The sequence below is a fragment of the Bradyrhizobium altum genome (assembly GCF_020889705.1).
Lineage (GTDB): Bacteria > Pseudomonadota > Alphaproteobacteria > Rhizobiales > Xanthobacteraceae > Bradyrhizobium > Bradyrhizobium altum.
Genome location: NZ_JACMYP010000013.1, coordinates 1 through 56,444, shown reverse-complemented (window position 1 = coordinate 56,444; position 56,444 = coordinate 1). Strand labels below are relative to the sequence as shown.

The following is a 56,444-nucleotide window of genomic DNA, read 5'->3' as shown; positions in this document are numbered from 1 at the left end:
CCCGCCACAGGTGATGTCGCGCCGTGCCCAAGTCTGTCACGCCGTTGGATCTGCTCCTGAAATGGCCTCGATGACGTTTGACGAATGCGTCACAAAGCCAAAACATTTCTTGACGTTGAACAGGGTTGCTTCAACGCAGTAGCCCGGCGAGGTCGTTGCGCAGCAGTCCTCGACCAGGAGGCAACCGTAGCCCAGGAAATTCGCGTCGGTGAGCGAATGCAGCACGCATTGATCGGTGTTGACGCCGGCGAACAGGATCGTCTTGGTTCCGAGATTGCGCAGGATGCTGTCCAGCGGCGTGTCCCAGAAGCCGCTGATCCGGTATTTGTCGACGTGAATGTCCTCGGGCTCCTGCTGCAATTCATCGACGACGGCCGCGGCCCAGCTGTCCTTCTGCAGCACGCGCGCGCCGCTGCCCGGCAACGCCTCGCCAAGACCGATACCGACACCCTTCGGCTTGTACAGATGGAGCTGGTTGGGCGCCATGTTCTTGAGATCGGGCCGATTGCCCCAATTCAGCCAGATGACGTGCACGCCGGCGCTCCGCAACACCGGGAGAAGCTTCTGCAGCGGCTCGATCGGTGCCCGATCCGGCGTGTGATCGAGGCCGAGATGGTCGACCCATCCGCCCTTCGCGCAGAAGTCGTTCTGCATGTCGACGACGATGAGAACGGTGCGGTGCAGATCGACCGTCACGGTTTGGGGCTGCGCGTCGATCGTGACCGCCCTGGGCGGCGGCAGCGCCATCGCCATGTTGACGTTGTTGTCGTCGACCAGCCATTTGTAGCCGGGAGCAGACCCAAGGGGATTGGCGGTGCCGGGCGCGGCGGATTCCGCGGCCTTTGCTAAATTGGAACTCGTCATCGGATTGTCCTCCCTTGCCTATGTTTTCTTGAAGTCTGTTGCGGATCAGCCGCCGCGTTCGAACGGAATGGTCAGGGCCGAGGGCTGTCTGCTCTTTCCGACGAAGCCCGCGATGGCGACCAGCGCCAGCAGATATGGCAGCAGCAACAGCAGCGCGACCGGCACATCGAGCTGCAACGCCGGCACCAGGAATTGCAGCGCGGTCGCGAAGCCGAACAGCAGGCACGCCGCCAGCGTGTACCAGGGATTCCAGCCGCCGAAGATCACGGCCGTGATCGCAAGATAGCCCGCGCCCTTGGTCATGTTCTCGGTGAACGTATTGCTGTCCGCGACCGACATGAAGGCACCGCCGAGCCCGGCCAGAATGCCCGCGTAGAGCACGCCGAGATAGCGCGTCCTGGCGACGCTGATGCCGGCCTTGTCCGCGGCGCGGGGATCCTCGCCGACCGCCCGCACCGCCAGCCCGAACGACGTATATTTCAGGATCAGCCAGGTCACGACGACCATCAGGATGCTGACATAGGCAAGGCCGGTCTGGTTCGCCAACGCCGACCCGATCACCGGGATATGCGCGAGCCACGGCAGATTGAGCTGCGCGAATCCGGGGATCGGATCGCGCGACAGCGGCCCGAAGATCTCACGGTAGAGAAACGTTGTTGATCCCAGCGCCAGGATGTTGAACCCGATCCCCACCACCAGTTGATTGGCGCGCAATGTCACGCTCAACACGGCCTGCGCCCCAGCAACCGCCGTCGCGACCAATACGCCGGCCGCGACGCCAATGAGCGGCGAGCCGGTCGCCCACGATGCCAGCGCCGCCGTGAAAGCCGACATCAGCATCATGCCGTCGAGGCTGAGGTTGAGCACGCCGGCGCGCTCGCTCAGCATCTCGCCCGTTGCGGCGAAAATGATCGGAACCGCAAGCCGGAGTCCGGAACCGATGAACACAGCCATTTGTTCGTCAATCATCGGGTCACCTTTCGGTTGGTGAGGATCGCGGAGCCGGCAATGACGATGACGATCAGGCCCTGGCAGATCAGGACGACGGCGGACGGGACATGCGCCGAGATTTCCATGTTGATGGACCCCGATCGCAGGAAGCCGAACAGCAACGCACCGATCACGACGCCAACGGCCGAGCCGCGCGACAGCAGGCCGACTACCAGGCCGTCAAATCCGTAGCCGGACGAGAAATCGCTCGTCAGATAGAACTGCTGACCGAGGATCATGATCGCGCCGCCGAGACCGCCCAGGCCGCCGGAGACCGTCATGGCCAGGATCACGTAGAAGCTCGTCCGCATGCCGGCACGGCGGGAGGCCGTCGTATTCAAGCCGACGGCGCGCAGCCGCAGGCCCAGCGTGCTGTGCTTGAGCACCAGCCACACCACGACAACGGCGATCGCCGCAATCAGCAGACCGATATGGAGCGGTGATCCATTGTCCGGGAACAGCAGCGGCAGCTTGGTTGTGTCAGGAATCTCCGCCGATTCCGGCAACGACGACACGTCGCTGATCGGCTTGCGCAGCAGGTGAAAGGATTCGACCGACCAGTACACGAGCGGAAGCGCAATGAAGCTCAACAGTAGTGTGCTGATGACCTCGTTGGTACCGCGCGCCGCCTTGAGGAAGCCGGCCAAGCCGCCCCAAACGGCGCCGGCGACGGTCCCCACGGCAAGCGGCACGATGAACGCCAGTCCCAACGGCAGGCCGCCGGCGCCATGCAGGGCCGCGGCCGTCGCGAACATCCCGCCCATCGCGATCTGCCCCTCGCCGCCCACATTGGTCAGGTTGGCACGGCTGGCAAAGATGAAGCCGAGACCGACCAGCGCGAGGCTGATGGCGCGATTGATCGAGGCACCGATGTTGAAATCGCTCCCCGCCATGCCGTCCCAGAAAGCTTCGATCGCCTCAAGGACGGACGCACCGGTGGCGGCGATGATGAGCAGGCCGATCCCGAGCGCGATCAGGGTCGCTACCACCGGAACCAGAACCTGCAACGGCACGAACTCGAGCCGCGCGCCCTGCGCGACCCGCGCCAGCTTCGGATTTTTCATGACCATGGCCAACCTAGACATGCGCGTGCCCCGACATCATCGCTCCGATCGCCTCGCGGCTGAACGACCCGGCCGCGAGCTCGCCAACCAGCTTGCCGCGGTAGATCACCGCGATCCGATCCGACACCGCCATCAGCTCCTCGAGCTCGCTGGAGATCAAAAGCACCCCGAGGCCGTCGTCACGCGCGGCGCGGATGCGATTGTAGACGGCCTCGATCGCACCGACGTCGAGGCCGCGCGTCGGCTGCGCGGCGAGAAGGAACACCAGCGGATCGAGCGACAGCTCACGCGCGAGCACCGCCTTCTGCTGATTACCGCCGGAGAGGCTCGCCATCGAGACGTCCGGGCTGCTCGCCCGCACGTCGAAGTCGCGCATCATCGCCTCCGCCGCCTTGCGCCGCGCCGACTTGTCGAGCAGGCCGAAGCGGCTGAATTTTCCGATGGCGCCGAGAAACAGGTTCTCGGCAACCGACAATTCCCTGATGCAGGCCACCGCATGGCGATCCTCGGGAACGATGCCGACACCCGCATCCGTGATCTCCTGCGGCGTGCAACCGGCCACCGGCGTGCCGCCGACCACGATCGCGCCGGCGCTTGGCGAGGCGAGCCCGGCCAGGATCAATCCAAGCTCGGTCTGGCCGTTGCCCTCGACGCCCGCGATCCCGACGATCTCGCCGGTGCCGACCGTGAGGCTCAGGCCATCGAGCCGCGGCACCCCATGCGGGTCGCGATACACGAGGTCCGAGATCTGCAGCACCGCCTCACCCGGCGACACCGGACCAGCCGCGTCCGAGGGTTTCGCCGGCGTCTTGCCTTCGACGTCGACCGCCGCGGCGAGCACCGAACCGGCCGACTGGACGTCGCGGCCAACCATCGAGCGCACCAGCGACCGGATGTCGGCACCGTCCATCGCGACGGTCTCGATGATCCGGCCCTGCCGCAGCACCGTCGTGCGATCGGCCACACGGCTGATTTCGCCGAGCTTGTGCGTCACCAGGATCACGGACTTGCCGCGCAGCGCCACCTGGCGGCAGATCGCCAGCAGCGCATCGATCTCATCCGGCTGCAGCACGGCAGTCGGTTCGTCGAGCACGAGCAGTTGCGGATCGCCGAGCAGGCATTTGATGATCTCGACCCGCTGCCGCTCGCCGACCGAAAGTTCATCGATCCGCGCCTCGGGGTCGATTTCGAGGCCGTATTCCGCTGCGAGCTGCTCCATCCGCACCATGATGTCCTGCGGCTTCAGCACCGCGCTGGCGCGGCCGAGCATCAGGTTCTCGGCCACGCTCATGGTGGGCACCAGGCTGAAATGCTGATGCACCATCACGACGCCGCGCTGCAGCGCCTCCGCCGGGCCGCGCGGATCGAACGGCTCCCCGCCCAACGTCATCGTGCCGCCATCCGGCCGGTGCACCCCGAACACCAGGTTGCACAATGTCGATTTGCCGGCGCCGTTCTCGCCAAGCAGGCAGTGCACCTCGCCGCGCTCGATCAGCAGCGATATGTCGTCGAGCGCGATGAAAGCCCCGAAGCGCTTGGTCAAGCCAGACAGTTCGAGAAGAGCCACGGTCAACCCACCTTGACTTTGATCTTGTTCGACAGCAGGTCGTCCTTGAGCTCCTTGATCTTGGCCTGGATCTCAGGCGTTGCCCCGGCGCAGATCTCGATGTCGGCCGAACGTGGCCCCATCGCGAGGCCGAACTGCTTGTACTCCGGGTGCCACGTTCCGGCGACGGCCTGGTCGATGGCATATTCGACCATGAACCCGATGCCGCTGACCGTGTAGGCGATGTAGAGCGGATTGTTGTCGGAGCAGTAATTGGTATAGCTCCCGATCATCCTGGTGCCCTTCTCGCGCGCCGCCTGCTCCATTCCGCGCACGCCGAGATTAAGGATGTTGTAGTGGACGTCAGCCCCCTGCGCGATCGCGGCAAGGGTCGCTTCCTTCGCCTTGGCGACGTCGTCGAAGTCGCCGGTGTAGGTCACGAAGCATTTGGTGTCCGGCTTGACGTGCTTGGCGCCGTTCGCGAATTCCGTTCCGGTGTTGACGATGGCCGGGATTTCAAGCCCGCCGACGTAACTCACCGCACCGTTCTTTGACATCATCGCGGCGACCGCGCCGGCAATGAAGCCGATCTGGGCCTGCAGCACGTCGTATTGCGCGACGTTTTCGGTCGATTGTCCGGTCGGGCCGACGATGGAGAACTTCACCTTCGGGAACCGCTTGGCGACCTTGAGCACCGATGCCTGGGTCTGCCCCGCGGCGCCGATCACCATGTCGTTCTTGCTCGCGAGCGTGACGAGCGCCTGCTCCATGTCGGCGAACTTGACGTTCTCGATCGACGTGATCACGACCTTGTTGCCGTGGCGTTGCTCGGCCGCCTTCATGCCGTTGTAGGCCGACTCCATCCAGCCATGGTCGGCCCGCGACCCCGGAATGAGAATGCCGATGCGCAGCGGCTTCGCAGCATCGTCGGCGAAGGCGAGCCGGCCTGATGAACCGATCCAGGCTGCCGAGAGCAGGCCTGTTTGCAGAAATGCACGACGGGTACCGTTCATCTGTTTCCTCCTGTTCGTTCCGGGTGTTGCCGCAATCTTTGTTGCGGCATTTTTTCAATCGGCAGCGCGACGGCGCCGCCGTTCTCAGACTCGAATCAACGTCATCTCGCGGCCACCGTCGCTAGCGCGCCGACGGCGTCGACGAAGCACTTCATCGGCGCCTGCACGACGCCGGCGCCGATGATCCCCATGCCCGGCTCCTTGTGCGCGGTTGCGGTGTTGATGACCGGCCGCATGCTTTCGTCCACGACCTTGCGGATGTCGATGCCGACCGGAGCTCCGATGAAGTCGAGCATCGGCAGAGTGAAGCCGGGATTACGGCCGATCGTGACGTGCGCCATCTCGCGCGAGTAACGCAGCGCGTCCTGCGGCGTGCCGCCGACGAACTGCACCATCGCCGGAGCCGCCGCCATCGCGAACGCGCCGAGTCCCGCGGTCTCGGTGATCGCGCTGTCGCCGATATCGGGATTGGCATCGGCCTCGCTGAAGCCGGGCAGGAACAGGCCGACAGGGATGTCGGCCGGACCGACAAACCACTGCCCGTTCAGTCCGCTGACCCGGATGCCGACATTCACGCCGTTGCGCGCCATTGCTGTGACGATGCTGCTGAACGGCACGCCGTGCGCGGCATCCATGGTTGCTTTGCATGCCGCCATCGACAGGCTGAGGAAGAACATATCGTCCGCCCCGATCGTCCGCAGCGTCTCGTGAACCAGATCGCGCGAGATCGAGGACTTGAGCAGCGATTCCGTGACGGCGCGATACAGCAGCAGGGTCGCCGCCGTGTTGCGATTGTGGACGTCGTCGCCCATGTGCAGCGACTGCGACATCAGCGGCTTCAACGGCAATCCACCGTCGATGCCAGCGACCGCGGCCTTCAGACATGGCGCCAATACATTCTCGATGAGCTTGAGGCCTTCGATCACCTCGGGCGCGAAGGCGCCGAAACGCAGCGTCTTGGCGCCGCCGGATTCCATCATCGGCGCATAGGCGCGATTGCCCGTGGTCTGGTTCAGCACCACGAACAGCGGCATTGAGGGTGAGATGATCCCGGTCATCGGCCCGACCGCGCCGAATTCATGGCACGGCGCGAAGCGGATGCCGCCTGCCGCGACGAGTTGCTCGGCCTCTTGCTGGGTCGTCGCCCATTTCTCGTAGAGAATTGCGCCGACGACCGCCCCCTTCATTGGACCGCACATATCGCTCCAGGCGATCGGCGGACCGGCATGGAGCAGCGTCCGGCCCATGTCCGGCCAGACTTCGGACGCGTGCGCCGCGACGTCGACCCATACCGGCTGCGCGGTCAGGATGCGCTCAAGCACTTCCGCATTGGCGCGATCAATCCGCGATCCGAGGCAGTCGGCATCGCCGGCATCGCCGACCAGTTGCGCGAGGCTCCAGGCGACCTCGGAACTTCCGTCGCCGACCGGCTGCCACTGCAGACGCACCAGCGGAGCCCCGCTGCTCTCGACACCGCGGTCGAGGCCGGAGGCGCCAAGGCTGATCACCGATGTCTTGTTCTGGAGCGCGGAAGGGGCTGCGTTCATCATCGTTCTCCACCTTGCATCGCACGGCGCCCTGTGGCGTTGTCGTCCACGGCCATGCGGCTCGCGATGGCTTGCGCGGAACGGGCTGCGCCCGTGCTGCTACCGACAATCTCCGCGCCGGCGTCCGCCAACATGGCTTTCTGGGTCTCGTAGGGCTGCGGATCTGAATCCGTGCCGCAGACGAAGCAGACCACGGGAAGCTCCCGCCCCTGCGCTCGCGCTGCGGCCTTCGCCCGCCGGATCGCCGGGGCCAGGATCTCTGCCGGATTGGGGTGGCTGGCGTAACCGAGCACGACGTCCAGGACGATGCAGGCTACGGTCGGATCGTCCGCTTCCTTCAACAGCCGTTCGATCCGCACGCCATAGTCGATCATCGGATGCGGACGCCCCACCGTGAATTCGTCACTGCCCAGATCGATCGCCGTGTGCCCGTGGCTCTGTTCCACGTCGGCCAGACGATCTACGCCGGCAAGCGGCGCGTTCGACCGGGCACGAATGCCCGCCGCCCGCCAGATGGTCTGGGCTTCCGAGCAGAACGTTCCGCCGGAGTAGAGACCGCGCAGGTAGCGCTGCGAGGGTGCCAGCGACGCACAAACCCTTGTTGCCAACTGTTCGATCGTACCTTCGTTACGCTCGGGCTGGCCGGGCGCCGCAAGCGCGAGGGCCTGCCGCGCCGTCTCCTCAAGCGACGATGTGCGGTGAACATTGCCGGCGGATGCTGCCGGCTCGCCGCCGAGGAAGCAGATCACGACCGGCTTTCCGATCGCGCTGGCGCGCTCGATCGCCCGCTTCTGCACGTCGGGCGCGGGAGGCTTGGAGACGATGGCGACAACTTTGGTCTGCGCGTCGGCGGCCAGCAGCTCCAGGCCCTGCAACATGGTGATGCCGCCGACCTCGCTGGAAACGTCGTGGCTGCCGGTGCCGATCGCCTGCGAGATGCCCTGGCCATGACGATGGATCTGGCACATCACCTCCTGCAGACCTGTGCCCGACGCTCCGACGAGCCCGATCGCGCCGCGCCGAACGACGTTGGCAAATCCAAGCGGCACGCCATTGATGATGGCCGTGCCGCAATCCGGTCCCATCACCAGCAGGCCCTTCTGCGCCGCAACGCGCTTGATGGCCTGCTCCTGTTCGATCGGGACGTTGTCGCTGAACAGCAGCACGTTGAGACCCTGGCGCAGGGCCTTCAGGGCTTCCGCGGCGGCATAGGGACCCGGCACCGAGATCAGTGCGAGGTCGGCATGATCGGCCATCGCGACGCCGCCGGAGATCGAGCGCGGCGGTGCTTCCGCCGCCGATTCGGTCGATCCGCCCTTCGGTTCTTCGCCGGCGATCAGGGAGTGAATCTCCCGCTCCGCGGCTGCGAGCTTTTCGGGCGCATCGTCCGCCACAACGATCATGATATCGCCTGGCTTGGCGCTCTCGAGCGCCGGACTCATCAGCCCGGCCTGCTGCAGGAACTCCTTGTTGCTGCGCGTTCCCATCAGCAGCGTGACCCGCTGCACGCCGGTCCGGGCGACCGTGACCTGCGAGATTCGCATCAACGACACGGAATCCTTGTACAGGTTCGCCCTAATGCTGGATTGAATGGCCATTGCCTTGTCGTTCCCTTGAATCCCGCAGGCTGCTTGTTTGTCTTGTATGTGTGAGCTTGAGCCAGCGGCCAGCTCGATCGCCTGATCAGAATGAGGCGCAGATGCGCCCCAACTGCTTCAACTCGGTGAGCGCGGGCCATCTTGCTCGACGCTCGAATGCAGATTGGCGCGGGCGAATGTCCCGCCGATGCGCCAATCCCGGTGGTTACTGAACGACGTGCGTCCCGGTCTCGCCCCGCAGCGCCGCCATGGCGCAATCGAGGTGACTGATGATCGCGCGCTTGCCGCCGCCCTCGAGAAACCGGATTGCCGCATCGACCTTGGGTCCCATGCTCCCCGGAGGAAAATGTCCTTCGCGGTGATAGGCCTTGATCTCCTCGAGGCTGACCTGGTCCAGTTCCTTCTTGTTCGGCTTGCCGAAATTCACCGCGACGCGCGGGACCGCGGTCAGGATCAGCAACTCTTCGATACCAAGCACATTGGCGATATGAGCGGATGTCAGATCCTTGTCGATGACCGCCGGCACGCCGGTGCGCACGCCCTTTGCATCACGAACCACGGGAACGCCGCCGCCGCCTCCCGCAATGACGATCGTTCCCCGCTTGACCAATGCATCGACCAGCGAGATGTCGCAAACATGCTTGGGCTTCGGCGACGGCACGACATGACGCCAGCCGCGCCCGGAATCCTCGCGCATCGCCCAACTGAGCTCCGCGCTGATCTTCTTCGCCTCGTCCTCGGAAAAGAACGGTCCGACGAACTTGGTCGGATTCTTGAACGCGGGATCGTCCTTGTCCACCTCGACCTGGGTCAGCAGGCTTGCCACATGTCGCTGGTTGCCTTGCTCGCGCAGGGCATTCTCGATCGCCTGCATCAGGAGATAGCCGATGCCGCCCTGGCTGTGCGCGACGCAGATGTCCATGTCCATCGGCGGGATTCGGCTCATCGTCAGCATCTGGCGCATCATGATCTTGCCGACGACCGGGCCGTTGCCGTGCGTGATGACCAGCTCATTGTCGAGTTGCGCAAGCGGCAGCAGCGCTTCCGCAGTGATCCGCGCGACGGACTTCTGCTCCTGGGAAGTGCCCCTGATATCCTCGGGGTGAACCGCATTGCCACCGATCGCGACCACCAGGCGACGCGGCACGTCATTGAGTGTACGCATTTCCTTACCTCCCGGCATTCTGGACGATGGCAACCGCAAGCTCGCACGCCTGGGCATTCGACGGCGCAACGAGGAGTCCGGCCTGCTCCAGTTTCCTGACCTGCGCGGAGCGCCCTTGCGGATCCTGCTCCGTGCCGACGACGGACGCGATCAACGCCGGCGCATCTTGCCCGCGATCAGCGACGATCTTCGTCAGATGCTCGGCGGGATCGGCATGCGCGCCGTAGCCGAGCACAAGATCGAGCAGGACTACCGAAAGATCGCGGTTCTTGAGCGCAGCACGCAACGCGTCGTCGCGCACTGAGGGGTCGATCATCGGGTGCGGCCGGCCACGGGTATATTCGTCGTCGCCGAGGTCGATCAATCGATCCCGTCCGGCGTTCGGCTCGACGCCGAGCTTGACTACGCCGGGGATGGCGGCGTTCGACGCCACCTTCCGGCCTGCGGCAGCGAGGATCACCTGAGCTTCCGCACACAGCGTCCCGCCGGCGAACAAGCCCTCGATGCCGCCTCGGCCCCTGCGCGGAAGCCGTGATGCAACCGCATTCGCGTCGAAGCCTGCGCCGATCTTCTTGTCTCCCAGTGCCAGTTCCGCGGCGCCCTTCAGCGTCGGCGAGAAGCGGGCGTTCGGCGGCAGCTCGATCTCCGAAGCACCGATGAAGCACACGGTGTACGACTTCCGGCTTCTACCGATCCGCTCAAGGACGGACCTGGCGACATCGGGATGCGGCGGCTTCGAGATCAGCACCACATGATCGGTTTCCGGATCGGACTCGAAGGCATCGATCGCCATCAGCGTGGTGATGCCGCCGATATCCTTCTTCAGATCGCGCCCGCCGACCCCGATGGCGTGGGAGATTCCCGCGCCGGCTTCCGAGATCAGGCACGAGACCTCTTGCGTTCCGGTCCCGGACGCGCCGATGATACCGATCCTGCCGCGCCTGATCTTGTTGGCGAACGCCAGCGGCGCGCCGCCGATCACGGCGGTTCCGCAATCCGGCCCCATCATCAGGAGGCCGGCCGCCCGCGCCTGCTGCTTGAGCGACAATTCGTCCTCGAGCGACACGTTGTCGCTGAACATCAGGACATGCAGGCCGCGATTGAGCGCCTTGCGGGCCTCCCCGGCGGCGAACTCGCCGGGCACGGAAATCAGCGCGAGATTGATCTCCGGCCTGTTCTTCACAGCCGCGGCGATCGAGTGCGGTCGCCAGGCCGACTGTGCCTCGCCCTGGCTCTTCGGCTTGTCGAGCGACTTGGTCGCATTGTCGAGGGCTTCGCGGGCAGCGGTCTCGGACTCGGCCTTGACGGCGATCACGAGGTCATTGCCCTTCACGGCAGTGCCCTCCTCGAGCAGCCCCGCATTGCGCATGATCGCAGCGTTCGACGGAGTACCCATCATCAACGCCGCCTCGATCACGCCGGGCGACCCGGCGACCTCGCGCGACAGCCGCATCAGGGCGACCGAATCGAGATAGAATCCCTTGCGGACCTCATTGAGGACAACGACGCTCATGACACACCCAAATCCTTGGCGATCGCGACGATCGCCTGCTGGAAGCACGCCAACGGCGCCTTGACCACGCCGGCACCGACCTGGCCGATGCCGGGCTCGCGATGCGCGATGCCGGTGTTGATGACGGGCACCACGCCGGAATCGACGACCAGGCGGATATCAATGCCGGTCGGCACGCCCGCGAAGTCCATTGCGGCGATGGTCCATTCCGGATTCTGCGCAACCGTGATCTCGCCCATCGAGCGGGTGAAATTGCCGGCCTCGGACGGCGCGCCGGCCCCCACGAAGCCAGCAACTGCGGGCGCGGCCGCCATCGCAAATCCGCCCAGGCCGATCGTCTCGACGATCGCGGAATCGCCCATGTCCGGATTGGCGTCCTTCTCGGAATAGCCAGCGAAATACAGCCCTTCCGGCATTTCGACCGGTGCAGTGAACCATTGCTCGCCGAGCCCGCTGACGCGGATCCCGAAATCGGTGCCGTTGCGGCACATCGTGGTGACGATGGTCGAACCCCGAATGCCGTTGGCGGGATCAGTGATCGCCTTGCCCATCGCCATCGCGATGTTGAGGAAGAACTGATCGTTCTGCCCGATGAACGCGAGGCATTCGGCGAGAACAGCGTTGTCGGTCGAGGTTCGCGCCATCCAGGGCGCGATCTCACGAAGGAAGACGCTCGAGCAGGCCAGATTGCGCTGATGCAGTTCGTCGCCCATCGACAAGCCCCGCGCGACGATCGATTTCAGGTCGATGCCGCCGGCGGCACGGATCGCCTTGCCGAGCGTCGGCCCGAACACGTCGCGCAGCCAGGCGAGCCGCTTCAGCACGCTCGCATCGTTGCCGCCGAAGCGCATCACCTTGCCGAGCCCCTCGTTGATCGCGCAATAGGCGCGGTTGGCGAAGCGCGCGTTCTCGACCACGAACAGCGGCATCGACATCGTCGTCATGCCGGTCATCGGGCCGACTGCACCGAAGTGGTGGTTCGGGTGAAATTCGATCTCGCCATTGGCGGCGAGCTTGGTCGCGGTCGGCAGATCTTGCGCCCATCCCTCGAACACGATGGCGCCCGCGACCGCGCCGCGCATCGGGCCGCACATCCTGTCCCAGGAGATCGGCGGTCCGGCGTGGAGGATCATCCGTTCGCGCAGGCCCGGGATCAATTCGCGGGCGGGAACGATGTCGATCAGCCGCGGCTCCCCTTCGAGGATCCGGGCGAGCGCCTGCTGGTTTGCGTCTTCGATCAGCTTCATCGGTGCGCGCTCACACACCGAGCTTCGCGAGCAGAGCCGCCATCTGCGGATCTCCGCCCGCCGACGGCTTCCAGTCGACGTGAACGACGTCGATGCCGCAGTCGCTGAGGTCCTTCACGAACCCCTCAAGCCCGACATTCACGACTTCGACCTTGCGCGCCAGCAACTGCTGATACTGCGGCCTATCCTGATCCGTCATCGTCTCCGCCCTAACAAAGTTCATTTTCGTTGTGTCGAGTTAATAAGAAAACACTTACTTCGTCAAGACCGGATTCTCGAAGAATGCGAATTTCCGCACCCGCTCGAACAGCGGACCGGCCGAAGCGCATCCCGCCTTAAAAAAAGAGCTCCGAACTTCGTTCGGAGCAGTCTGGGAGAACTCGAAATTTGATCTGCAACGGCCTCACCGCTCGCGCAGGGCGTGGCGCAGGACGATCAGACTGCCGGCGAATGCATCCAGTCCGGATGAATGCCCGATCGCCGTCAGGGCCGTGAGGGCGCGATGAAATTCGGCGGCCTCGCCGCTCATCGTTGCATGGATGGCAGCGTGCAGCGCCGCCGCGCCGTAACCCAGCGCCGCTGCGCGCAGATGGATTCGGCTGACGTCGTTGGTGCCGTCGAGCAGCGCGCGGCAATGTTCCCACAATGCATCGCGACATTCGATGCGTCCGAGCGCTGCCAGCGCGATCAGCGCACCGCCGATCAGGTCGTCGCCGGACGGCGTAAGCCCCGGCCCGAGACCGATCAGGCTGGCAAGCCCGGACTCGCGATCCGCATGGTCATCCGAGCCTGCGAGGATTAGCTCCAGCGCGGCGAGACCGGGCATGGCAGCCCGAACCAGCGCAGAGCCGTCGCCCGGAGCACGTCCGGACCCGGCCACAGCGAGGCCCTCCGAAGTCAGATCACCGCCCCACACTTCGTCGACAGCATCAAGGCCGCGTCGCAGGCTGGCCGTCGACCAGTGTGGTGCGGCGGGCGGCGCCCAGACCGACCGCGCGGCCAGATTCGCGAGCGGCGTCGCTCCGATCCACAGAATGGAGTCCGCGACCCGCACCGGATCGCCGACCACAAGGCCCGGCCAGCGGAAGTCGCCGACCACGTGCAACGGACCCGATCCGATGCCGATCCGTCCAACGCAGATCCAGATCCCGTCGATCACGGCGTAGAACGAACGTTCGAACACGGCGACGACCTGGCCCGCGGCGCGATCGCGAAGCGCCCTGTCGGCAAGGAGCCCCACTTCCACGTCGGGACAGACCGTCGCTGCGGATTCGGGACGCCGCTCGTCCGGCGCGCCCACGCGACCCGACTGCCTTCCGTCCGTTTCGCGGCCTTCGACCAACATCCGCCCTCGCCTCCCTCAGCGTGCCTGTGCCGCGAGCCGTTGCGGCGCGCCGGCCTGGGCCTCGCCACCCAGATAGGCCGCCTCAAGCAGCGGATCCTCGGCGATGATGTCGGCAGCCCCGCTCTTCAGGATCGCACCGGTCTCCAGCAGATAGGCCCGGTCGGCCAGCGCGAGCGCGTGGCCTGCCATCTGATCGACCACGATGATGGTCATGCCCTCGCTGCGCAGCCGCTCGAAGGACGCGAACAGTTCATCGACCACGAGCGGCGCCAACCCGAGCGACGGCTCATCCAGCATGAAGATCTTCGGCCCGGTCAGAAGTCCGCGCGCCACCGCGAGCATCTGCTGCTCGCCTCCGGACAGCAGGCCGGCGCGCTGGTCGATGCGCTCCTTCAGCCGCGGGAAGCGCACGAACATCGCCTCGATCTCGGCATCGAGGTCGATTCCCTTGCGCGCATAGGCGCCGAGTTGCAGGTTCTGCTTCACCGTCAGCTCCGGAAACACCTGCCGCCCTTCCGGCACCAGCACGACGCCATAGCGGGCACGAACATGTGCGGGCATCCTGTCGATGCGCGTCTCGGCGAGGCGCACTTCACCCGTGGAGCGCGGCGGTTCGAGACCGGCGATCGACCGCATCAGGGTGGTCTTGCCGGCGCCGTTCGCGCCGAGCACGGCGACCGCCTCGCCGGGAGCGACCACCAGATCGATACCATTCAGGGCGCGCGACAGGCCATAGAACGAATCGAGCGTCTTGACCTCGAGCGCGGTGCCCTGCCGCGCTGGCCGCGGCGCGCGGCTCTTCTCGCCGGCCGTCGCATCGCCGAGATAGGCCTTGCGGACCAGCGGATCGTTGCGGATCGCCGCCGCATCGCCAATCGCGATGCGCTTGCCGCCGTCGAGCACGACGATGAGATCGCTCAGCGACATGATCATCGGCATGTCGTGCTCGACGATGATGACGGCGATCCCGAGATCGGCGATCCGGCGCAACAGCGCAGTCAGGCGCTGCTTGTCGCCCTTCGAGAGGCCCGCCGCGGGCTCGTCGAGCAGCAGGATGCGGGGCCGCAACGCGAGCGCGCGCGCGATCTCGACCAGGCGCTTCTCGCCATGGGACAGCGAATCCGCAAGACGATCGACATCGCCGTCGACACCGGCAAAGCGCAGCAGGAACCGGGCGAAACCCTCAGTCTCCGCATTGCGCAGCGCGGAGACAACGCCGCCGAGACGGCCGACCCGCTCGGCCAGCAGGATGTTTTCCAGGATCGTGAGCGAGCCGAACAGCTGCGTGGTCTGGAACGTGCGCGCCACGCCGACCCGCGCCAGCAAATGCGACGTCATGCCCGTGACATCGCGATCGCCGAGCTTCACCGTCCCCGCCTGCGGCCGGTAGAAGCCGCAGAGCAGATTGAGCGCGCTGGTCTTGCCCGCGCCGTTGGGACCGATGATGCTGGTGACGGCACCGGGCGCCGCCTTGAACGATACGCCCTGGACCGCGCGCACGCCGCCGAACGAGATCGAGAGATCCGTCACGTCGAGCCCCGCCGCGTTGTGGGTCTCGAGGATCGCCGCATCGGTTTCCGCCGCAGCGATCGCGGGCTCGGCCACCGGCTTGCGTGCCGGCAGGAATCTTGCCGCGAGTTGCTCCGCGAGGCCGACGATGCCGGAGGGCGCGGCGCGCAGCACGACGAACAGCAGCACGCCGAAGGCCAGCAGGCGATACTCGGCGAGATCCGACAGCGCTTCCGGCAGTAACACCACGAGCGCAGCGCCGATCACCGGGCCGAGCACCGAGCCGGCGCCGCCGACCATCACCGCGAACAACAGCAGCACCGATTGCAGGAACGGGAACGAGCTCGGGCTGATATAGCCCTGCAGCGGCGCGAACAGCGCGCCGGCCAGCGCCATCGCGGCCGCCGAGATCACGAAGGCCACGGCGCGGACCTGCACCAGATCGATGCCGAGCGAGCGCGTCGCGACCTCGGTATCGCGGGCGGCACGCATGGCATAGCCCCAGCCGCTGCGCTTCAGCCGCTCGAACAGGATGAGGCCGGCGAACACCAGCACGACACCAGCGATGGCAAGCGAACGCTCGGACAGCGCATAGCCGAACACGCTCGGCGGCGCACTCAGCATCAGCCCGTTGCCGCCGCCGGTGAGATCGCGCCACTCGATCGTGACATGCTCGACGATGAAGCCAAAGGCAATCGTCACCATCGCGAGATACGGCCCGCGCACGCGCAGCGCCGGCATCGCGAGCAGGCCGCCGACGATGCTGACCAGCACGATGGCCCCCGCCGTCGCGGCGAAGTAGGGCCAGCCAGCCTTCTCCATCAGCAGCACGGTGGTGTACGCACCGATCGCCATGAAGCCGATATGGCCGAGCGAGATCTGGCCCGCGAGGCCAAGCAGGACATTGAGGCCGATGCAGCCGATCGCCGTCAGCGAAATCGTCGCGATCAGGAACACCGAATAGCTGTCCGCGATCGCGGCATAGCCGATGGCAATGGCGAACGCCGCGACCGCGACGAGAAGGGAGGCGCGCGAGGTCATACCTTCTTAACTCCAGCTCGGCCGAGCAGCCCGTGCGGCATGACGACGAGGATGACGATGACGGAAGCGAACGTGATGATCTGGGTGTAGACCGACCCGAGATAGTTGGTCGCGAACACCTCGATCAGGCCAAGACACAATCCGGCCAGCATGACGCCCCAGGCGCTGGCGAGACCGCCGATGATCGCGGCGGCGAACGCCTTGATGCCGAACAGCGTGCCCATCTCGGACGAGACGTTGAACAGCGGCGCGATCAGCAGCGCGGCGACGCCTGCCAGCATGGCCGACACCGCGTAGCTCGCGGCAATGGCGCCGCTGACATTGATGCCCATCAGCCGCGCGGCATTGGGATTCTGCACCACCGCAAGCATCGCGACGCCATGCCGCGTGCGGCGCGTGATCAGATGCAGCGCCAGCGCAAGCAAGAGGCCGACCACCGGAATCAGGAGCTGCAGGGGGTAGACTCCTGCCCCCTCCACGATCTGGATCGGCTTGGCCGCGAGCATCGACGGGAAGCTGCGCGGCTCCTTGCCGAACACGAACAGCATCACATTGTCGACGATGATGCCGACCGCAACGGTCGCCATCAGCCAGTTGTCCGAGCCGCGCAGCACGAACGGACGAACCGCGAAGCGCTCGATCAGAACGCCGTAAACCGCGCAGACCAGCAGCACCGCTGGGATGCCGATCGCGGCCGGCCAGCCCCACACGATGAGGAAGAAGTATCCGGCAACGGCTCCCAGGGTCATCGAGCTGCCCTGCGAGAAGTTGACCGTGCCGGATACGGCGTACGTGACGTGAAAGCCCAGCGCGAGCAGACCGTACATGCTCCCCAGCGCCATTCCGGTTATTATCGCCGAAAGAAACGACATCGATGATCACCCCGATCTGCTTGCTGGACGACCGCTGCCGTCAGTTCTTGAACGGCAGGATGTGGTTGTCCTCGAAATGGGCCCAGATGTAGTCCTGCGCCGTCAGCGCATCGTGCTTGTCCTGGGCGAACGGCCTCTCATAGGTCTTGATCAGGCCTTCCAGCCGGTCGATTCCGTAGAAGCCGTCACGAATGGCGGTCGGATCCGTGCTACCGGCCTTCTGGATCGCACCGGCGATCACCAGGACGCTGTCATAGGCGTTGGCGAAGCCGACCGCGGGCGTCACGTCCGCCGGGCCCTTGATGTCCGGATACTTCGCCTGCAACTCGGCGAGCACGCGCTTGCCGACCGGCGAGAGGTTGCCGAAGAAGCTGTAGGTCTGGACGAACACGACGCTCTCGGCGCTCGGGCCGGCGAGCTCGGTGAAGCGGCCGCCGGCCGGCCCCCAATGCGACACGATCGGCGGCGCCCAACCCATCCGGTCGAGCGATTTCACGACCTGCGAGGATGGACCGACATTGCCGACCAGGAACAGGGAGTCGGCGCCCGCCTGCTTGAGCCGGGACAATTGCGCGACCACGTCGACATCGTTCGCCTCGAACTTCTCGACACCCGCCGGCTCGATCCCGGCCGCCTTCAGCGCCGCGCGCAGGCCGTGCTCATTCGATTCGCCCCAGGGATTGTTGACGAGGATGAGGCCCGGCTTCTTGGCTGCGAAAGTCTTGCCGGCGAACGCAACGATCGCCTTGTCGACCTCGTCGTCCATCGCCGAGACGCGGAACACGTAGTTGGACGCGGCGCCGTTCTGCGTGATGTTGGTTCCGGCGGCCCAGGGCACCACGAACGGCATCTTGACGTTGTTGACGAACGGCACGATCGCGAGCTGGACGGGCGTATCGAGACCGCCGAGCAGCACCGCGACCTTCTCGCGCTGGATCAGTTCGCGCGCGGCGGTCAGCCCCTTCGCAGGATTGCTTTCATCGTCACGGCGCACCAGCTCCAGCGGACGGCCGAGCACGCCCCCTTTCGCGTTGATCTCCTCGATCGCGATCGTGGCGCCGCGGGTCAATGCTTCGCCGGCGCGCGCCGACTGGCCCGACAGCGCCGTGACCAGGCCGATCTTGATCGGCTCGGCGGCCCGCGCCCGCTCCGCAAGTGGCACAGAGCCGACGAGAATGGCGAGCGCGCCCTGCAAGACAACGCGGCGGCACAACCCGGTGATGGGGGTACAAGCGTAGCTCATTTCTGCAATTCCTCCCGCTCGGACGGCTCCCGAGCCGCCTCTGGTCCGCTGCCGCCGTCTCCGCGGCCTTGACGGAAGTAAAAACTTTCTTCACAAATTGACGAATGTCAAGCGGCTGATCGCGCGCCGAATGGAGATTGCAATGCAACGGGAGACTGGAGCGGAACCGGAGCGGGCCACCTCACGTGGCGTTCTCGGCGGTGCAACATCCGCGCAAGCGGCGGATCCAGCGCGGGGTCTCGTCTCTCATGACCGCTATCGCTACAGCGCGATCACGCGCCGCCCCGACTTCGCATGGCCAAACGGAAAGCGGCTCGCGGTTTACATCGCGCTCAACCTCGAGCATTTCGCTTTCGGCGATGGACTTGGCGCCGAACTCTGCCCGGGCGGCCCGCATCCGGACGTCCTCAACTACGCCTGGCGCGATTATGGCAACCGGGTCGGCGTGTGGCGGCTCATCGATCTGTTCGACGAACTGAAACTGCCGGTCTCCGTGCTCGCGAACAGCAGCATCTATCACTACTGCCCGGAAGTCATGGACGCTTTTCGCGCGCGCGGCGACGAGGTCGTCGGCCATGGACGGACCAATTCCGAACGTCAGGGCGTGCTTTCACCTGCCGAGGAGCAGCGACTGATCGAGGAGGCGACGGATGTCATCGCGGGTGCCGAGGGACGACGGCCGCTTGGCTGGCTCGGTCCGTGGATCTCGCAATCCGCGGTGACGCCGGACCTTCTCGCCGAAGCGGGCTACCAATACCTGCTCGACTGGTGCATGGACGATCAGCCGGTGTGGTTCTCGACAAGGGGTGGCGGGCGGATCCTGTCCGTGCCCTATCCACAGGAACTGAACGACATCCCCTCGATTGTCGGGCGCAAGGACAGCGGCGAACAGTTTGCGACCATGATCACGGACACATTCGAGGAGATGCTTACGCAATCCGCCAAGCAGTCGCTGGTGATGGGCATCGCGCTGCATCCATATCTGGTCGGCCAGCCGCACCGGCTGCGGCCGCTGCGACGCGCCCTGCAGGCGATCGTCGCACGGCGCGAGGACATCTGGATCACCACCGCCGGTGAGATCGCGGCATTTTCGCGCGCCCTGCCCGACGGCATCGTCCCGACATAAGAAACTGGAGACCCAAATTGACAGCCATCGACACACTCTTTCAGAACGCGCGGCTGACCGACGGCCAGCTGGTCGAAATCGCCGTCCGCGGCGGCAAGATCGTGGCGATCGCGTCGTCCCCGCAAAGCTACGGCGCAGTCGGCGAAAGGCGCGACCTTGGCCGACGCCTGGTGCTGCCCGGCATGGTCGAAGGTCACATCCACCTCGACAAATGCTTCATCGGCGACGACTGGAAGCCGCACCGGCCCTGCACCGCCGGCTTCAACGTGCGCGAGCGCGTCAAATTCGAGAAGGAAGCACTCGCCGGCGCCAAGCCGATCCCGGTTCGGGCCGCGGCCCTGATCGACCTTTGCGTCTCGCAGGGCACCACTCACATGCGCAGCCACGTGGATGTCGATGCCGAGGTCGGCCTGCGACATTTCGAACCGATCGCCGCCGCGCGGGAGGCGCACCGGGAGAAGCTTTCGATCCAGATCGTCGCGTTTCCCCAGAGCGGCATCCTGACATCGCCCGGAACGGCCAAATTGCTCGAGGAAGCCGTTCGCGCCGGCGCCGATCTGGTCGGCGGACTTGATCCCGCAGGCCATGATGGTGACGTCGCCGGGCATCTCGACGTCGTCTTCGGGATCGCCGAGCGGCATGGCGTCGGCATCGATATTCACCTGCATGATGGCGGTCTGCAGGGTATCTCGGAGATCGAGGAGATCGCGCGACGCACCAAAGCGTCGGGTCTTGGCGGCAAGGTCACGATCAGCCATGCCTACGCGCTCGGCGAAGTGGCTAGCGACGTGGCTCAGCGTACCGCGCAGCAGCTTGCCGAGGCCGGCGTCGCCATTCTCACCAATGCCCCGGGCTCGCGCACATTTCCGCCCGTGTTGCTGCTTCGCGATGCCGGTGTCACTGTGTTCTCCGGCAACGACAACATCCGCGATTCCTGGTGGCCCTACGGCGACGGCGACCTGCTCGAACGCGCAATGATGGTCGGCTATCGCTCCGGCTTCAACACTGACGATCAATTGGCTGCGGCCTTTGACATGGTGACGACCAACGCAGCGCGCGCGCTTGGCCTCAAGGACTACGGCCTCACGGTCGGCGGGACGGCGGATTTCGTCGTGCTGGACGCCCGGCATGTCCAGGAAGCCGTGGTCGCTCGTCCCAAGCCACGCGATGTCTACAAGGCTGGCCGACTCGTCGCGCACAACGGCGTGATGGTGGCAGCCGGCGCCCGGAAGCAGTGAACATGGAGGAATCGCACTTGACGAACAGTCGCAATGCCGATCTCAATCCCAGCTGCTTGCGCCGGGAACCGGTCCGCTGCCCGATGTGGCCTGATGCGGACGTGCCCTGCGTGAATGCCCGAGCCCAGGCAAGGTTGACGCCGTGACAGAGACGACAGCACCGACCAGCCCCACCCGCACCACCACACGCGGAAAGCGGCCTCGCGACTCCGCGCTCACCAAGGAAGCGATCCTGCGCGCCGCGACCTTCGAGTTCTGTCACAATGGCCTCGGCGGCGCACGCGTCGAGGCCATTGCGCAGCGCGCCAAGGCCAATATGCGCCTGCTCTACGCCTATTTCGGCGACAAGAACGGGCTCTACATTGCAGTCCTCGAGGACGTCTACACCGAAATTCGCGCGGCCGAACAGCGGCTGAAACTGGATGATCTCGAGCCGATCGCCGCAATGAGCGGGTTGATCGATTTCACGTTCACGTTCTTCGGGCAGCACCAGAACTATATCGCCCTGATCAACACCGAGAACCTTCAGCGTGGACGCAATATGCGCAAGTCGCGCAAGATTGCCGATCTCACTTTGCCCCTGGTTGCAAGCATCGAAAGCATTCTGCGGCGCGGCGTGGCGGCGGGCCTGTTTCGCGGTGACGTCGATCCCATCCAGCTCTATGTCTCTATCACCGCGATGAGCTATTTCCACGTTTCCAACCGGTACACATTGTCGGCGATGTTCGACAAGGATCTCGGCGCGTCGGACTGGCTAGAGCTGCGCCGCGAGCATGCGCAGGACATGATCCTGACCTGGCTGACGGCCCCTGTCGGGGGACGCAAGGACAAGTCAGCAGGACCGAAGGCGACGGCGCGCCTCGGCAAGCCGTCCCGCTAGCGGGCAAGCCGCACGACGCAATATCGTGCGGATCGAGAGCAGCGAATGCCCCTCAGCGGGTCGCAACGACGCCGTCGCTGCGAGGATCGCTGGCTCCTTCCATCAGGCCGTCCGGATGCCAGACGATCGCGCCGGCGTGTCCCATGACCTCCTCGAACGGGCCGGTCACCTGAATGTCGTGGCCGAGCGCGCGTAACCGTTCGATGATCGCGGGATCGAAGCGGGATTCGATCTTCAAATTGTTGTTTTCCTCGCCCCAGGTGCGGCCGAGCAACCAGCGCGGCGCGGTAATCGCGGACTGCAGCTCCTGGCCGTGCATGGCGTAACGGGAGAAGATCGCGGCCTGGGTCTGCGGCTGCCCCTCTCCGCCCATCGTGCCGAAGGAGATCAGCCGCCCGTCGCCGAGTTCGGCCATCGCCGGCTGGATCGTGTGAAACGGCAGGCGTCCCGGATCCAACCGATTGGTATCGGTCTCGTTTAGGCTGAAGCTCGTTCCGCGATTTTGCCAGGTGACTCCGCTCTCGGGCAGGATGACGCCCGAACCAAATTCCCAGTAGACACTTTGAATGAAGCTGACGCTGAGTCCGCTGCGATCGGTCGCAGCGAGCCACACCGTATCGCCATGCTTGGACGGATCGGGCCACGGCGCGGCGCGGTGGTCGGAGACCGTTTCGTGAAGCCCGGCGAGCGATTCCTCGGTCAGGAATTCGGCGGCCGGGCGCTTCATGTAGTCGGGATCGGTCACGTGGCCGTTGCGAATACGGAACGCAGCTTTCGTGCATTCGACGAGCCTGTGCAGATGATCGACGCCATCGGCTTCGCCAGCGATGCGCCGGGCATAAAGTGCCAGGATCAGGAGCGAGGCCAGCCCCTGCGTCGGCGGAGGCATGTTGAAGACCTTGTGTCCGGACACCTCGACCGACAGCGGCGTCACCAGCGATGCCTGATGCCGCTCCAGATCAGCCAATCGCAGCGGGCTCCCTACCCGCTCGAGGTCGGCCGCCAACGAGCGCGCCAGTTCGCCGCGATAGAAATCAGACAGCCCACCCTTGGCCAGACGCCGCAGCGTCGCGGTGACACGCGGCTGCCGCAGCCGCGCGCCGAGCGCGAGCGGGGCGCCTTGCGGCAGATAGACCTCGGCATAGCCGGGCACGTCTTCGAGCTCATGCCGCTTCTTGCGGATGTTCTCGTGCAGCGTGCTGGTAACGGCGACGCCCTCCTCGGCATGCCGGATTGCGGGCTCGAGCAGCCGCGCCATCGGCAGCCGACCGTCATGGCGATCGCGGCTGAGCTCATAGGCCTTCTGCCAGCCGTCGATGGTCCCGGCGACGGTCAGCGCGGCCAGCGGGCCGCGGCCAGGAATGCTGCTGCAGCCACGCTCGCGATACCAGCCGCGATCCGCCGCCATCGCTGCGCGTCCGCAAGCCTGAATCCCGACCGGCATCGAACCGGCGCGGCCGACCAGCCAGAAGCTGTCGCCGCCGAGGCCGTTCATATGCGGATAGACCACGGCAATCGTCGCGGCCGAGGCGATCATCGCCTCAATGGCATTGCCACCTTCCGACAGGACCGCGAGTCCAGCCTGCGCCGCCAGGTGGTGCGGCGCGGTCACCATGCCGCCATAGCTTCGTTTTGTCTGCAACATCAGCCGTCTCTCCCAACCACGGTATGTAATAATATTTTTACTTACCGTGTCAAGGAGCCAAAGATCGCTCTTTGGGATACGGGTGCCGGGCCGTCGATATCGTCACCGGGGCGGATTATTCAAAGTCCGCACGGTGACCATTGCATGAAGCTCAGGCAGCCGCCACCTCGTGGCCCGCCATGACTTCCAGCGCTCTCAGAATTGCGGAATGGTCCCAGGCCTTGCCGCCGAGCGCGTTGCAGGCGTTGAACAGCTGCTGAGCTGCCGCGGTGCCCGGCAGCGACAACCCGAGTGCCCGTGCGCCTTCCAGCGCGAGGTTGAGATCCTTCTGATGCAGCTCGATGCGAAAGCCTGGATCGAAATTGCGCTTCAGCATCCGCTCGCCGTGCACTTCAAGGATCCGGGACGAGGCAAAACCGCCCATCAACGCCTGGCGGACCAGCGCAGGATTGGCGCCCGCCTTGGACGCAAACAGCAGGGCCTCGCTCACCGCCTCGATGGTCAACGCCACGATGATCTGGTTCGCAACCTTGGTGGTCTGGCCGTCGCCATTGCCGCCGACATGCGTGACATTCTTCCCCATCGTGTCAAACAGGGGCTTCATCGCGTTGAACGCCCGCTCCCGCCCGCCAACCATGATGGTCAGGCTTGCGGCCTTTGCGCCAACCTCACCGCCGGAAACCGGCGCGTCGAGATAGTCGGCTCCCAGCGCATCGATCTTCCGTGCAAACTCCTTCGTCGCCAGCGGCGAGATCGAGCTCATATCGACCACGATCATGCCTTTGGAGACTCCCTCCGCGACGCCGCCTTGACCGAACAGCACGGCTTCCACATGCGGCGTATCCGGCACCATGATGATCACGGCGTCCGCTTCCTGCGCCACCTGCCTGGCGGACTCGCAAGCGACGCCGCCGGCTGCAATCAGCTCCGGCGGAAGAGGTGCGACGTCGTGCAGGAACAGGCGATAGCCGGCAGCCAGGAGGTGGCTCGCCATCGGACGTCCCATGGTGCCGAGCCCGATGAATCCTATGTCTTTCATTTGTCGTCGCTCCTGTCAGCCGGATTGGGATGTTTTCCTGCGAAGCGGATACCGTTCGCGTGAGGAAAACGCGTCAAAACAAAGTCCAAAGCTCCATTCCAATTCGATCGGAACGGAAAAGCTCTAGGTCACGAAGGTCTGCGCGGCGTGCCAGGCAAGGCTCTCGAGTGTGGTCGTCCGCGGCTTGTATTCGCATCCGATCCAGCCGCGATATCCGATGCTGTCGAGATGCTTGAACAAATAGGGATAGTTGATCTCGCCGGTCCCCGGCTCGTTACGGCCAGGATTGTCGGCGAGCTGGACATGCGCGATCCGGTCGAGATGCTTTTGCAGGGTCCGCGCCAGATCACCTTCCATGATCTGCATGTGATAGATGTCGTACTGGATGAACAGGTTGGATGAACCCACGTCGGCAATGAGCTGCACCGCCTGTTCCGTCCCGCTCAGGAAGAAGCCGGGAATATCGAGCGTGTTGATCGGTTCGATCAGGAGCTTGATGCCATGCTGGCCGAGCGCGCCGGCGGCGAAGCGCAGATTCGACACCAGGACCTCGCGCAGCTCTGCCGCATCAGTGCCGGCGGAAGCGATGCCGACCAGGCAGTTCAGCTGCCGGCAATCCAGCGCCTTCGCGTAGTCGATCGCGCGCACCACGCCGTCGCGAAATTCATCGACCCGATTACGCAGGATCGCAATGCCCCGCTCGCCGACGGCCCAATTGCCGGCCGGAAGATTGTGCAGCACCTGGGTCAGCCCACAGCGCGTCAACTCCTCCCGCAACTCGCTTTTTTCGAAGTCGTACGGAAAGAGATATTCGACTGCGTTGAAGCCGGCGGCCTTGGCGGCGGCGAACCGATCGAGGAACGGCAGCTCGTTGAAGAGCATGGTGAGGTTGGCGGCAAATTGAGGCACGGGTGGTATCTCCGCTTGGGGCAGCGCTGAATGAGGTCGTCAAGCCGGCAATAGCGTGCCGGATCGTTGTGCGCTCGGCACGTCATCGAGCGGGAGATCGAGCACCTCCTCGAATTCGACGATGTTGTCGATCTCCGTTCCCATCGCGATATTGGTGACCCGCTCGAGGATGAACTCCACCACCACGGGCACGCGATACCTGGCCATCAACTCGCGCGCGGTCGCGAACGCGGCCTGTGCGTCGTTCGGATCCGTCACACGGATCGCCTTGCAGCCGAGCCCCTCTGCGACGGTGACGTGGTCGACACCGTAGGCGCCGATCTCGGGTGCGTTGATGTTCTCGAACGAGAGCTGGACGTGATAGTCCATGTCGAAGCCGCGCTGCGCCTGCCGGATCAGCCCGAGATATGAATTGTTCACGACGACGTGGATGTAGGGCAGATTGAACTGCGCCCCGACCGCGAGCTCCTCGATCAGGAACTGGAAGTCGTAATCACCCGACAGCGCGACGATGTCGCGGTCGGGATCGGCGGCGCGCACGCCGAGCGCAGCAGGCAGTGTCCAGCCGAGCGGACCGGCCTGCCCGGCGTTGATCCAGTTGCGCGGCTGATAGACGTTGAGGAACTGGGCACCCGCGATCTGCGACAATCCGATCACCGTCACGTAGCAGGTGTCACGACTGAACGCCTTGTTCATTTCCTCGTAGACGCGCTGCGGCTTGATCGGGATGTTATCGAAATGGCTCTTGCGCAGCATCGAGCGCTTGCGGTCGCGACAGGCTGCGGGCCAGGCCTGCCGATCGCGCAGCTTCCCCGACTTCCGCCACTCCCTGGCGATGGTCACGAACAGTTCCAGCGCGGCCTTCGCGTCCGACACGATGCCGAGGTCCGGATTGAAAACCCGTCCGATCTGTGTCGGCTCGATGTCGACATGGACGAATTTGCGACCCTTGGTGTAGGTCTCGATCGAACCGGTATGCCGGTTGGCCCAGCGGTTTCCGATGCCGAGCACGAAATCGGATTCGAGCATCGTCGCGTTGGCGTAGCGATGGCTGGTCTGCAAGCCGACCATGCCGGCCATCAGCGCGTGATCGTCCGGAATGGCGCCCCACGCCATCAGCGTCGGGACGACCGGAACGTTGACCGCTTCGGCGAAGGCGACCAGGAGCTCGGATGCATCGGCGTTGATCACCCCGCCGCCGGCCACGATCAGCGGCCGCTCGGCGGCGTTGAGCATCTCGAGCGCCTTCTCGATCTGCTTGCGCGTCGCCGCAGGCTGGTAGACCGGCAGCGGCGAATAGGTCTCGTCGTCGAACTCGATCTCGGTCAGTTGCACATCGAGGGGAAGATCGATCAGCACCGGCCCCGGCCGCCCCGAGCGCATGATATGGAAGGCCTGGCTGAGCACCCGCGGCACCAGCGCCGGCTCGCGCACGGTGACGGCCCATTTCGTCACCGGCTTTGCGATCGCCTCGATGTCGACGGCCTGGAAATCTTCCTTGTAGAGCCGCGCCCGCGGCGCCTGACCGGTGATGCAGAGGATCGGAATCGAATCCGCGATCGCCGAATAGAGGCCGGTGATCATATCGGTTCCGGCGGGGCCCGATGTGCCGATGCAAACGCCGATATTGCCCGCTTTGGCCCTGGTGTAGCCTTCCGCCATATGCGAGGCGCCCTCGACGTGGCGCGCCAGAATGTGCCGGATCGAGCCGTTGCGCTTCAGCGCGGAGTAAAGCGGGTTGATCGCGGCGCCGGGAACGCCGAACGCGCAGGTGATCCCCTCGCGTTCGAGAATGCGCACTGCTGCATCCACTGCTCGCATTTTCATCTGATGATCCCGCTTCGCTATGAGTTGGCCTGAGCATGATCATCAGGCCCGCGATCATCGATCTCAACGCAAACGATTGGATTTTCCGCGCTATGGCAACGCTTGCGATTTCTTGCATGTCTGCAAGTGATTAGGGCCTGCGAAAGAATGGAAACCGGCAAAGGCGAGACCAGCCGCAGGCCTCGCGCCATGCTACTGTTGCGTGCAGCTGCTGCCGCGAAGCTCTGCGGAGAGCTCGGCTGCGATCTGGTGCACGATGGCGCCGATCTCCGGCAAGCGCGCGTCGGTCAGCCGATCCGCCATCCCCGATACCGAAACCGCGGCGAACGGCTCGCTGCAATCGTTGAAGACGACTGCGGCGACGCAGCGCAGGCCGAGCCGCGCCTCTTCATTGTCCACCGCATAGCCCTGGCGTCGCACGGTCTCCAATTCCCTGAACAGCTCGCCCGGCCGAATGATCGACTTCTCCGTCAGGCGCGGCATGCCGCGACGGCGGATGATCGCGTTGATATCGGCATCGGAATACGCGGCCAGCACCGCCTTCCCCACGCCCGAGGCGATCAGCGCCACGCGTCCGCCGACCTTGGTCAGCGAACGCATGATCTCCCGGCTTTCGATGCGGGATACGACGATGATGGAATCATCGTCGACCACTGCAAGATTGGCGGTTTCCCTGGTCTGGTCGCGCAGCTTGCGCAGATAAGGCAATGCCCGCGCGGAAAAATTGCGCCGGCGCATGAAGGTCGAGCCGACCACGAAGCTTTGCGCGCCGATGTGCCACTTGGACTCCTCGCGGTCGAACTGCACGAACCTGCGATTCTCCAGCGTCGTCAGCAGCCGATGAGCCGTCGACGGCGGCAAGCCGATGCGGATCGCAAGATCGGTCAGCCGATAGCCTTCGTCATCCTCTGCAAGCGCTTCCATGATTTGCAGCGCGCGATCGACCGATTGAACGCCGCCATCTCGCGGGTCCTGATCCGGCTGCGCGCGAAAATCGGGATCGGACGGCTTGCGCCGGATCGGCTCTCTTTTCATCACGACCTGCCCCTAACCGGTTGCGGTTCAGAACGAAATTGCTCGCCGACAACGAGCGTCACAATTGGCATATGGCATACCAAAAGACGCCTGAGTCAAGGTCGCAGACTTTCGGAATGGGTCAGTATTTTTGCCATTTTCTTACATAACGCGGCGATTCTTTTGTTTGACTTCTGGGATAATGTATACCACGATTGTTTCTTAACGACTGTAACCGGGAGGACCATGCCATGTATGTCGGGGACATCCTTCGCACCAACAGTGCGCACGTGGTGACGATCGGCTCGAGCGAAACCGTGAGCATTGCAGCGAACCTGATGTACGCGAGCAATGTCGGCGCACTCGTGGTCAGGAACGCCTCGCGCAGCGTCGACGCCGCCGTGGTCGGAATGTTCAGCGAGCGCGACGTCGTCGCTGTGATCGCCGAGCGCGGCACGGGCGGTCTTGCCGCGAAAGTCGCGCAGTTCATTTCGCCGCGGCCGCTGGTGTCCTGCACTTCGCAGGACGCGCTCACCGATGTCGAGCGTCTGATGGTCCGTCGCGACATCCGCCATATCCCCGTCATCGACAACGGCCGGCTCGTCGGCGTCGTGAGCATGCGGGACATCGGCTTTGCCCTGGAGGAAGCCGCCTGCGCGGCCTGACGGATTTTTCCAAGGCCATTGCCACGCAACCCGGTTCGAGCCGTTGCGGCTCATGCTGTGTCCCCACTCTGCTCGAGAGGATTTCATGAAGGTCTGCATCTACGGCGCCGGTGCCATCGGCGGCTATCTCGGTGTCGAATTTATGCGCGCTGGCGCCGATGTCAGCCTGGTCGCGCGGGGCGCGCATCTCGCCGCGATGCGGCAGAATGGCCTGAAACTCCTGATGGGCGACGAGGAGCGCGTGGTACATCCTCGCTGTACCGATCATCCCGCCGAACTCGGCGAACAGGATTTCGTCATCATTTGCCTCAAGGCGCATTCGATCACCGGCGTCATCGAACCGATGCGCCCCCTGCTGGGTGAGCGGACCCGCATCGTCACCGCCGTCAACGGCATTCCCTATTGGTATTTCTACAAGCACGGCGGACGGCACGAGGGATCGGCGCTTGAGAGCATCGATCCCGGCGGACGGCAGTGGAACGAACTCGACCCCGCGCGCGCCATCGGCTGCGTGGTCTATCCCGCCACCGAGATCGAGGCGCCCGGCGTGATCCGCCACGTCTATGGCAACAGCTTTCCGCTCGGCGAACCCTCCGGTGAGATCACACCTGATGTCGAGCGGCTTGCCGCCCTGTTCGCGGCAGCGGGCATGAAGGCGCCGGTGCTCGACCGCATCCGCGACGAGATCTGGCTGAAGCTGTGGGGCAATGTCTGCTTCAACCCGATCAGCGCCCTCACCCACGCGACCCTCGACGTGATCTGCACCAATCCCGGCACGCGGGCGCTGTCCAGGGCGATCATGCTGGAGGCCCAGGCGATCGCGGAAAGCCTCGGCGTCAAGTTCCGGGTCGATGTCGAACGCCGCATCGAGGGCGCACGCAAGGTCGGCGCGCACAAGACCTCGATGCTGCAGGATCTCGAGCGTGGACGTCCTGTCGAGATCGATCCGCTGATCACCGTGGTGCAGGAAATGGGCCGGATGACGGGGATTGCGACGCCCGCGCTCGACGCGGTGCTGGCGCTGGTGGCGCAGCGCAGCAGACTGGCAGGCCTCTATGACGGGGCGGCCGGCGTCGAAGCCCAATCGCTTGCGGTGGCGTGATCGCGATGGCCAATGTGACGCGCTGGGTCCGCTTCCGCCACCATGCCGAAACCGGCTTCGGGCAACTCACCCCGTCCGGCATCTCCGTGCATGCAGGAGAGATGTTCGGCGACACACGACCGACCGGACAGACGCTGGCGCTTGACGATGTCGAGTTGCTCGCTCCAACGGAGCCGAGCAAGATCATCGCGCTCTGGAACAATTTCCACGCACTGGCGGCGAAGCTGAAATCACCTGAGCCGGCCGAACCGCTGTACCTGTTGAAAGCCCAGACCAGCGTGACCGCGCCTGGCGCCGTCATCACGCGCCCCCCGGGCTACGATGGCAAGACGACCTACGAAGGCGAACTCGGCATTGTCATCGGCAAGAGCTGCACGGCCATAGCCCCCGAGCAGGCCGACGCCTTCATCTTCGGTTATACCTGCACCAACGACGTCACCGCCGCCGACATTCTCAACCGCGATCCGACCTTCCCGCAATGGGCGCGGGCCAAGGGTTTTGACGGATACGGGCCCTTCGGTCCCGTCATTGCCTCGGGCCTCGACCCCGCACGCCTTGTGGTGCGCACCATCCTCAACGGCGTGGAGCGCCAGAATTATCCGATCGCGGACATGATCTTCAGCGCGCAGGCGCTGGTCAGCAAGATTTCACACGACATGACGCTGTTGCCGGGCGACCTGATCTGCTGCGGGACATCGATCGGCGTCGGAGTGATGAAGGAGCCTGTCAATACGGTCACCATCGCGATCGACGGAATCGGCGAGTTGACCAACGAATTTCGTCAGTAGGCGGCGGCAGGACGACAGCCCGACGCAGCCGGACCAAACGACCACCATCTCTTTGGGAGCGCACATGATCTCCAGCACGAAACCGGCATCGTCCCCCGGCGGCTTCCGCTGGCTCCAGCTCGCGATCGGCATCGTCTGCATGGCGATGATCGCCAACCTGCAATACGGGTGGACGCTGTTCGTTGATCCGATCGACGCCAAGTATCACTGGGGCCGTCCGGCCATCCAGCTCGCCTTCACGATTTTCGTGATGACCGAGACATGGCTGGTGCCGGTGGAAGCCTGGTTCGTGGACAAATACGGCCCGCGCATCGTCATCATGTTCGGCGGGCTGATGATCGGATTGGCCTGGGTGCTGAACTCATACGCCTCTTCTCTCGTCATGCTCTATGCAGCGGCTATTGCCGCGGGCATCGGCGCCGGCGCCGTGTACGGCACTTGCGTCGGCAACGCGCTGAAATGGTTTCCGGACCGGCGCGGCCTCGCCGCAGGCGCGACCGCTGCAGGCTTTGGCGCCGGCGCAGCCCTCACCGTCGTGCCGATTGCCAACATGATTGCCACGAGCGGCTACCAGAGCACCTTCCTGACGTTCGGAATCGGGCAGGGCCTCATCGTTCTCCTGCTGGCCTGGTTCGTCCGCCCGCCGCATGGCGTCGAGGCCCCCAGGAAAAAGCAGCTCAATCTGCCGCAGAGCGCAATCGACTACACGCCGCCCCAGGTCCTGCGCACGCCGATCTTCTGGGTCATGTACCTGGTGTTCGTCATGGTGGCTTCCGGCGGGTTGATGACCGCGGCGCAGATCGGGCCGATCGCCCACGACTTCAAGATCGCGGACACGCCGGTCACCCTGGCGGGCTTCCAGATGGCGGCGCTGACCTTTGCCATCTCGCTCGATCGTGTGTTCGACGGGTTCGGCCGTCCGTTCTTTGGCTGGGTCTCCGACACGATCGGCCGCGAGCACACGATGTTCATTGCGTTCGCGACTGCGGCGCTGATGTTGCTGACGCTGTCGACCTACGGCCACATTCCGGTTGTTTTCGTGCTGGCGACGGCGGTCTATTTCGGCGTCTTCGGCGAAATCTACAGCCTGTTTCCGGCGACGTCGGGCGACACGTTCGGCGCCAAATACGCAACAACGAACAACGGCATGCTCTACACGGCGAAGGGCACGGCGGCGCTGCTCGTGCCGCTCGCGAGCGTCATCTCCTCGCAGCTCGGCTGGCAGGCCGTGTTCATCGTCGCGGTTGCGCTCAATGCCACCGCTGCCCTCACGGCCTTGCTGGTGATCAAGCCGATGCGGCGCGCCTTCATTCTCGGCAGTGAGACGACGGCAAAGGCCGCGATCGCGCCAGCACCTGGCCGGAGCGCGGCGATTGAACACTGATTGGACGGACTTGCGGGCGCGGACGGCGCTGCGGAAGATCTTCGATGCTGCGATCGCCAGCTGCGATCCAAGGATAACCATTGCGCGCGCTCTGCCGGCAAAGCCGAAGGGCAGATGCATCGTCGTCGGCGCCGGCAAGGCTTCGGCCGCGATGGCAGCAGGCCTCGACGCGGCCTGGCCTGATGTCGACCTTTCGGGTGTCGTGGTCACTCGCCACGGTCATTCAGTCCCCGCGGGCCGCATCGAAGTGCTCGAGGCGTCTCACCCCGTGCCTGACGACACGAGCAAGGTCGCCGCCCTTCGGATGCTCAGCGCCGTTCGGGGACTTTCAGCGGACGATCTCGTCATCGCCCTGACGTCCGGCGGAGGCTCGGCCCTGATGACCCTTCCTGCATCCCCGATGACCCTCGCCGACAAGCAGGCGGTCAACCGTTCCCTGCTTGCAAGCGGCGCGACGATTGCCGAGATGAACGTTGTCCGCAAACATTTGTCCGCGATCAAGGGCGGCCGGCTGGCGCTCGTCGCCCGCCCCGCTCACGTCACGACGCTCGTGACCTCAGATATTCCCGGCGATGATCCCGCCGCGATCGGCTCCGGTCCCTCGCTGCCGGACAGCAGCACAAAAGCCGACGCGCAGGAGATCGTGAGCCGGTTTGCAATCGACCTGCCTGAAACTGCGCGGCTCGTGCTTGAGCGAGCCGACGAGACCCCGAAACCCGGCGAGATCGACGCCGATGTCCGTGTCCTTGCCGCGCCGTTCCATGCACTTGATGCTGCGGCCAACGCTGCGCGAGATGAAGGCCTGACCCCGATCATCCTTGGAGACGCGATCGAAGGCGAGGCGCGCGAGCTCGGAACCGTGATGGCGGGCATCGCCCGGTCGATCGCGGGGCATGGGCAGCCCGGCCCTGCCCCTGCCGTGCTGCTGTCCGGCGGAGAGACGACGGTGACGATCGGACGCGGGCCGGCGGGTCGCGGCGGCCGCAACACCGAATTCCTGCTGGGGCTTGTCATCGCCCTGTCCGGTACGTCCGATATCTGGGCGATTGCGGGAGACAGCGACGGTATTGATGGAACGGAAGATGCGGCTGGAGCTTTGATCGGTCCGGATACGCTGCGGCGCGCCGCCGCGAGCAGGCTTGACGCACGGGCCTTTCTGGCAGCCCATGACAGCTACACGTTCTTCGACCGCCTTGGAGACCTCGTGCGCACCGGCCCAACGCTTACCAATGTCAACGATATCCGCGCCGTGCTGATTGCGGCCGGCAAGCCAGCAATGAGGTGACCCATGCGTCGTCATCGACGGGCCAAGATCGTCGCAACCGTCGGCCCCGCCAGCAGTTCCCCCGAGATGCTCAAAGCGCTGCTGCTGGCAGGCGTCGATACGTTCCGTCTCAACTTCAGCCACGGAACCCAGAGCGACCACGCAACCATCCACGCCGCGATCCGAAGGCTGGAACAGGAGGTCAGCCGTCCGATCGGCATCCTGATGGATCTCCAAGGTCCGAAGATCCGCGTCGGCAACTTGCGCGATGGCAAGATTACCGTGGCGGCCGGCGAGACCATCCGGTTCGTGCTGTCCGGATCGGAGGGCGACCGAACCGCGATCCCGCTCCCGCATCGGGAAATCTTTGCCGCCGTGGCCCCCGGCCACGACCTTCTGATCGACGACGGCAGGGTCCGGGTTCGCGTCGCCGGGCTCGGTGACGATTTCATCGAAGCCAGGGTGATCGTCGGTGGCACGATCTCGAACCACAAGGGCGTCAATCTGCCGGGGACGGTGCTCGACCTTTCGCCGCTCACCACCAAGGACCGCCTCGATCTGGAGTTCGGTCTGAACCTCGGCGTGGATTGGGTCGCCTTGTCATTCGTGCAGAAGCCTTCCGACATCATCGAGGCGAGAAGTCTCGTCGGCGACCGCGCCGGCCTGATGGCCAAGATCGAGAAGCCGGCAGCGCTCGAGCGGATCGACGACATCATCCAGCTCTGCGACGCCATCATGGTTGCGCGTGGAGACCTCGGCGTCGAAATTCCACATGAGGACGTGCCCGGGCGCCAGAAGGAGCTGGTGCGGGCGTGCCGTCTTGCGGTGAAGCCCGTGATCGTCGCCACGCAAATGCTGGACTCCATGGTCGCCGCGCCGACACCGACGCGCGCGGAAGTCTCCGACGTTGCGACCGCGATCTATGATGGCGCAGACGCGGTGATGCTGTCGGCGGAATCCGCGACGGGCCACTATCCGCGCGAGGCCGTCGAGATGATGGATCGCATCATCCGCAGCACAGAACAGCACAAGATGTACCGCTCGATCGTCGAGGCGACCCAGCCCGGCGAAGAGCAGACGCCGCCGCATGCCGTTGCAACGGCCGCCGCCGACCTCGCCTCCGTCATTCACGCCGCAGCCATCGTGGCCTACACGTCGAGCGGCACCACGGCCGCACGCGTCGCGCGCAAGCGGCCGAGCCTACCGATCCTCGCCATCACCCCGAGCCGCGAAGTATCGCGTCGCTTGTGCCTGCTTTGGGGCGCGCACAGCGTTCTGTCCGACGATGTCGGGAGCTATGAGGAGATGGTCGAGCGCGCGACGGCTCTCGCGCATGCAGAGCAGTTTGCATCAAGCCGGGACCTGCTGGTCGTTGTCGCCGGCATTCCCTTTGGGCAGGCAGGAAGCACGAACAACCTGCGAGTCGTTTCGCTCCCCTGACAGAGTCATCCGTCAGCATCGCGGTCCCAAACACCCTGCGCATCCGGTCCGTCGAGATTTTCGGGCTCGTTGCGCCGGGCGCCCGAGTCTCAGGGCATAGCGCCAAACCAGATCACGAGCGCGAATATCACCAACAAGGCGACGGTGATGATCGCTTCGCTCGTGGGTATGCGCTTCATAGGCCGCCTCCGCGCGCGGGAGCGGGATGCTGCGACGGGGCGATGGTTCACCTCAGCACAACACCGCCCGCTTAAAATGCATGCGGACGGCGTCAGCTCTAGCCCCAGGAAGGAAATGCAAAATCCCGGTAGCCATTACGTCTACACATCTGGGCAGAAGGTTCACGTGACGATCGGCATACTCCAAAGGGTGTAGGGTCGCCGACCGTAATGGACGCCATTGACACCCATCCCTGGCACCCTCGGCCGCATGACGATCTCACCACGAGCATGGGCCACGCAGGTGTGGCGCCGGCAGCACTTGTCGCTCGATGCCGCCCTTAGCGCCACGACCCGTCCGGCCCAAGGGGCAAAGTCGGGTGGTCGCGGTTGTTCTCGTCGGGCTTGACCCTGAAACCCTGTCGAAATGCGAACCAGATAAAGCCGCCCAGTGCGACCACACAGATCGGCGCGAGAATCCAGTCGGGCATGTCGTGGTCCTCCAGTCTGCCGACAATTGGTCGCCGCTATCTTGGGCTGAGTTCAATACGGATGCCGCGCGCCATTGCAGCGCGCCCCCTCCAGCGCTCGGCGTGATCCTACCGGCACGAAGAAGCGCCGCGCCGCGCGAACAAGAGCGCGGACTTTTTCAAAAGGTGCAGCTGCACCTTTGTCCCAATGGAGTCGAGGCAGCGCCGCAAGTGATTGAAAACATTGGAGCGGGTGAAGGGAATCGAACCCTCGTATTCAGCTTGGAAGTCGCCGGATTTTGCAATGATTTCAGGAGCCATTCTGACAATTCTACGTGTTTTGGCCGATTGAGATCGTTACAGGATTTCTCTTTGTCAGAATGACGATCGCTGCCCCAAGTTCGTCTTGCCGACCACCCGTGGCGCGTACCTTGGCCCGAGCACCTGGCCCAAGCGACGCTCCCACATCAGAAGTTAATCATGGCGCGGCAGAGCTATTGCAAAGCTCGGGCGGTCCTGCTTGAGACGAGTCGCAATTGGCCATCGCTGAAAGGCAGCGAAGCCGCTAAGCCTATTCGCGGAGCATTATGTCCACTCGTTCCCGATCCGTCGCCCTCCCCGTCCACACCCCCGAAGACATTCTCGCCAACCCGCGCTTTGCGGCCGCCCGCTCAGCCTTCATCGACGCGGTGCTCGCGTTTCACGAGGGCGATCGATTCTCGAGCCGGCTGATGGTCGAGACGATGCGACAGGTGACGTTCAACCTGATCGTGTCCCGTCATCTCCGCCATGACGTGACCGATCGTTCGACATGGCCGACCCCGCAGCGGCTCAAGGCTGAAATAAAGCCGTTCGGATTGGCGAGCCCGCGCCGGATCGATGCACTGGTGGCCCGCCTTGTTCAGCTCGGCTATGTCGACTCCCGCCCCTCCGACCTCGACGGCCGGGTGCGCCTTCTGACCCCGACTCCCAAGATGATGGCGCTCGACAGGGAGTGGCTAGTCTACAACTACGTGCCGTTGCATGTGATGTTTCCGGACGGCTATGCCGAGCCGATGGCGCGCGATCCGGCGTTCCAGCGGGCCCAGCGCCTGGTCGCTCTCGATTTTTCCGCCAAGGGCGCTGAGATCTTGGCCGGCAATCCGCCCGTGATGCGGTTCATGCATCGCGATGCCGGCATGCTGGTTCTGATCAAGCTCGTTCAGATGTCCGCCGCCGGTGGCGCGGACGGTGTCTCCTACACCGACATCGGCGCCCGATTCGGCGTGTCGCGCACGCATGTGCGTTCGCTGCTGGAAGACGCGGCGCAACATGGCGATGTGAGCCTCTCCGGCCGCAGTGGACGTCTGGTCGAACTCAAGCCGCCGATCCTGCAAGCCTTCGACCGCTTCCTCGCGGACGCCATGTCGGGGCACGATCTGCTCTACAAGCTCGCGAGCGAACGGATGAGGAATGGGTGACGGCGACGGAGCTTTTGGTCGCTAGCCGGCCGGCGTGCGCCCCTCCGCCTTCACCGCGTTGACCGAAGCGCCGAAGCCGTGGCGGATATAGATGTCGTCGCGGAATTGCACGACGCCGTCGGGCGTCGCCCACGCTGTGACATAGACCCAGTATAGCGGCACGCCGGCGGCGAAAGCCAAACTCCACGCAAAAAGTTCCGTTCTCACGCGTTGGGCGTGTGGCATAAATGGCCAGGCCGCATCAATCGCGGCTCGCTCCTCAAGCTGATGCAGAAGATTGGGCCGATGGGCGAAACAGCACGTTTGAGTTTCTTTCTCCGATGCCGGCGCCAGCGTCGGCGTACCGCGCACCCATGTACGAAACCTCTTGAACGAAGCGGAAGAGCTGGGACTCAAGGAAGTGGTGCGATAGCCTGGAAAATTGCGAGCCTTCGCGACATCCGATTCGCGCGCGGCTCAATCGCCTTGGGTAAGCCCGACAATTTCTGATGGGCCTCATTCTTCGGCCGCGCATATCTGGGCGTTAAGAATTTTACACCAATTTTTTCGTCTCACGAATCCACGCAAAATGTTTCGTTGGTACCCTTGAACTTCTCGCTTATCGAGACGGACACATGACGGATTGCGTCGCTCCGGATCCGAGCGAAAAGCTGGTTCGATCGACCGACATCCACGGTGACGCGCGCACCGATCGTCGCACGCCTATTTTGAACAAAGTTGATATAATCTGGAAAGATTGGAAACACAGTGCCTCCATTTGCTTCTGCCCTCGCGGAATATTCCTGGCGATCGCTGTTCACGGCGGGTGGTTTACCGCTTCCCATCATTTTCCGGCTGCCGCTGATTTGGTTGGAGCGCGCTCATTTCAGGGCAAGGCTGCGGGAGGATATCAAGAGCGATCCCTATCTCCTGCGTGACATCGGCATTAGGGTGGATGACGCGCAAGCAGAAGCGGTGCGTTTTTTCTGGGAGCCGGTCTTGCTCAAAAACCACTGACCCAATTCGCATCGAGACGGGCGCGGCCGCTGCTGAGTAACAGATTTTCGGGGGCTCTCCGCGAAGATGCGCCGATGTGTTTGGCGAGGTGTCGAAGCCGAGCGGCTCGACTTCAATTCCGGAACCAAGGTGTCGATCGTCGTCGCGTCCTAGTCGACCCGTCCTGCTTCTACGCCATCGTCGCCGATTACCGCACGCGCGCGCAGCACCTCCGAACCCAAGATCTTCGGTTTGATGGGCTCGCACCTCATTCGGTCTGGAGCTGTGCGCTGAATATGGGAGCATCACGCGAAACAGTCGAGCATCAGAACATGTAAAGCGGCCTGGCTGTCAGAATGAAATCCGACACTCTCGCTAAGTCTTTGAAAAAATTGGAGCGGGTGAAGGGAATCGAACCCTCGTATTCAGCTTGGAAGGCTGCTGCTCTACCATTGAGCTACACCCGCATCGAGCGATCACCTAACACGGCCGGACGGCCGTCTCAACTGCCTCGGCGCGCGTCCCTGTGCGCCGGTAAACGCGAATATGTTCGCGCAATCCGGCCGGTTCCTGGCCCGGATGGGACGGACGGCGGCCTTAACAGCGGCAGATTCGCCACCTATATTGCTGGTCCCATCAACAAAGAAAGGAGGTGATCTAGTGTCTTGTCTCAAGCGCTGTCACCTCGCTGGGATCGCCCGCTAGGCTCTGAGTAATCAGCCTGGCATCGGGGCGCTCTCAGCCCTGACCAGCGAGACAACAAATCCGGGGGCGCGGCGGAAGCGATTCCGCCGCGCCTTTTTGGCTGTTCGGGCCGCGCTACTCGCCGCCGCCATGCCGCCGGCGGGATACCTTGTCGCAGCACAAAAACCGGCGGGTCGGCTACACATGAAATGTCGGCGTGGCTGGCTCTGGGCCGTCCTTGGGCCTGCCGCAACAGAAATGAGGAGCTCACGAGATGCTTTATGCCATCCTGGCCTATCACGTCGAAGCCGAGGTCAAGTCGTGGAGCGCCGATGAGGACGCAGCCGTCATGGCGGGTCTGCGCGAGGTGCGTCAACGGTTGAAGGGGCGGCTCGGCCCGGCTGCACGGCTCGGCGAGACCCGCAACGCCAGCACCCTGCGCGGGCCCGGCCACGGCATCGTGATCGACGGCCCGTTCTCGGAGACCAAGGAGCAGTTGCTGGGCTTCTACGTGATCGATTGCGCCGATGAAGCCGAAGCGATCGCCGCGGCGCGGGACCTGCGCAGCGTCAACCCGTCGGCGGTCTACGAGATCCGCGCGCTGAAGCGCTACACCCCCGGCGCACCGTTTCCGGAAACCGCGGGCCCAAGCGACGCGTAGAGATCGCGCCTGGAGAGCTGCTCAACGGCTCGAGCGTTTCGGCAATTTCGGCAGCTTGCTCGGATCGAACTTCGGCAGCGGCAAATCCGGCGGCGGCTCGGGTGTCACCTCGTGGCTCGGCATCAGCGTCACCTCGAAGGCGAGATCGGGCACGGCATCGGCCCTGCCCTTGCAGGTCGCGATCGCGCCGCTCCAGACGCCGTCGAGCCGCACCACGAGATCGTCGGTGCCGAACACGGTCGAATGTCCCTCGGAGTGCCGCCTGGCCGTGAGAACGGCGGAGAAGCGCTCGCCGTCGACCTCATAGGTGCCGCTGTAGAGCATGATGGCATCGCTGCCCCACAGCCTGCCGTCGGCCACGTGCACGATGCCGGTGCCGTCGGCGAGCGACGTTCGAAACCACGCCGCATAAGTGCCGTTCTTGAGCATGGAGCCTGCCTCCACTCGCTCCGTTTCACCGCAAACGATCTGGGCACCGTTGCGTTAACAGGGAGTGAAGGAACCTGGGGTGAAGGAACCCTGCCCCGCGCTCATTGGCCGTCGATCTGTCGTCCCATGATGGCGATCGCCTTCTGATAGACCTGCGCTGCGTTCCATGCCTCGATCGCGGCGAAGTTGGGTTCCCCGGGCTGATAACCGGCGCCGGCGCGCCAACCATGGGCGTGCAGGAAGTTCGCCGTCGAGCTCAGCGCGTTGGCGGCAACGTCGAGATTGCCGGTGCCATAGGCGAGGACGTTCTTCGGCATGAACTGGGTCTGGCCGATTTCACCATGCATCGAACCGCGCGTGCTCCCGGACAAAGTACCGCGGTCGATCAGCTTCAGCGCGGCATAGAGCTGGTCGGTGAAGAAGTCCGGGCGGCGGCAGTCATAGGCAAGCGTCGCGATCGACGACAGCATGTTCTGGTTGCCGCGCTGGCTGCCGAAACCGCTCTCCATGCCCCAGATCGCGATCAGCGGTCCCGGCGGCACGCCGTAGCGCTGCTGGATCGAGGCGAACAGCGCCGCCTGCGACTGCTTCAGCGAACGGCCGCGCGCTACGATGGTCGCAGATCCACGCTTGGCCATGAATTGCTCGAGCGACAGGCCAAAACTGCGCTGGCCGCGATCGGCGGCGATCGTCGCACTGGCGTAATGTGCCTGCATCAACGCGTCGATCGCGGTGGCGCCGACGCCCTTGGCCCTCGCCTCGCCGGCAAACTGCTCCTTCCAGGCTTCGAATCCGCCGGGCCCGTTGCCGCACTGTGCCGCGTTCGCTTCTGCGCCCAGCGTTGCAACCATCACGACGATGGCGAGCGCCGACGTCGCAATCTGCCAGCCCCTGATCATCCGAAACCTCCTCCGAAAAATGTGCCGCCGCCCCTCGCGGGCGCGGCGCTGACGATGGCCTGATGTAGATGACCCGGCGATGAACGATCCGCCTCAGATTCGGCGGCGGACCGTCACGATATGTCGCCGACAGCGGATTGGCCATCCCGGCCAGTTCAGGCAGGCCGGGACATTTGGCCCCTGCGTCCGTGTCAGCGGATTGATGCGCCCGGCGCAGCCCCGCAACACGGCGCTTGACATTGACGTTAATGAGAAGGTGCTAGGCCGACCCTCGACAGGAGATCGCGATGCGGATTCAGGAGGCGGCACACCATCTTGGCGTGAGTGCACGGGCGCTTCGGCATTATGAGGCGGCTGGCCTGATCGTGCCGCGCCGGAATTCGAACGGCTATCGAAGCTACTCTGTGTTGGAGATCGAACGGGCTGCGTGGGTGAGAGACCTCATCGCCGCGGGCTTCTCGACCCGCGAGCTTCGCAATCTTCTGACTGCGCTTGAAGACGGCCGGCGCGGCGCGCGCGTGAACTGCTCGGCAGTGATGCAGGAGAAGCTCGACCAGATCGATCGAGCGATCGCGGCGCTGCGCAAGCGGCGGCGCGCCTTGTCGCGTCGTCTGGCTGGACCGGATGGCGGTCGCAGCAACACGAGAACATCAGGACCTGGCGATGAAGATACTCAATATCCTGGCGAGACGTTACCTGCCGCTCGAGGGCCTGGACGAGGCCGTGGCCTTCCACGAAGCCCTGATCGGCCAGGCGGCGCGCCTTCGCTTCGACTATCCCGAATATGATCTCAGGCTGGCGCAGGTCGCCTCGATCCTGTTCATTGCAGGGACGGAACAGAGCCTGAAGCCGTTCACGGCGACGCATCTGACATTTCTGGTCGATGACATCGACGCATTCGCCGTGCATCTCCCCGGCGCCGGCGCCACGATACTGGAGGCCCCGAAGCCGGTCCCGACCGGCCGCAACATGCTGGTGCTGCATCCGGACCAGACACGCGTCGAATATGTCGAGCATCGCGACAAGCATCCCGCCGATGCGCTGCCTTGAGCGTGTCAACCACACGGCGGTGATGACGACAGCGCCGGCTCGCAAAATGCCGTACGCGATGCTGCGTTCTACGGCACCTCGCCTCGCCGCAGCGGGCCGACGGTCTGCGGACGGTTGAGAAAGAACTCGCGGTTGCCAAGCGCGGCCTCCGCATACTGGTCGATCGCCACGATGATCGCCTGCACATGGTGAAAGCACCAGCCTTCCCGCGTCGCCATGTGCCGGACCTCGGCCAGCGCCTTGATCCAGGGCGCATGATCATCGCTGTCGTGGAAATACCGAAGCGGCTCTCTCATCTTTCCTCCGGCAGATCACGTCCTCCAGCTCGGCGCGCTTGCGCGACAGCAGAAGCTGCGCCGATGCACTATCGCGTCCGGCCTGCCTCAGCCGGTTCACGGATGCGTCGAGCTCGCGCAACTCGGCGCGCAGCCGCCGCATCCTTAGTGCGTCATCACCCACGCGCTTCGCCGGCGACGAGTTCCCGCTTCGCCGCGCGAAGAAAGATCGATGTCGCGGCACGGCGGCGTGGAGCAACGCTCGCATGCACGATGATCGGCTCGCGGTCGCCCAGCATGCCCCGTTCTTCGACCAGGCGGCTCATCACCAGGCGCATCTTCAGGAGGTCCCCGGCCACGAAGGCGCAGTCCTCATCCCGGTTGATCTGCTGTCGCATGATGGCCTCGGCCTCGAGCATGCTGACGCGCAGCGCCCTGATCTGCCTGCGAATTTCGTTGATACGATTGTCCATGGCGGCCTCCTATTCACGGTGGAGGGCAATTAGAACAAAACAAGAACATACAGTCAAGCGGCGGAGCCTGCCTGTCATGGATTTTTGTCATCGAAGGCGCTGCCCGGTTCCTGCTGCGGGAACCAGGAGGACCACCATTCTCACAAACTCAACGTGAGAACGTTCGATGAAGCGACCGAGAGCCACGGACGAACGCGCCCGGCGGGGATCGGGCGAACCTGTGCAAGCGTCCGCAATGAAGCCGCGACGGACCGCCACAGCCGGCGGCCTCCTCCTCTTACGAGGATGCGTGTCGTCAGGATTTCTCAGTGCTCAGGCGATCCGTGGCAGACAAATAGCCGACATATGACTGTGGAACAATTCGCCCTTGGAACTTGTCTACTCAAATAGACAAATTAGAATGGAGCCGATTCTGTTTCGATCATTGCGCAGTACATGACGAAGTCTTCCAAACTGGTTGCCGCGAAGCGCGGCAAGGTCCTTCTGGTCCGACGTCGATCTGACGGGCTGTGGATGTTCCCCGGCGGACGCAGGCGTGCGCGCGAGACCGGCAAGGACTGCCTGAAGCGTGAGATCAAGGAAGAGCTGCCGAAGCTCAAGCTCGGCAGGCTCAGCCTGTGGAAGGAAGTGACGGCCAAGAACAAGCGCTCCGGCCGCAGGATGAGCGATGCGATCTTCATCGCCAAGAACGCCAAGGGAAGGCTGGCGATCGGCGACAAGAAGGAGATCGACCGCGCCGCCTGGCAGAAGCCCCGCGGACTTCGCCTGACGCCGACCTCGCGCTATATCCGCGATCGGCTGTTTCCAAGGAAGCAGCGGCGCCGGAGATAGGCGGCGGGATCTCTGTTGCCCGCGGAAAAGCACAGATTTCGGCTTCGGCATCTGGCGGCTGCGCGGGCACGCCTTGCTGATTTGTTGAGCTTCACCCACCATCGACGCGTGCTAGGAATGGCGAGATCCGTCCGGACCGGACCACGACATCAGCCGGAATTGCGTCAGAATGGGCTTCCCCTCCAACCGCCAGAGGCGGCTGTTCAGAATCGTTTCCGCGCGTTGGCAGCGCCGGGCCATCTTCTTGCTGGGCGGCATTGCGGTCGGCGCGGCGGCCGTCGCACTCGCCCAGCTCGCAGATCTGGCGCAGGTCGCCTTCTCCGCACTGGTGTCGCATGTCCGCTATGCCTCGCTGGTGCTGACGCCAATGGGCTTCGCGCTGTCGGTCTACCTGACCAAACGCTTTTTTCAGAACGCTCAAGGCAGTGGCATCCCGCAGGCCATCGCCGCACGCCATCTGACCGACCAGACCGCGCGGGAAAGTCTGGTTTCGCTGCGCATTGCCACCGGCAAGATTCTGCTGACCCTGTTCGGGCTATTGTGTGGCGCATCGGTCGGGCGCGAGGGACCGACGGTGCAGATCGGCGCGTCGATCATGTTTGCGCTCGGCCGCTTCTCGCCCCGGCGCCAACCCGGCTTGATCCTTGCCGGCGCGGCCGCGGGCGTCGCGGCCGCCTTCAACACCCCGCTGGCCGGGATCGTGTTCGGCATCGAGGAAATGAGCCGCGCCTTCGAGACGCGAACCTCCAGCCTGATCATCGGCGCGGTGATCGCCGCGGGCCTGACCTCGCTCGCTCTGATGGGCAACTACACTTATTTCGGCACCAGCGCGACGGCCCTGCGCAACGGCGCCGACTGGCTCGCGGTCCCGCTCTGCGGCGTGGCCGGAGGTCTGGCGGGCGGCCTGTTCAGCCGCATCCTGATCGCAATGGCGCGCGGATTTTCCAATCCGGTCGGGCGCGCGATCAAGCGCTACCCGGTTGGCTTTGCCGCGATCTGCGGATTTGCCGCGGCGATTTGCGGAATCGCTTCCGACGGCGCGATCTACGGCACGGGATATCAGCAGGTCAAATCCGCGCTCGAAGCAGGATCGCAATTGCCCGCGAGCTTCAGCGTGTGGAAATTCCTGGCCACCACATTCGCCTCGATCAGCGGCATGCCGGGCGGCATCTTCGCGCCATCGCTCGCGGTCGGCGCCGGGCTCGGCTCCAACATCGCGCCGCTGTTTCACGGCGCACCGCTTGCGGCCATCATGCTGCTCGGCATGGTTTCATATTTCGCCGGCGTGGTTCAGGCCCCGATTACGGCCTTCGTGATCGTCACCGAGATGACCGACAATCACGCCATGGTCGTGCCGCTGATGGCCGCGGCCCTGATCGCGCACGCGAGTTCGCGCCTGATCTGCAAGGAGGGCGTCTACCACGCCCTTGCCAAGGGATTCATCGATCGAGCTGCGCCGGCGCAGAAGGCGACGCCGGCCTGAAGATTTCTTCAGCCGTTATAGGCAAACAGCTCGATCGGCTCGCTGAAGCCGCGCACCGGATGCTCGCCGACATGTTCGAGCGCGAAATCGTGCTCGACGAGATCCGCGAAGGCGCGGGACAGCAGCACCGTCTTCTTCAACTGCTTGGTGAGGGCTTCGAGGCGCGAAGCCATGTTCACGGCGGGGCCGATGACGGTGAAGTCGAGCCGGCTGCGCGATCCGATATTGCCGTACATGACGTCGCCGACATGGACGCCGATGCCGTAATTCATCGGCGCACGGCCCATCATGCCGTTCCTTTCGCTCAGCGCCGCCATCGCCAGCCGCGCCTCGGCTACCGCATGCAGCAGGTTGGCGCAGGCCTTGGGCTCGCTGAGCGGAAAAATGGCGAGCAGGCCGTCGCCGATGAACTTCAAAATCTCCCCGCCGTGCCGCGCGATCGGCTCCGACATCGCATCGAAATAGTCGTTGAGCAGATCGATCACGTCGTCGCGCGGCCAGCTATCCGAGATCCGGGTGAAATCCCTGAGGTCGCAGATCATGATCGCGGCGCTCACCGTGGTCCCGCTGCCCCGCCGCGTCGCGCCGGCCAGGATCAGCTCGCCGGCGTGCGACCCGACATAGGTCTCGAGCAGCGTCCGCGCCAGGCGGTTCTTCATCCGGATCTCGCTGACCAGCGCCAGCACCGGCAGCACCGTCTTCAGGCTGGCGATATGCGCATCATCGAAACCTCCGGCACGGTCGGTCGCGAAGGTCACGACATGCCGCTTGCCGAGCGTATGCAGCAGCGGCCACGCCACATAGTCGGTCAGGCCCTGCGCGCGCATGTCGTCATAGAGCGCGTGCTGGCGGCCCTGCGACGGGTCACGTTCGAGCTTCTCGCGCACCTCGTCGGCACCCTGATGGATTTCGTAGACCGGACTGCCGATATATTCCGATCGCTGCTGGACATCGTAGTCGACCCGCGTGATCTCGGCCTCGCGCTTGCCGTCCGCCCAGATGATCCGGGCGCCGAGCCATTGCGGATGCTGGATCAGGAGATTCATGGTCGCCCGCTTGAGCGGAATGCCCGTGCGCTGCAGCCGGATGCACAGCTCGGCGAAGATGTTGTCGATGAACCGCTGGTCGCGGGTCTCATGGGTCAGCCAGGCCACAACGTCGCCGTCGGACTGCGGCGTGACGGCATCGATGTTGGGCGCGTTCATGGCTTGCTCCGGAGCGGCGGATGGGATCGGCAGGCGATATGTCGTGTTTCCGCCCGGCCGCGTCAACGCCGCCAGCGGTATCGTGATCGAGCTAATCGGCCTGCCCGAGCCCCTCGAAGGGCACCGCGGGCCTCCGCGTGGTGTGGTGAGGCCGGACGGTCATAAGAGAGCCGGATGCGATAGCCTGCCCTCGCATGGACGCACTGCCAAAATATCGAAAACAACCCCATGCAAAGTAGCCGGCGGACACGGCGACTTGACTCGTCGGGCAACTCACTGGCATTCTTCTATTATCCAGAAATCGTGCAGAGGCGTCTCGCTCCGGGACTATCGCATATGGCGTTTGCGGACTTCTGCAACTGACGCCTCGACGTCGTCATGGCCGGCTATGTAACGTGGCCGATAGCCATACGCGATCGCCCTGCCCGCTTGCGCGGGAGGTTCAGGAAGCCTGCCACAGGATCGATCCAGCCTGACTTTATCTTGCGTTACCCGCCCAGCCGGTCGACCTCGGCCTTGCCGGCCTTCATCACCAGCGGGATGTGCTCGCCCTGGCCGAGCAGGCAGGTCACGTCGCGCAGCGGATTGCCCTCGACCACCAGCAGATCGGCAAAGGCCTCCGGCGCGATGCGGCCGAGCTTGCCCTCCATGCCGAGCACCTCGGCGCCGACAATGGTCGCGCTCGCGATCACCGCCTGCGGGCCCAACAATTCGGCGCGGATTCGGAACTCGTCGCTCTGCAGGCGCTGCGACGGCCCAAGCAGGTCGGTGCCGAAACCCATCTTGACGCCGGCCTCGCGGTAGATCGCGAGCGAGCGCAAGCCGGCGTCACGGACGTCGGCGACCTTGGCGACACTCGCGGCAGGAAGGCCGTATTTAGCGCCTTCGGTGGCCAGCGCCTCGTAGGTGACGAGCGTCGGCACCGCATAGGCGCCCTGCTCGGCCATCAGGCGCGCGGTCGGTAGGTCGACCAGATTGCCGTGCTCGATGGTGCGCACGCCGCAGCGCACCGCGCGCTCGATCGCCTCCGCGGTGTAGGCATGCGCCAGCACATAGGTGTGACGCGCCCGCGCCTCCGCGACGATGGCGCGGATCTCGTCCTCGGAGTAGCCGAACGCGCCGATCGGATCGGTGGGCGACGCGACGCCGCCGGACGCCATGATCTTGATCTGGTCGGCGCCCATCTGCAGTTCCTCGCGCACCGCCTTGCGCACCGCATCGACGCCGTCGACGACGCGCGCGATCGCGCCGACCCGCACGCAGCAGGAGCAGGTCGGGTCGCTCAGATAGTCCGAGCGGCCGCGCCCGTCGCCGTGCCCGCCGGTCTGGCTGAGCGCGCGGCCGGAGACGAACAGCCGGGGCCCATCAGTCAGCCCGGTGTCGATCGCCTGCTTGAGCGCATAGCCGGCGCCGCCGGCATCGCGGACGGTGGTGAAGCCGCGCTTCAGCATGCCCCGCAGCAGCATAGTCGAGCGCAGCGTCACCAGCACGTTGGCCATCCGCGCCTGCTGCGATAGATCGAGCTCGACGGCGACCGCATGGACATGCAGGTCGATCAGGCCGGGCATCAGGGTCTTGCCCTTGAGGTCGATGACACGATCGACTGAGGCCTCGATCGGCCGATCGGACACCTCCTTGATCAGGCGATCCTCGACCAGCACGTGGTGGTCTTCGAGGAGATCGGGCCGCAGCGGATCGAGCAGCGCGGCATTCTTGAAGAGGGTCGTGGACATAAGGGTCTCCTGTCGGGACGCGGCCGGTGTGATCACGCGGCTTCGCTTGCGATGTCTTCCAACGATCGGCCGCGCGTCGGCACGCCCATCAGCACGACGGTGACGGCACCGACCAGCAGCACCGTCGTGGTGACGCCGAACACACCGGCGAAGCCGAAATTCGGGTAGAGATAGCCGACCAGGATCGGGGCAATGATCGCGCCGATGCGGCCGATGGCGGACGCAAGGCCTGCCCCCGTGGTCCTGATCGCCGTCGGAAACACCTCGGCCGTGTAGGCATAGACGCCGGCATAGGTGCCGTTCATGAAGAACGACAGCAGCAGGCCGGCCGCCATGATCTGCCCGTCGCTCGCGGCAAAGGCGAGCCCGAGCGCGCTGGCGCCGCCGAGGATCATGTAGGACGCGATCGTGGACTGCCGGCCGATCCGCTCATTGAAAAAGGCGGCGGTGAAATAGCCCGGCACCTGCGCGCAATACATCGCGAGCGAATAGCCGAAGCTCTTGGTGATGCTCATGCCGTTCTGCACCAGCAGGCCGGGAATCCAGACGAAGAACGAATAATAGCTGAACGTGATCGACAGCCACATGATCCAGGTCATGGTGGTGATCCGCGCCTGGCGGCCGGTCAGCAGCGCCGCAAAATTGCTCAGCAGCGTTCCCGACGATACGGCCGGCAGAACGGGCTCTGCGACCGGCGGCGGCAGCACGCGGCCCTCGCGCGCAAAGCTCGCCTCGACTTTATCGAGCACCGCTTCAGCTTCTTTCACCCTGCCGCGGCTTTCCAGCCAGCGCGGAGATTCCGGCAGCGACCGGCGCCACCACAGCAGCATCACGACAGGTATTGCAGTGATCACGAGCACGATGCGCCAGCCATTCTCGTAGGCGGGCACGATGAAATAGCCGAGCAAGGCAGCCGCGACGAAGCCGAACGAGAAGAAGCCGGCGAGCGCGCCGGTGAAGGCGCCGCGGTAACGCCGCGCCACGAATTCCGCGAGATAAGGCGCGATGATCGCGCTTTCCGCGCCGGTGCCCATGCCGGCGACGACGCGCGCGGCGAAGAACGCCGGCCAGCTGTCCACTGTCGCGCTCACCAGCGAGGCTGCACTGTAGAGCGCGAGCGCCGACATCATCACCGTACGGCGGCCGATCAGGTCGCCCAGCGTCCCCGCGAGCAGCGCGCCGAACAGATAGCCGACAAAGGTGCTGCTGCCGAGCACGCCGGTCTCGACATTGGTCAGCCCCCAGGCGGTGCGCAGCACCGGGAGGATGAATGCCAGCACCGCGGCATCCATCGCGTCGAACAGATAGCCCAGGCCGCCCATCAGCAGCAGGTGCACATGGAAACGCGCGAACGGCAGGCGCTCGATGCGCGCCGATATCATTGACATGAATATCCCCCTGAACCACGGCCCGGCGCCCGTGTTCGGGGGAATGATAGACAAACCTCAATTATCGCAATAATTTATAATTATGATCTAGTATATCACCAACATGAATGTCGCCGATGCCGTTTCGCACGCTCGATCTCAATCTCCTGAAAGTCTTCGAGGCGCTGATGACGGAGGGCAGCGTCACGCGCGCCGCGAACACGCTCAAGATGACGCAGCCCGCGGTGAGCAATGCGCTGGCACGACTACGTGACGCGCTGAGCGATCCCCTGTTCGTCAGATCCGGCACGGGAATCCGCCCGACCCAGCGGGCCGTGGCGCTGTGGGATCCGATCGGCGGCGCGCTGGAGAGCATCCGCGGCGCGCTCGACGAGGAGGTCTTCGATTCACGCCGTGCGCAGACCGAGTTCAGCCTGTCGATGTCGGACTACGTGGCGGCTCTGGTGATGCCGCGGCTATTGAACCGCTTCGCCGAGATGGCGCCGACGGCGCGCATCCGCACCGTGCCGAACACCATCATCGGGATCGCCGACCAGCTCGAGGACAACCGGGTCGATTGCGTGCTGAGCGTTTATGTCAATGAGGCGCTGCATCAGGGACTGATCCGTTCGCGCTCGCTGTGGACGGTGGACTATGCCTGCTTCATGCGGCGTGATCACCCGCTTGCAGGCAGGAAGCGGCTGAATGTGCGCAGCTTCCTCAACGCCAAGCATGTCGATGTGAGCCTGGCCGGCCGAACCTTGCCGACCTATGACCAGTTTCTCGGCTCGCGCGGGCTGTCGCGCAACCTCGTCGCCATCGTCAATCATTACAACGCCGCCTACGAGATCGTGCGCCAGTCCGACCTGATCGCGGTGCTGCCGCGCGACCTCAGCGCGCAGTCCCGCCAGGCGCCCCATCTGCATGCGGTGCCGGTGCCGCTGCCGGCGCCACCGCGCATCGTCAGCCTGTTCTGGCACCAGCGCAACGACACCGTCCCCGCGCAGCGCTGGCTGCGCGAGACACTGGTGGAGATGTTTGCGCGGATGGAGTGAACAGGCGCAAGCCGTACCCCTGTCAGGTCGATGTGGGCGCGGGTTCGATCGACACTGCGTCTGCGGCCGGCGACGGGACACTCCGCGCCAGCGGACGTCCAAACAGCCGATGCAGCGCAAGGTAGCTCGCCATCGCAACGCCGATGCCGGTGAGCCACGACAGATCCAACCCGCCCGTCGCCAACGCCAGCGGGCCCTGCATGGCCTTGATGGTGCCCATCTGGAAGGCCCACGCCGCCACGAAGCCGGCAGCAAAGGCGATCAGCCCCGCCCAGTTGTAATCACGATCCCGACCCGGTTCCTCGTAGAGCGAGGCGACATCGATGCGGCCGCGTCGCACCAGGTAGAAGTCCGCGAGCGTCACGCCCGCCCATGGGCTGATCCAGACGATCAGGGCGACCATGAAATTGTCGAAGGCATGGGCAAAATCGCCCGATTGCAGGAACCCGTACAGGATCGCGGAGGCGATCAGGCCGGACAGCACCGAGATCACCCAGCGCGGCCGCCGCAGATCGAGCGCGAGCGACGACAGCGCCGCCGAATAGATCACGACGATGTTGGTCGCGATCGGGCCATGGAGCAGCACCAGCAGCACCGGCAGCGCCATCGCACCAAACGCTGCGATGATCAGCTTCGACGGATCGGAGCCGGCGCCGGCGGACGCAATAGCCGCACCGAGGAAGGCGAGCCAGACAGTCGGCAGGAACATGCCGAGAAATGTCGCCCGAAACACCTTGGCGGCACTGAGCGAGGGCCTGGTGAAGCGCGTATAGTCGGACGCATAGGTGAGCCACGAAATGCCCCAGCCGATGCCGATCGCGGTCATCAGTTGCGTCGCCGCGGCGAACGCCGGCATGCCGGTCACGGTCGCCGACTGCCACTTGATATCGACGCGCAGGAAAGCAAGCCCGGTCATGACCGCCATGATCAGCAGAATGAACGGCATGGTGTAGCGCTCGAACACCTTGATGGCATTGAAGCCCCAGGCCGCGATGCCGATCTGAAACAGCATCACCAGCACCGCGATCGCGTATTTGAGCTCGATGCTGCCGCCAAGCCCCATCCGATCGAACGCAGCCATGCAGAGATCGAGCACGATCCAGGTGTTGATCGCGACCCACCCCATCGGCATCAGCACCTGCGCCAGCGCCGGCAGATAGGCGCCGCGGCGGCCGAACGCCAGCCGGCCCAGCACCATCTGCGGCACGCCGGTGCGATGTCCCATCAGGCAGAAGGCGGCAAACAGCGCCGCGCCGAACAAATTGCCGACGACAATGACGGCAAGCGTTTGCAGCAGGCTCAGGCCGAGCTGGATTCCGAGCGCGCCCAGCACCCAGTTGATCGGCGCGATGTTCGCGCCAGTCCAGATCCAGAACTGATCGAACGATGACGACGTGCGGTGCGCCGCCGGCACCGGCTCGATTCCGTGGGCATCGAAGCCGGCCTCATCCTGCGCCGGAAGCTGTGTCTGCTTGAGCAACATGTTTCCCCCGTTTGTCCGGCGCATTGGTTTGGGCCGGATGGGGCATCTGAGCAGCAGGCAGCCGTGAGGCGATAATGAGAAATCCTCAAGCCGGGTTGAGACGACGTCGAGAGTGAAGTTTGCGTGCTGAATAGCGACAGATCTCGCCGCGATCACGCTCGCAGACCGCGTCACCATGGCGCTCCGCTTCATTGTTGAGATTTTCTCAACTCAGCTGCCGGATTCGTCAATCACGCCGAACCAGGCACCCGGGGCATTATGCGGCCGACGCATTGCTCCCCAATCAGCCGAGGCCAGGGATGACGACACTTCTGCGTATTGATGCCAGCCCGCGCGGCGACCGTTCGGTCAGCCGGAAACTCTCCAACTCGTTCGTCGAGCACTGGCTGACGCACGAGCCCGGCGCCACGATCATCGCGCGCGACGTCGGCCGCAACCCGCCGCCACTCATCACGGAGGCGTGGGTGGCCGCCGCCTTCACCGCGCCCGGCGACCGCACGGCGGAGCAGCACGACGAGCTTCGTCTCTCCGATGCGCTGATCGACGAGCTTGAACGCGCCAACGTGATCGTGATCGGCGCACCGATGCACAATTACGGCATGCCGGCTGCCTTGAAGTCATGGTTCGACAAGGTGATCCGCATCGACAAGACCTTCAGCTTCGATCTCGCGCGCGGCGACTTTCCGCTCGAGCCGATCATGCGCGGCAAGACGCTGGTGGTGCTGAGCTCGCGCGGCGAATTCGGCTTCGGCCCCGGCGGGGTGCGGGAAACCATGAACCATCTGGAGACCCACATCTTCACCTGCGCGCACTATCTCGGGGTGCAGGAGAGCCATCTGATCGCGGTCGACTACCAGGAGTTCAACGATGAACGCTACCGGCGCTCGCTCGCCGACGCCTTCGCCGCGATCCCGGTGCTGGTCCGGCAGTGTCTTGGAATCGACGAGCCTGTTAATGTGGCCGCGGAATGATGCACCGCTGTCCGCCGGCTGCACGAGGATGATCCGATGATCCGCAACCCCATCCCCTGGCCAAACGGTGCGCGTTGCGCCTGTGCGATCACGTTCGACGTCGACGCCGACAGCCTGATCCACATCGCGCGCCCGAAGGACTCCTTCGACCGGCTCTATCCGATCACGATGGGACGATACGGGCCGACCGTCGGCGTGCCGCGCATCCTTGAGACCTATCGCCGCCTCGGCCTGAAGCAATCGTTCTTCATGCCGGCCTGGGCCATGCAGCGCTATCCGGATGCGGTGGAGGCGATCCTCAGGGATGGCCACGAGATCGGCCATCACGGCTACATCCATGAGGATCCGACGGAGATTTCATCGGCGCAGCAGCGTGAGGCCTTCGAACGCGCCCTCGGCATCCATGTCGCGATGACCGGGCGCAAGCCGCGCGGCTACCGTGCGCCGGTGTACAACGCCAACCAGACCACGATCGACCTCCTGATCGAGCACGGCTTTGTCTACGATTCGTCGCTGATGGCCGACGACATCCCGTACCAGATGCGTACCGCACGCGGGTCGCTCTATGAGATGCCGCCGCACTGGGGATCGGACGACTGGCCGCCCTTCGCCCATTACGCGGAGATCGGCTACATGATGCCGGTCAAATCGCCGAGCGAGGGCCTTGCCGCCTCGTTCGAGGAGTTCGAAGCCGCCTATGAGGCCGGCGGATTCTGGATGGGGATCTGGCACCCGTTCCTGACCGGCCGGCTTGCCCGCTGGCGCGTCGTGGAGCGCTGGCTCGAAGAAATCGTTGCCGAACGCAAGGTCTGGTTCGCATCGCTCGAGGACATCGCGGCGCATCTCGACGGCCTGGTCAAGGCAGGCACGTACCGGGTCCGCGTCGAGACCCTGCCCTACTTCACGCGGCCCGTGTCATGACCTGTTCGGGAGTTGCACGAAAGGTAGCCGCCTCTGTCCGCAACCAGTCGATGAACGCCGTCACTGATTTGTGCCGGGCAGCGCTTGGCGCATCGACGAGGCGATAGGCGAAGCCCGCAAGCGCGGGACCGTCGAGCCGGCGCAGCGTGCCGTCGCGCAATTGCTCGTCCACCAGCGCATCGCTGCACAACAGCGGCCCGAGCCCACGCTCGGCGGCGTGCAACGCCAGCGGCTCCTCGCTGTACCAGGAGATACGGAAGTCCCGGCCGGGATCATGATCGGCCCCCGCGAGCCAGGCCGACCACGCCGGCGAATCCAGCGTGGCGTTCTTCCAGCGGTAGGCCAGCAGCGAACGCGAACGGACGTCGTCGATGGCAAGACGGGCACCGGGCGGACAGATCGCGCTCGCCGCAACCGCGATGTAGCGATCGCTGAACAGCACCGATGTCTCGCCGGCGCGGTCGACGCGTCCGTAGCGGATCGCCAAATCGACGCCGTCGGCACCCGGCGTCCGCACCTCTTCGGTCGCATCGATGTGGACGACGAGGTGCGGAAACGCCGCGTTGAAGCGCGCGAGCCGCGGCATCAGCCAGCGCTCGGCGAAGGCGCGCGTGGTCGATACCGTGATCGCATCGCCGTCGGCCGGCGGACGGATCGCGGCGAACGCGCTCGCCATGCGGTCGAAGCCGTCGCGCAGCATGGGGAACACCGCATGGCCCTCCGCGGTCAGCACGACCGCGCGGCCGGAGCGTTCGAACAGCTTGTGGCCGAGGATCGCTTCCAGCTGCCGGACCTGGTGACTGATCGCCGTCACCGTGACACAGAGTTCATTGGCGGCGGCGGTGAAGCTCTTATGACGCGCGGCGGCTTCGAACGCGCGGACGGCATTGAGCGGCGGCAGCTTGCGCATGATCGGTTCTCCGCGCGGCCTGTATCAGGCGATGAGAAAATGAGCGTCGGTCGGCCGCATGTCGTTCACCGGCACCATGTCCTGCGGACAGGCGGAGAACACGATGACCAGATCCATCTCGGCACGCAGCGCCACATACTGCCCCGCCTCGCTGACGGGCGACTTGAAGTCCAGTTGACCACCGTCGGTGACGGGTACATTCATGAACAGATTGAGCGGCGCCGGCGTCACCGCAACCGACAGGCCGATCGCCTCGAGCGCGTGCGCCAGATTCTGTGTGCAATTGTCGTGATGGCCGACCGCACCGAGCTGACGATAGCGGTGAATGTCGCAGGCCGCGATCAACGTGTCGTGGATTCCCGGCGTCGTGTCGGCGACGAAGGTGAGGATCGCGCGGCGCCGGTTGGTAGTCAGCGTGTCGCCCACGCGCGGAACGAGCCGCAGCATCGATGCGCGGCTGTGCTCCATCGACATGAACTCGCCGGTGTCGCGGGCATTGAAGGCCCAGGTATCGACCACCTGCTTGCCATGGGTGTTGACGACCATGACCGTCTCTCCCGCATCCAGGCGAGCCGCCACGCCATTGCGGGCTGGAATCAGACGGGCGCGGGTCAGATCGATGGTTGCTGCGGTCATTTGGTGCCTCCTCAATGGCTCGTTGCGCCATTGGAGCACCGCTCTTCATGTAATTCTAATAATATTAATTGTGTCCATTATAGCAGATTCGTATAGTCGCTCATGCGCCTCAGACAGCTCGAATGCTTCCGCGCCCTTATGCTCCACGGCACCATGACCAGGGCTGCCGAACTGCTCGGCATGTCGCAGCCCGGCATCAGCACGATGATCGCGGGCCTCGAGCACGAGACCGGCCTCAATCTCTTCCTGCGCCGAGGCGGCCGCCTGCAACCGACCCCGGAAGCCAAGCTGTTCTATGTCGAGGCGGCGCGCGCCCTCGAAGCTGCCGAGAACGCATCGCGCGTTGCGGCCGAGATCAGGTCCGGCCGGCGCGGTCACCTCGCGATCGCGGCCTATCCGAGCATTTCGATCAACCTGCTGCCGCGCCTGCTAGCGCAGTTCGCCAGCAACAAGCCCGAGCTGCAGATCAAGATCATCACGCGCAATTCCGCGACCGTCCGCGAGCTGATCTCGACGCAGCAATTCGATCTCGCGGTCGCCGAGCTGCCGCAGGATTATCCGACCTCGCACATGGAGGTGTTCTCGTATGAGTGCGTGTGCATGCTGCCGCATGCGCATCCGCTGGCGAAGCTCAAGCAGATCACCCCTGATGACCTCGACGGCGTCCCGTTCGTCACGCTGTTTCGCGGCGATCCGATCTACCAGCAGCTGGCATCCGCCTTCTCCGAATATGGCGCGCGCTGGAACGTGGTGGCGGAGACCGAATTCTTCTCGACCGCGTGCCAGCTCGTTGCCGAGGGCCGCGGCGTCGGCATCGTCGATCCCGTGGTGAGCAAGCCCTTCACCGAGGGCCTCACCATCCGCCCGTTCAAGCCGAAGATCCAGTACCAGATCGCGATCCTCTCCCCGACGCATGAAGCGCCGTCGCAGATGGCGCAGGATTTTGCCAAGCTGCTGCGGCGTGGTTTGCGGGGGTGAGTGGCGCAGTATGATGCTGCTGGAGACGTGGGAGTTGGGGCGCGCCAGATGCAGCCCGCCTTCGCCCTTTGGGCTTCGGCGCGGCAGCCTTCGCTCACTTCGCTACGATGGAGTCTTGCTGGCTTGCCTAGCCGTAGCTCGCGAAGCGAGCGAAGGCTGGTGGGGGAGGCAGGACTCGAACCTGCGAAGCCATGAGGCGGCTGATTTACAGTCAGCTCCCTTTGCCACTCGGGACACTCCCCCGTCCAACAGCATCAGACCGGCCGCGCGAGTGGCGGCGGACCGGGTCATCGAGATGACGCTGATAACCGGCCGACCCGAAGCGGGTGCGCGGTCGGGCGCGTTTATGGGCGAAGGCGGTCCCCAAAGTCAACCAAGCGGGCCGCCTATTTGCCGGTTAAATTGCCAATAATCGAGAGCCGTGACACAAGCCTCACATGAGCGATCGCGACCGCAAAC

The 56,444-nt window shown here is 64.6% G+C and carries 53 protein-coding genes and 2 tRNA genes; 20 read left to right on the top strand and 35 right to left on the bottom strand.

The window, feature by feature from the left end; genetic code table 11:
* Positions 1–36: 36 nt before the first annotated feature.
* The 15 genes from H8B02_RS06430 to H8B02_RS06360 all read right to left on the bottom strand — a co-directional run bounded on the left by H8B02_RS06430 (position 37) and on the right by H8B02_RS06360 (position 18,557).
* A complete protein-coding gene (locus tag H8B02_RS06430) occupies positions 37–864 on the bottom strand; it encodes a cysteine hydrolase family protein (RefSeq protein ID WP_229165412.1) in 828 nt (275 codons plus the stop codon).
* 45 nt (positions 865–909) lie between these two features.
* On the bottom strand, positions 910–1,818 hold the full coding sequence (locus H8B02_RS06425) for an ABC transporter permease (RefSeq protein ID WP_229165411.1): 909 nt from the start codon (positions 1,816–1,818) through the stop codon (positions 910–912).
* Positions 1,819–1,829: 11 nt separating this feature from the next.
* Positions 1,830–2,918: an ABC transporter permease gene (locus H8B02_RS06420; RefSeq protein ID WP_229165410.1), complete on the bottom strand. Its 1,089-nt coding sequence runs from the start codon at positions 2,916–2,918 to the stop codon at positions 1,830–1,832.
* A gap of 13 nt (positions 2,919–2,931) precedes the next feature.
* The gene (locus tag H8B02_RS06415; protein ID WP_229165409.1) at positions 2,932–4,485 is read right to left on the bottom strand and encodes an ABC transporter ATP-binding protein; all 1,554 of its coding nucleotides are present in this window, start codon (positions 4,483–4,485) and stop codon (positions 2,932–2,934) included.
* 2 nt (positions 4,486–4,487) lie between these two features.
* Positions 4,488–5,477, bottom strand: a complete 990-nt coding sequence (locus tag H8B02_RS06410; protein ID WP_229165408.1) for a BMP family protein — start codon at positions 5,475–5,477, stop codon at positions 4,488–4,490.
* 101 nt (positions 5,478–5,578) lie between these two features.
* Positions 5,579–7,024 (bottom strand): YlbE family protein, encoded by a 1,446-nt coding sequence (locus tag H8B02_RS06405; protein ID WP_229165406.1) that lies wholly within the window; start codon positions 7,022–7,024, stop codon positions 5,579–5,581.
* Positions 7,024–8,622 carry an acyl-CoA synthetase FdrA gene (fdrA, locus tag H8B02_RS06400; RefSeq protein WP_229165404.1) on the bottom strand — a complete coding sequence of 533 codons (1,599 nt, stop codon included), beginning with the start codon at positions 8,620–8,622 and terminating at the stop codon, positions 7,024–7,026. Before fdrA (H8B02_RS06400) ends, H8B02_RS06405 begins: the two co-directional genes overlap by 1 nt.
* Positions 8,623–8,827: 205 nt before the next feature.
* Entirely contained in the window at positions 8,828–9,787 is a 960-nt protein-coding gene (arcC, locus tag H8B02_RS06395; RefSeq protein WP_229165402.1) for a carbamate kinase, read from the bottom strand.
* Between the two features lie 4 nt (positions 9,788–9,791).
* Complete coding sequence (fdrA, locus tag H8B02_RS06390) at positions 9,792–11,300, bottom strand: acyl-CoA synthetase FdrA (RefSeq protein ID WP_229165400.1); 1,509 nt, start codon at positions 11,298–11,300, stop codon at positions 9,792–9,794.
* Complete coding sequence (locus tag H8B02_RS06385; protein ID WP_229165398.1) at positions 11,297–12,547, bottom strand: YlbE family protein; 1,251 nt, start codon at positions 12,545–12,547, stop codon at positions 11,297–11,299. The genes fdrA (H8B02_RS06390) and H8B02_RS06385 overlap by 4 nt, the downstream gene beginning before the upstream one ends.
* 10 nt (positions 12,548–12,557) lie before the next feature.
* Entirely contained in the window at positions 12,558–12,746 is a 189-nt protein-coding gene (locus H8B02_RS06380) for a hypothetical protein (protein WP_229165396.1), read from the bottom strand.
* Between the two features lie 204 nt (positions 12,747–12,950).
* A complete protein-coding gene (locus tag H8B02_RS06375) occupies positions 12,951–13,892 on the bottom strand; it encodes an oxamate carbamoyltransferase subunit AllH family protein (RefSeq protein ID WP_229165394.1) in 942 nt (313 codons plus the stop codon).
* A gap of 15 nt (positions 13,893–13,907) precedes the next feature.
* Positions 13,908–16,442, bottom strand: a complete 2,535-nt coding sequence (locus H8B02_RS06370) for a branched-chain amino acid ABC transporter ATP-binding protein/permease (protein ID WP_229165392.1) — start codon at positions 16,440–16,442, stop codon at positions 13,908–13,910.
* Positions 16,439–17,314: a branched-chain amino acid ABC transporter permease gene (locus H8B02_RS06365; RefSeq protein WP_176530589.1), complete on the bottom strand. Its 876-nt coding sequence runs from the start codon at positions 17,312–17,314 to the stop codon at positions 16,439–16,441. Before H8B02_RS06365 ends, H8B02_RS06370 begins: the two co-directional genes overlap by 4 nt.
* Positions 17,315–17,354: 40 nt before the next feature.
* Complete coding sequence (locus tag H8B02_RS06360; protein ID WP_229165391.1) at positions 17,355–18,557, bottom strand: ABC transporter substrate-binding protein; 1,203 nt, start codon at positions 18,555–18,557, stop codon at positions 17,355–17,357.
* A gap of 142 nt (positions 18,558–18,699) precedes the next feature.
* Here H8B02_RS06360 and H8B02_RS06355 point away from each other — a divergent pair, with 142 nt between their 5' ends.
* The 3 genes from H8B02_RS06355 to H8B02_RS06345 all read left to right on the top strand — a co-directional run bounded on the left by H8B02_RS06355 (position 18,700) and on the right by H8B02_RS06345 (position 21,801).
* On the top strand, positions 18,700–19,683 hold the full coding sequence (locus tag H8B02_RS06355) for a polysaccharide deacetylase family protein (protein ID WP_229165390.1): 984 nt from the start codon (positions 18,700–18,702) through the stop codon (positions 19,681–19,683).
* A 17-nt stretch (positions 19,684–19,700) separates the two neighbouring features.
* Positions 19,701–20,921: an amidohydrolase family protein gene (locus H8B02_RS06350; protein ID WP_229165387.1), complete on the top strand. Its 1,221-nt coding sequence runs from the start codon at positions 19,701–19,703 to the stop codon at positions 20,919–20,921.
* Positions 20,922–21,063: 142 nt separating this feature from the next.
* Entirely contained in the window at positions 21,064–21,801 is a 738-nt protein-coding gene (locus H8B02_RS06345) for a TetR/AcrR family transcriptional regulator (RefSeq protein WP_229165385.1), read from the top strand.
* Positions 21,802–21,853: 52 nt separating this feature from the next.
* On the opposite strand, the gene H8B02_RS06340 is transcribed toward H8B02_RS06345, so the two are convergent.
* The 5 genes from H8B02_RS06340 to H8B02_RS06320 all read right to left on the bottom strand — a co-directional run bounded on the left by H8B02_RS06340 (position 21,854) and on the right by H8B02_RS06320 (position 28,256).
* The gene (locus H8B02_RS06340) at positions 21,854–23,446 is read right to left on the bottom strand and encodes a gamma-glutamyltransferase family protein (RefSeq protein ID WP_229165380.1); all 1,593 of its coding nucleotides are present in this window, start codon (positions 23,444–23,446) and stop codon (positions 21,854–21,856) included.
* A 151-nt stretch (positions 23,447–23,597) separates the two neighbouring features.
* The gene (locus tag H8B02_RS06335; protein ID WP_229165378.1) at positions 23,598–24,485 is read right to left on the bottom strand and encodes a 2-hydroxy-3-oxopropionate reductase; all 888 of its coding nucleotides are present in this window, start codon (positions 24,483–24,485) and stop codon (positions 23,598–23,600) included.
* 123 nt (positions 24,486–24,608) lie between these two features.
* Complete coding sequence (hyi, locus tag H8B02_RS06330; protein ID WP_229165377.1) at positions 24,609–25,394, bottom strand: hydroxypyruvate isomerase; 786 nt, start codon at positions 25,392–25,394, stop codon at positions 24,609–24,611.
* Between the two features lie 39 nt (positions 25,395–25,433).
* The gene (gene gcl, locus H8B02_RS06325) at positions 25,434–27,221 is read right to left on the bottom strand and encodes a glyoxylate carboligase (RefSeq protein WP_229165376.1); all 1,788 of its coding nucleotides are present in this window, start codon (positions 27,219–27,221) and stop codon (positions 25,434–25,436) included.
* A 192-nt stretch (positions 27,222–27,413) separates the two neighbouring features.
* Positions 27,414–28,256 (bottom strand): IclR family transcriptional regulator, encoded by an 843-nt coding sequence (locus tag H8B02_RS06320; protein ID WP_229165375.1) that lies wholly within the window; start codon positions 28,254–28,256, stop codon positions 27,414–27,416.
* A 230-nt stretch (positions 28,257–28,486) separates the two neighbouring features.
* Here H8B02_RS06320 and H8B02_RS06315 point away from each other — a divergent pair, with 230 nt between their 5' ends.
* The 6 genes from H8B02_RS06315 to pyk all read left to right on the top strand — a co-directional run bounded on the left by H8B02_RS06315 (position 28,487) and on the right by pyk (position 34,878).
* Positions 28,487–28,900 carry a CBS domain-containing protein gene (locus H8B02_RS06315; protein WP_229165374.1) on the top strand — a complete coding sequence of 138 codons (414 nt, stop codon included), beginning with the start codon at positions 28,487–28,489 and terminating at the stop codon, positions 28,898–28,900.
* Positions 28,901–28,985: 85 nt separating this feature from the next.
* Complete coding sequence (locus H8B02_RS06310) at positions 28,986–30,002, top strand: 2-dehydropantoate 2-reductase (protein WP_229165373.1); 1,017 nt, start codon at positions 28,986–28,988, stop codon at positions 30,000–30,002.
* A gap of 5 nt (positions 30,003–30,007) precedes the next feature.
* Positions 30,008–30,790: a fumarylacetoacetate hydrolase family protein gene (locus H8B02_RS06305; RefSeq protein WP_229165372.1), complete on the top strand. Its 783-nt coding sequence runs from the start codon at positions 30,008–30,010 to the stop codon at positions 30,788–30,790.
* A gap of 64 nt (positions 30,791–30,854) precedes the next feature.
* Positions 30,855–32,174: an oxalate/formate MFS antiporter gene (gene oxlT / locus H8B02_RS06300; protein WP_229165371.1), complete on the top strand. Its 1,320-nt coding sequence runs from the start codon at positions 30,855–30,857 to the stop codon at positions 32,172–32,174.
* Positions 32,164–33,459, top strand: coding sequence for a glycerate kinase type-2 family protein (locus tag H8B02_RS06295; protein WP_229165370.1), 1,296 nt, complete (start codon positions 32,164–32,166; stop codon positions 33,457–33,459). The genes oxlT and H8B02_RS06295 overlap by 11 nt, the downstream gene beginning before the upstream one ends.
* A gap of 3 nt (positions 33,460–33,462) precedes the next feature.
* On the top strand, positions 33,463–34,878 hold the full coding sequence (gene pyk, locus H8B02_RS06290; protein ID WP_229165369.1) for a pyruvate kinase: 1,416 nt from the start codon (positions 33,463–33,465) through the stop codon (positions 34,876–34,878).
* A 499-nt stretch (positions 34,879–35,377) separates the two neighbouring features.
* Here pyk and H8B02_RS06285 read toward each other — a convergent pair whose 3' ends face one another.
* Both H8B02_RS06285 and H8B02_RS06280 read right to left on the bottom strand, forming a co-directional pair.
* Complete coding sequence (locus tag H8B02_RS06285; RefSeq protein WP_171947620.1) at positions 35,378–35,527, bottom strand: hypothetical protein; 150 nt, start codon at positions 35,525–35,527, stop codon at positions 35,378–35,380.
* Positions 35,528–35,635: 108 nt separating this feature from the next.
* Positions 35,636–35,827: a hypothetical protein gene (locus H8B02_RS06280; protein ID WP_229165368.1), complete on the bottom strand. Its 192-nt coding sequence runs from the start codon at positions 35,825–35,827 to the stop codon at positions 35,636–35,638.
* 266 nt (positions 35,828–36,093) lie between these two features.
* Here H8B02_RS06280 and H8B02_RS06275 point away from each other — a divergent pair, with 266 nt between their 5' ends.
* On the top strand, positions 36,094–36,966 hold the full coding sequence (locus H8B02_RS06275) for a helix-turn-helix domain-containing protein (protein ID WP_229165367.1): 873 nt from the start codon (positions 36,094–36,096) through the stop codon (positions 36,964–36,966).
* A 21-nt stretch (positions 36,967–36,987) separates the two neighbouring features.
* Here H8B02_RS06275 and H8B02_RS06270 read toward each other — a convergent pair whose 3' ends face one another.
* Positions 36,988–37,146: a hypothetical protein gene (locus H8B02_RS06270; protein WP_376711605.1), complete on the bottom strand. Its 159-nt coding sequence runs from the start codon at positions 37,144–37,146 to the stop codon at positions 36,988–36,990.
* A gap of 567 nt (positions 37,147–37,713) precedes the next feature.
* Here H8B02_RS06270 and H8B02_RS06265 point away from each other — a divergent pair.
* Complete coding sequence (locus H8B02_RS06265; RefSeq protein ID WP_229165366.1) at positions 37,714–37,962, top strand: DUF1127 domain-containing protein; 249 nt, start codon at positions 37,714–37,716, stop codon at positions 37,960–37,962.
* 372 nt (positions 37,963–38,334) lie between these two features.
* Here H8B02_RS06265 and H8B02_RS06260 read toward each other — a convergent pair.
* A tRNA-Gly gene (locus H8B02_RS06260) sits at positions 38,335–38,408 on the bottom strand.
* Between the two features lie 491 nt (positions 38,409–38,899).
* Here H8B02_RS06260 and H8B02_RS06255 point away from each other — a divergent pair.
* Positions 38,900–39,286: a YciI family protein gene (locus tag H8B02_RS06255; protein ID WP_212309740.1), complete on the top strand. Its 387-nt coding sequence runs from the start codon at positions 38,900–38,902 to the stop codon at positions 39,284–39,286.
* Between the two features lie 21 nt (positions 39,287–39,307).
* On the opposite strand, the gene H8B02_RS06250 is transcribed toward H8B02_RS06255, so the two are convergent.
* Both H8B02_RS06250 and H8B02_RS06245 read right to left on the bottom strand, forming a co-directional pair.
* Entirely contained in the window at positions 39,308–39,715 is a 408-nt protein-coding gene (locus tag H8B02_RS06250) for a hypothetical protein (protein ID WP_229165365.1), read from the bottom strand.
* A gap of 101 nt (positions 39,716–39,816) precedes the next feature.
* Positions 39,817–40,614 (bottom strand): lytic murein transglycosylase, encoded by a 798-nt coding sequence (locus H8B02_RS06245; protein WP_173637263.1) that lies wholly within the window; start codon positions 40,612–40,614, stop codon positions 39,817–39,819.
* Between the two features lie 287 nt (positions 40,615–40,901).
* On the opposite strand from H8B02_RS06245, the gene H8B02_RS48830 reads away from it, so the two are divergent.
* On the top strand, positions 40,902–41,402 hold the full coding sequence (locus H8B02_RS48830; RefSeq protein ID WP_376711604.1) for a MerR family transcriptional regulator: 501 nt from the start codon (positions 40,902–40,904) through the stop codon (positions 41,400–41,402).
* Positions 41,338–41,664, top strand: coding sequence for a VOC family protein (locus H8B02_RS06240; protein WP_376711603.1), 327 nt, complete (start codon positions 41,338–41,340; stop codon positions 41,662–41,664). The genes H8B02_RS48830 and H8B02_RS06240 overlap by 65 nt, the downstream gene beginning before the upstream one ends.
* A gap of 68 nt (positions 41,665–41,732) precedes the next feature.
* Here H8B02_RS06240 and H8B02_RS06235 read toward each other — a convergent pair whose 3' ends face one another.
* The gene (locus H8B02_RS06235; protein ID WP_021081740.1) at positions 41,733–41,960 is read right to left on the bottom strand and encodes a hypothetical protein; all 228 of its coding nucleotides are present in this window, start codon (positions 41,958–41,960) and stop codon (positions 41,733–41,735) included.
* Positions 41,961–42,115: 155 nt separating this feature from the next.
* A complete protein-coding gene (locus H8B02_RS06230; RefSeq protein WP_229165363.1) occupies positions 42,116–42,412 on the bottom strand; it encodes a hypothetical protein in 297 nt (98 codons plus the stop codon).
* Between the two features lie 435 nt (positions 42,413–42,847).
* Between H8B02_RS06230 and H8B02_RS06225 the strand changes: the two genes are divergently transcribed.
* Entirely contained in the window at positions 42,848–43,243 is a 396-nt protein-coding gene (locus H8B02_RS06225) for an NUDIX hydrolase (RefSeq protein WP_092115072.1), read from the top strand.
* Positions 43,244–43,412: 169 nt separating this feature from the next.
* Positions 43,413–44,726: a chloride channel protein gene (locus tag H8B02_RS06220; RefSeq protein ID WP_229165362.1), complete on the top strand. Its 1,314-nt coding sequence runs from the start codon at positions 43,413–43,415 to the stop codon at positions 44,724–44,726.
* An 8-nt stretch (positions 44,727–44,734) separates the two neighbouring features.
* Here the strand turns inward: H8B02_RS06220 and H8B02_RS06215 are convergent, their stop codons facing one another.
* The 3 genes from H8B02_RS06215 to H8B02_RS06205 form a co-directional block, all read right to left on the bottom strand.
* Positions 44,735–45,931, bottom strand: a complete 1,197-nt coding sequence (locus H8B02_RS06215) for an adenylate/guanylate cyclase domain-containing protein (protein WP_229165361.1) — start codon at positions 45,929–45,931, stop codon at positions 44,735–44,737.
* Positions 45,932–46,419: 488 nt separating this feature from the next.
* A complete protein-coding gene (locus H8B02_RS06210) occupies positions 46,420–47,664 on the bottom strand; it encodes a metal-dependent hydrolase family protein (RefSeq protein ID WP_229165360.1) in 1,245 nt (414 codons plus the stop codon).
* 32 nt (positions 47,665–47,696) lie between these two features.
* Entirely contained in the window at positions 47,697–49,052 is a 1,356-nt protein-coding gene (locus H8B02_RS06205; RefSeq protein WP_229165359.1) for an MFS transporter, read from the bottom strand.
* Between the two features lie 116 nt (positions 49,053–49,168).
* Here H8B02_RS06205 and H8B02_RS06200 point away from each other — a divergent pair, with 116 nt between their 5' ends.
* Complete coding sequence (locus H8B02_RS06200) at positions 49,169–50,086, top strand: LysR family transcriptional regulator (RefSeq protein ID WP_229165358.1); 918 nt, start codon at positions 49,169–49,171, stop codon at positions 50,084–50,086.
* A gap of 22 nt (positions 50,087–50,108) precedes the next feature.
* On the opposite strand, the gene H8B02_RS06195 is transcribed toward H8B02_RS06200, so the two are convergent.
* Entirely contained in the window at positions 50,109–51,569 is a 1,461-nt protein-coding gene (locus H8B02_RS06195; RefSeq protein WP_229165357.1) for a purine-cytosine permease family protein, read from the bottom strand.
* A 299-nt stretch (positions 51,570–51,868) separates the two neighbouring features.
* Between H8B02_RS06195 and H8B02_RS06190 the strand changes: the two genes are divergently transcribed.
* The gene (locus tag H8B02_RS06190) at positions 51,869–52,540 is read left to right on the top strand and encodes an FMN-dependent NADH-azoreductase (protein WP_229165356.1); all 672 of its coding nucleotides are present in this window, start codon (positions 51,869–51,871) and stop codon (positions 52,538–52,540) included.
* 36 nt (positions 52,541–52,576) lie between these two features.
* On the top strand, positions 52,577–53,461 hold the full coding sequence (locus H8B02_RS06185) for a polysaccharide deacetylase family protein (RefSeq protein WP_229165355.1): 885 nt from the start codon (positions 52,577–52,579) through the stop codon (positions 53,459–53,461).
* Here H8B02_RS06185 and H8B02_RS06180 read toward each other — a convergent pair.
* Both H8B02_RS06180 and H8B02_RS06175 read right to left on the bottom strand, forming a co-directional pair.
* Complete coding sequence (locus tag H8B02_RS06180; protein WP_229165354.1) at positions 53,442–54,371, bottom strand: LysR substrate-binding domain-containing protein; 930 nt, start codon at positions 54,369–54,371, stop codon at positions 53,442–53,444. The two genes, H8B02_RS06185 and H8B02_RS06180, sit on opposite strands and share 20 nt — an antisense overlap.
* 24 nt (positions 54,372–54,395) lie before the next feature.
* Positions 54,396–55,007 (bottom strand): DUF1989 domain-containing protein, encoded by a 612-nt coding sequence (locus H8B02_RS06175; RefSeq protein ID WP_229165353.1) that lies wholly within the window; start codon positions 55,005–55,007, stop codon positions 54,396–54,398.
* A gap of 102 nt (positions 55,008–55,109) precedes the next feature.
* Between H8B02_RS06175 and H8B02_RS06170 the strand changes: the two genes are divergently transcribed.
* Positions 55,110–55,985 (top strand): LysR family transcriptional regulator, encoded by an 876-nt coding sequence (locus H8B02_RS06170; RefSeq protein ID WP_283842149.1) that lies wholly within the window; start codon positions 55,110–55,112, stop codon positions 55,983–55,985.
* Between the two features lie 157 nt (positions 55,986–56,142).
* Here H8B02_RS06170 and H8B02_RS06165 read toward each other — a convergent pair.
* Positions 56,143–56,228 (bottom strand) — tRNA-Tyr (locus tag H8B02_RS06165).
* Positions 56,229–56,444 lie beyond the last annotated feature (216 nt).

Bases quoted from the DNA above. Each gene is read 5' to 3' on its own strand.
- H8B02_RS06430 (WP_229165412.1), bottom strand. From the start codon at position 864: ATGACGAGTTCCAATTTAGCAAAGGCCGCGGAATCCGCCGCGCCCGGC.
- H8B02_RS06425 (WP_229165411.1), bottom strand. From the start codon at position 1,818: ATGGCTGTGTTCATCGGTTCCGGACTCCGGCTTGCGGTTCCGATCATT.
- H8B02_RS06420 (WP_229165410.1), bottom strand. From the start codon at position 2,918: ATGAAAAATCCGAAGCTGGCGCGGGTCGCGCAGGGCGCGCGGCTCGAG.
- H8B02_RS06410 (WP_229165408.1), bottom strand. From the start codon at position 5,477: ATGAACGGTACCCGTCGTGCATTTCTGCAAACAGGCCTGCTCTCGGCA.
- H8B02_RS06405 (WP_229165406.1), bottom strand. From the start codon at position 7,024: ATGAACGCAGCCCCTTCCGCGCTCCAGAACAAGACATCGGTGATCAGC.
- fdrA (WP_229165404.1), bottom strand. From the start codon at position 8,622: ATGGCCATTCAATCCAGCATTAGGGCGAACCTGTACAAGGATTCCGTG.
- arcC (WP_229165402.1), bottom strand. From the start codon at position 9,787: ATGCGTACACTCAATGACGTGCCGCGTCGCCTGGTGGTCGCGATCGGT.
- fdrA (WP_229165400.1), bottom strand. From the start codon at position 11,300: ATGAGCGTCGTTGTCCTCAATGAGGTCCGCAAGGGATTCTATCTCGAT.
- H8B02_RS06385 (WP_229165398.1), bottom strand. From the start codon at position 12,547: ATGAAGCTGATCGAAGACGCAAACCAGCAGGCGCTCGCCCGGATCCTC.
- H8B02_RS06380 (WP_229165396.1), bottom strand. From the start codon at position 12,746: ATGACGGATCAGGATAGGCCGCAGTATCAGCAGTTGCTGGCGCGCAAG.
- H8B02_RS06375 (WP_229165394.1), bottom strand. From the start codon at position 13,892: ATGTTGGTCGAAGGCCGCGAAACGGACGGAAGGCAGTCGGGTCGCGTG.
- H8B02_RS06370 (WP_229165392.1), bottom strand. From the start codon at position 16,442: ATGACCTCGCGCGCCTCCCTTCTCGTCGCGGTCGCGGCGTTCGCCATT.
- H8B02_RS06365 (WP_176530589.1), bottom strand. From the start codon at position 17,314: ATGTCGTTTCTTTCGGCGATAATAACCGGAATGGCGCTGGGGAGCATG.
- H8B02_RS06360 (WP_229165391.1), bottom strand. From the start codon at position 18,557: ATGAGCTACGCTTGTACCCCCATCACCGGGTTGTGCCGCCGCGTTGTC.
- H8B02_RS06355 (WP_229165390.1), top strand. From the start codon at position 18,700: ATGCAACGGGAGACTGGAGCGGAACCGGAGCGGGCCACCTCACGTGGC.
- H8B02_RS06340 (WP_229165380.1), bottom strand. From the start codon at position 23,446: ATGTTGCAGACAAAACGAAGCTATGGCGGCATGGTGACCGCGCCGCAC.
- H8B02_RS06335 (WP_229165378.1), bottom strand. From the start codon at position 24,485: ATGAAAGACATAGGATTCATCGGGCTCGGCACCATGGGACGTCCGATG.
- gcl (WP_229165376.1), bottom strand. From the start codon at position 27,221: ATGAAAATGCGAGCAGTGGATGCAGCAGTGCGCATTCTCGAACGCGAG.
- H8B02_RS06320 (WP_229165375.1), bottom strand. From the start codon at position 28,256: ATGAAAAGAGAGCCGATCCGGCGCAAGCCGTCCGATCCCGATTTTCGC.
- H8B02_RS06315 (WP_229165374.1), top strand. From the start codon at position 28,487: ATGTATGTCGGGGACATCCTTCGCACCAACAGTGCGCACGTGGTGACG.
- H8B02_RS06310 (WP_229165373.1), top strand. From the start codon at position 28,986: ATGAAGGTCTGCATCTACGGCGCCGGTGCCATCGGCGGCTATCTCGGT.
- H8B02_RS06305 (WP_229165372.1), top strand. From the start codon at position 30,008: ATGGCCAATGTGACGCGCTGGGTCCGCTTCCGCCACCATGCCGAAACC.
- oxlT (WP_229165371.1), top strand. From the start codon at position 30,855: ATGATCTCCAGCACGAAACCGGCATCGTCCCCCGGCGGCTTCCGCTGG.
- pyk (WP_229165369.1), top strand. From the start codon at position 33,463: ATGCGTCGTCATCGACGGGCCAAGATCGTCGCAACCGTCGGCCCCGCC.
- H8B02_RS06285 (WP_171947620.1), bottom strand. From the start codon at position 35,527: ATGCCCGACTGGATTCTCGCGCCGATCTGTGTGGTCGCACTGGGCGGC.
- H8B02_RS06280 (WP_229165368.1), bottom strand. From the start codon at position 35,827: ATGGCTCCTGAAATCATTGCAAAATCCGGCGACTTCCAAGCTGAATAC.
- H8B02_RS06275 (WP_229165367.1), top strand. From the start codon at position 36,094: ATGTCCACTCGTTCCCGATCCGTCGCCCTCCCCGTCCACACCCCCGAA.
- H8B02_RS06255 (WP_212309740.1), top strand. From the start codon at position 38,900: ATGCTTTATGCCATCCTGGCCTATCACGTCGAAGCCGAGGTCAAGTCG.
- H8B02_RS06250 (WP_229165365.1), bottom strand. From the start codon at position 39,715: ATGCTCAAGAACGGCACTTATGCGGCGTGGTTTCGAACGTCGCTCGCC.
- H8B02_RS06245 (WP_173637263.1), bottom strand. From the start codon at position 40,614: ATGATCAGGGGCTGGCAGATTGCGACGTCGGCGCTCGCCATCGTCGTG.
- H8B02_RS48830 (WP_376711604.1), top strand. From the start codon at position 40,902: ATGCGGATTCAGGAGGCGGCACACCATCTTGGCGTGAGTGCACGGGCG.
- H8B02_RS06235 (WP_021081740.1), bottom strand. From the start codon at position 41,960: ATGAGAGAGCCGCTTCGGTATTTCCACGACAGCGATGATCATGCGCCC.
- H8B02_RS06230 (WP_229165363.1), bottom strand. From the start codon at position 42,412: ATGGACAATCGTATCAACGAAATTCGCAGGCAGATCAGGGCGCTGCGC.
- H8B02_RS06225 (WP_092115072.1), top strand. From the start codon at position 42,848: ATGACGAAGTCTTCCAAACTGGTTGCCGCGAAGCGCGGCAAGGTCCTT.
- H8B02_RS06220 (WP_229165362.1), top strand. From the start codon at position 43,413: ATGGGCTTCCCCTCCAACCGCCAGAGGCGGCTGTTCAGAATCGTTTCC.
- H8B02_RS06215 (WP_229165361.1), bottom strand. From the start codon at position 45,931: ATGAACGCGCCCAACATCGATGCCGTCACGCCGCAGTCCGACGGCGAC.
- H8B02_RS06210 (WP_229165360.1), bottom strand. From the start codon at position 47,664: ATGTCCACGACCCTCTTCAAGAATGCCGCGCTGCTCGATCCGCTGCGG.
- H8B02_RS06205 (WP_229165359.1), bottom strand. From the start codon at position 49,052: ATGTCAATGATATCGGCGCGCATCGAGCGCCTGCCGTTCGCGCGTTTC.
- H8B02_RS06200 (WP_229165358.1), top strand. From the start codon at position 49,169: ATGCCGTTTCGCACGCTCGATCTCAATCTCCTGAAAGTCTTCGAGGCG.
- H8B02_RS06195 (WP_229165357.1), bottom strand. From the start codon at position 51,569: ATGTTGCTCAAGCAGACACAGCTTCCGGCGCAGGATGAGGCCGGCTTC.
- H8B02_RS06190 (WP_229165356.1), top strand. From the start codon at position 51,869: ATGACGACACTTCTGCGTATTGATGCCAGCCCGCGCGGCGACCGTTCG.
- H8B02_RS06185 (WP_229165355.1), top strand. From the start codon at position 52,577: ATGATCCGCAACCCCATCCCCTGGCCAAACGGTGCGCGTTGCGCCTGT.
- H8B02_RS06180 (WP_229165354.1), bottom strand. From the start codon at position 54,371: ATGCGCAAGCTGCCGCCGCTCAATGCCGTCCGCGCGTTCGAAGCCGCC.
- H8B02_RS06175 (WP_229165353.1), bottom strand. From the start codon at position 55,007: ATGACCGCAGCAACCATCGATCTGACCCGCGCCCGTCTGATTCCAGCC.
- H8B02_RS06170 (WP_283842149.1), top strand. From the start codon at position 55,110: ATGCGCCTCAGACAGCTCGAATGCTTCCGCGCCCTTATGCTCCACGGC.